Source organism: Plantibacter sp. PA-3-X8 (assembly GCF_003856975.1).
GTDB lineage: Bacteria > Actinomycetota > Actinomycetes > Actinomycetales > Microbacteriaceae > Plantibacter > Plantibacter auratus.
The window spans coordinates 2940743-2998413 of record NZ_CP033107.1 but is presented as its reverse complement, the minus strand read 5'-3'; the positions used below and the strand labels follow the sequence as shown (position 1 = coordinate 2998413).

General features: G+C 69.2%; 49 protein-coding genes and 1 tRNA gene (2 of these 50 running past the window's edge). 9 read left to right on the top strand and 41 right to left on the bottom strand.

The window, feature by feature from the left end; translation table 11 throughout:
• The 6 genes in view from tkt to pgl are tightly spaced (at most 24 nt apart) and all read left to right on the top strand, a layout consistent with a single transcriptional unit that may run on beyond the window.
• Positions 1-582 carry the end of a transketolase gene (gene tkt, locus EAO79_RS14145; RefSeq protein ID WP_064296932.1) on the top strand. It extends 1509 nt beyond the left edge of the window, so 582 of the gene's 2091 nt are visible here — the last part of the coding sequence; the start codon falls outside the window, past its left edge; its stop codon occupies positions 580-582.
• A 24-nt stretch (positions 583-606) separates the two neighbouring features.
• Positions 607-1716 carry a transaldolase gene (gene tal / locus EAO79_RS14140; protein WP_124769365.1) on the top strand — a complete coding sequence of 370 codons (1110 nt, stop codon included), beginning with the start codon at positions 607-609 and terminating at the stop codon, positions 1714-1716.
• A complete protein-coding gene (locus EAO79_RS14135; RefSeq protein ID WP_064296930.1) occupies positions 1713-3326 on the top strand; it encodes a glucose-6-phosphate isomerase in 1614 nt (537 codons plus the stop codon). The genes tal and EAO79_RS14135 overlap by 4 nt, the downstream gene beginning before the upstream one ends.
• A gap of 23 nt (positions 3327-3349) precedes the next feature.
• Positions 3350-4894, top strand: a complete 1545-nt coding sequence (zwf, locus tag EAO79_RS14130; protein WP_064296929.1) for a glucose-6-phosphate dehydrogenase — start codon at positions 3350-3352, stop codon at positions 4892-4894.
• Positions 4891-5853: a glucose-6-phosphate dehydrogenase assembly protein OpcA gene (locus EAO79_RS14125; RefSeq protein ID WP_079705959.1), complete on the top strand. Its 963-nt coding sequence runs from the start codon at positions 4891-4893 to the stop codon at positions 5851-5853. The genes zwf and EAO79_RS14125 overlap by 4 nt, the downstream gene beginning before the upstream one ends.
• Positions 5853-6641: a 6-phosphogluconolactonase gene (pgl, locus tag EAO79_RS14120; protein WP_079705958.1), complete on the top strand. Its 789-nt coding sequence runs from the start codon at positions 5853-5855 to the stop codon at positions 6639-6641. The genes EAO79_RS14125 and pgl overlap by 1 nt, the downstream gene beginning before the upstream one ends.
• A gap of 90 nt (positions 6642-6731) precedes the next feature.
• Here pgl and EAO79_RS14115 read toward each other — a convergent pair whose 3' ends face one another.
• From EAO79_RS14115 to polA, 16 genes are all read right to left on the bottom strand, one after another.
• A complete protein-coding gene (locus tag EAO79_RS14115; protein ID WP_064296926.1) occupies positions 6732-7094 on the bottom strand; it encodes an RNA polymerase-binding protein RbpA in 363 nt (120 codons plus the stop codon).
• A gap of 86 nt (positions 7095-7180) precedes the next feature.
• Complete coding sequence (gene secG / locus EAO79_RS14110) at positions 7181-7429, bottom strand: preprotein translocase subunit SecG (RefSeq protein ID WP_056005661.1); 249 nt, start codon at positions 7427-7429, stop codon at positions 7181-7183.
• Between the two features lie 135 nt (positions 7430-7564).
• Complete coding sequence (gene tpiA / locus EAO79_RS14105) at positions 7565-8368, bottom strand: triose-phosphate isomerase (protein ID WP_124769364.1); 804 nt, start codon at positions 8366-8368, stop codon at positions 7565-7567.
• A complete protein-coding gene (pgk, locus tag EAO79_RS14100) occupies positions 8356-9573 on the bottom strand; it encodes a phosphoglycerate kinase (protein WP_124769363.1) in 1218 nt (405 codons plus the stop codon). Before pgk ends, tpiA begins: the two co-directional genes overlap by 13 nt.
• Before the next feature lie 136 nt (positions 9574-9709).
• Positions 9710-10717 (bottom strand): type I glyceraldehyde-3-phosphate dehydrogenase, encoded by a 1008-nt coding sequence (gene gap, locus EAO79_RS14095; protein WP_064296923.1) that lies wholly within the window; start codon positions 10715-10717, stop codon positions 9710-9712.
• Between the two features lie 124 nt (positions 10718-10841).
• Positions 10842-11468, bottom strand: a complete 627-nt coding sequence (locus EAO79_RS14090) for a superoxide dismutase (protein ID WP_064296922.1) — start codon at positions 11466-11468, stop codon at positions 10842-10844.
• Positions 11469-11623: 155 nt separating this feature from the next.
• On the bottom strand, positions 11624-12601 hold the full coding sequence (whiA, locus tag EAO79_RS14085) for a DNA-binding protein WhiA (protein WP_064296921.1): 978 nt from the start codon (positions 12599-12601) through the stop codon (positions 11624-11626).
• A 124-nt stretch (positions 12602-12725) separates the two neighbouring features.
• Positions 12726-13607 (bottom strand): RNase adapter RapZ, encoded by an 882-nt coding sequence (rapZ, locus tag EAO79_RS14080; protein ID WP_064296920.1) that lies wholly within the window; start codon positions 13605-13607, stop codon positions 12726-12728.
• A gap of 34 nt (positions 13608-13641) precedes the next feature.
• On the bottom strand, positions 13642-15567 hold the full coding sequence (gene uvrC, locus EAO79_RS14075; protein WP_256386801.1) for an excinuclease ABC subunit UvrC: 1926 nt from the start codon (positions 15565-15567) through the stop codon (positions 13642-13644).
• A gap of 1 nt (position 15568) precedes the next feature.
• The gene (gene uvrA / locus EAO79_RS14070; protein ID WP_124769362.1) at positions 15569-18460 is read right to left on the bottom strand and encodes an excinuclease ABC subunit UvrA; all 2892 of its coding nucleotides are present in this window, start codon (positions 18458-18460) and stop codon (positions 15569-15571) included.
• Positions 18461-18539: 79 nt separating this feature from the next.
• Positions 18540-20606 (bottom strand): excinuclease ABC subunit UvrB, encoded by a 2067-nt coding sequence (gene uvrB, locus EAO79_RS14065; protein WP_124769361.1) that lies wholly within the window; start codon positions 20604-20606, stop codon positions 18540-18542.
• Positions 20607-20674: 68 nt separating this feature from the next.
• Positions 20675-21304, bottom strand: coding sequence for a dephospho-CoA kinase (gene coaE, locus EAO79_RS14060; protein WP_124769360.1), 630 nt, complete (start codon positions 21302-21304; stop codon positions 20675-20677).
• A 121-nt stretch (positions 21305-21425) separates the two neighbouring features.
• A complete protein-coding gene (gene rpsA / locus EAO79_RS14055; protein ID WP_056005690.1) occupies positions 21426-22883 on the bottom strand; it encodes a 30S ribosomal protein S1 in 1458 nt (485 codons plus the stop codon).
• A 174-nt stretch (positions 22884-23057) separates the two neighbouring features.
• A complete protein-coding gene (locus EAO79_RS14050) occupies positions 23058-24044 on the bottom strand; it encodes an epimerase (RefSeq protein ID WP_124769359.1) in 987 nt (328 codons plus the stop codon).
• On the bottom strand, positions 24041-25717 hold the full coding sequence (locus EAO79_RS14045; RefSeq protein WP_124769358.1) for a DUF885 domain-containing protein: 1677 nt from the start codon (positions 25715-25717) through the stop codon (positions 24041-24043). Before EAO79_RS14045 ends, EAO79_RS14050 begins: the two co-directional genes overlap by 4 nt.
• Before the next feature lie 54 nt (positions 25718-25771).
• Complete coding sequence (polA, locus tag EAO79_RS14040) at positions 25772-28432, bottom strand: DNA polymerase I (protein ID WP_124769357.1); 2661 nt, start codon at positions 28430-28432, stop codon at positions 25772-25774.
• Between the two features lie 55 nt (positions 28433-28487).
• Here polA and EAO79_RS14035 point away from each other — a divergent pair, with 55 nt between their 5' ends.
• The gene (locus EAO79_RS14035; RefSeq protein WP_124769356.1) at positions 28488-28910 is read left to right on the top strand and encodes a hotdog fold thioesterase; all 423 of its coding nucleotides are present in this window, start codon (positions 28488-28490) and stop codon (positions 28908-28910) included.
• Positions 28911-28984: 74 nt separating this feature from the next.
• Here EAO79_RS14035 and EAO79_RS14030 read toward each other — a convergent pair whose 3' ends face one another.
• Positions 28985-29590, bottom strand: coding sequence for an ANTAR domain-containing response regulator (locus tag EAO79_RS14030; RefSeq protein WP_064296913.1), 606 nt, complete (start codon positions 29588-29590; stop codon positions 28985-28987).
• 54 nt (positions 29591-29644) lie between these two features.
• Here EAO79_RS14030 and EAO79_RS14025 point away from each other — a divergent pair.
• Positions 29645-29725, top strand: a tRNA-Leu gene (locus EAO79_RS14025).
• Positions 29726-30040: 315 nt separating this feature from the next.
• Positions 30041-30313 (top strand): hypothetical protein, encoded by a 273-nt coding sequence (locus EAO79_RS14020; protein ID WP_124769355.1) that lies wholly within the window; start codon positions 30041-30043, stop codon positions 30311-30313.
• Here EAO79_RS14020 and EAO79_RS14015 read toward each other — a convergent pair whose 3' ends face one another.
• From EAO79_RS14015 to carB, 24 genes are all read right to left on the bottom strand, one after another.
• Positions 30314-30976 carry a histidine phosphatase family protein gene (locus EAO79_RS14015; protein ID WP_079705948.1) on the bottom strand — a complete coding sequence of 221 codons (663 nt, stop codon included), beginning with the start codon at positions 30974-30976 and terminating at the stop codon, positions 30314-30316.
• Between the two features lie 60 nt (positions 30977-31036).
• Positions 31037-32377: a CoA transferase gene (locus EAO79_RS14010; RefSeq protein ID WP_124769354.1), complete on the bottom strand. Its 1341-nt coding sequence runs from the start codon at positions 32375-32377 to the stop codon at positions 31037-31039.
• A 114-nt stretch (positions 32378-32491) separates the two neighbouring features.
• Positions 32492-33907 carry a pyruvate kinase gene (pyk, locus tag EAO79_RS14005; RefSeq protein ID WP_079705946.1) on the bottom strand — a complete coding sequence of 472 codons (1416 nt, stop codon included), beginning with the start codon at positions 33905-33907 and terminating at the stop codon, positions 32492-32494.
• A 92-nt stretch (positions 33908-33999) separates the two neighbouring features.
• Positions 34000-35457, bottom strand: a complete 1458-nt coding sequence (locus EAO79_RS14000; RefSeq protein WP_079705945.1) for a glutamate synthase subunit beta — start codon at positions 35455-35457, stop codon at positions 34000-34002.
• Positions 35450-40012: a glutamate synthase large subunit gene (gltB, locus tag EAO79_RS13995; protein ID WP_124769353.1), complete on the bottom strand. Its 4563-nt coding sequence runs from the start codon at positions 40010-40012 to the stop codon at positions 35450-35452. The genes EAO79_RS14000 and gltB overlap by 8 nt, the downstream gene beginning before the upstream one ends.
• Positions 40013-40130: 118 nt before the next feature.
• The gene (gene lgt, locus EAO79_RS13990; RefSeq protein WP_079002517.1) at positions 40131-41144 is read right to left on the bottom strand and encodes a prolipoprotein diacylglyceryl transferase; all 1014 of its coding nucleotides are present in this window, start codon (positions 41142-41144) and stop codon (positions 40131-40133) included.
• A gap of 75 nt (positions 41145-41219) precedes the next feature.
• Complete coding sequence (gene trpA / locus EAO79_RS13985) at positions 41220-42032, bottom strand: tryptophan synthase subunit alpha (protein ID WP_124769352.1); 813 nt, start codon at positions 42030-42032, stop codon at positions 41220-41222.
• A complete protein-coding gene (gene trpB, locus EAO79_RS13980; protein WP_370281926.1) occupies positions 42029-43279 on the bottom strand; it encodes a tryptophan synthase subunit beta in 1251 nt (416 codons plus the stop codon). Before trpB ends, trpA begins: the two co-directional genes overlap by 4 nt.
• Positions 43276-44052 (bottom strand): indole-3-glycerol phosphate synthase TrpC, encoded by a 777-nt coding sequence (gene trpC / locus EAO79_RS13975; protein ID WP_124769351.1) that lies wholly within the window; start codon positions 44050-44052, stop codon positions 43276-43278. Before trpC ends, trpB begins: the two co-directional genes overlap by 4 nt.
• Before the next feature lie 2 nt (positions 44053-44054).
• Positions 44055-44285 carry a DUF6704 family protein gene (locus EAO79_RS13970; RefSeq protein WP_079705940.1) on the bottom strand — a complete coding sequence of 77 codons (231 nt, stop codon included), beginning with the start codon at positions 44283-44285 and terminating at the stop codon, positions 44055-44057.
• Positions 44286-44400: 115 nt separating this feature from the next.
• A complete protein-coding gene (locus EAO79_RS13965) occupies positions 44401-45093 on the bottom strand; it encodes a Trp biosynthesis-associated membrane protein (protein ID WP_085510892.1) in 693 nt (230 codons plus the stop codon).
• 13 nt (positions 45094-45106) lie between these two features.
• A complete protein-coding gene (hisI, locus tag EAO79_RS13960) occupies positions 45107-45496 on the bottom strand; it encodes a phosphoribosyl-AMP cyclohydrolase (protein WP_079705938.1) in 390 nt (129 codons plus the stop codon).
• The gene (gene hisF, locus EAO79_RS13955) at positions 45493-46257 is read right to left on the bottom strand and encodes an imidazole glycerol phosphate synthase subunit HisF (protein WP_124769350.1); all 765 of its coding nucleotides are present in this window, start codon (positions 46255-46257) and stop codon (positions 45493-45495) included. Before hisF ends, hisI begins: the two co-directional genes overlap by 4 nt.
• A 47-nt stretch (positions 46258-46304) precedes the next feature.
• Positions 46305-47144 (bottom strand): ATP phosphoribosyltransferase, encoded by an 840-nt coding sequence (gene hisG / locus EAO79_RS13950; protein ID WP_124769349.1) that lies wholly within the window; start codon positions 47142-47144, stop codon positions 46305-46307.
• A 76-nt stretch (positions 47145-47220) separates the two neighbouring features.
• Positions 47221-47484, bottom strand: coding sequence for a phosphoribosyl-ATP diphosphatase (locus tag EAO79_RS13945; RefSeq protein ID WP_064293847.1), 264 nt, complete (start codon positions 47482-47484; stop codon positions 47221-47223).
• A gap of 65 nt (positions 47485-47549) precedes the next feature.
• Entirely contained in the window at positions 47550-48218 is a 669-nt protein-coding gene (gene rpe / locus EAO79_RS13940; RefSeq protein ID WP_124769348.1) for a ribulose-phosphate 3-epimerase, read from the bottom strand.
• A gap of 10 nt (positions 48219-48228) precedes the next feature.
• Positions 48229-49716, bottom strand: a complete 1488-nt coding sequence (locus tag EAO79_RS13935; protein ID WP_371413646.1) for an RsmB/NOP family class I SAM-dependent RNA methyltransferase — start codon at positions 49714-49716, stop codon at positions 48229-48231.
• On the bottom strand, positions 49713-50642 hold the full coding sequence (gene fmt, locus EAO79_RS13930) for a methionyl-tRNA formyltransferase (protein ID WP_124769347.1): 930 nt from the start codon (positions 50640-50642) through the stop codon (positions 49713-49715). Before fmt ends, EAO79_RS13935 begins: the two co-directional genes overlap by 4 nt.
• Positions 50643-50670: 28 nt before the next feature.
• Positions 50671-52605, bottom strand: a complete 1935-nt coding sequence (locus EAO79_RS13925) for a primosomal protein N' (protein WP_241160890.1) — start codon at positions 52603-52605, stop codon at positions 50671-50673.
• 26 nt (positions 52606-52631) lie between these two features.
• Complete coding sequence (metK, locus tag EAO79_RS13920) at positions 52632-53825, bottom strand: methionine adenosyltransferase (RefSeq protein WP_064293843.1); 1194 nt, start codon at positions 53823-53825, stop codon at positions 52632-52634.
• 202 nt (positions 53826-54027) lie between these two features.
• Positions 54028-54285 carry a DNA-directed RNA polymerase subunit omega gene (gene rpoZ / locus EAO79_RS13915; protein WP_056005756.1) on the bottom strand — a complete coding sequence of 86 codons (258 nt, stop codon included), beginning with the start codon at positions 54283-54285 and terminating at the stop codon, positions 54028-54030.
• A 68-nt stretch (positions 54286-54353) separates the two neighbouring features.
• Positions 54354-55232, bottom strand: a complete 879-nt coding sequence (gene gmk, locus EAO79_RS13910; RefSeq protein ID WP_124769345.1) for a guanylate kinase — start codon at positions 55230-55232, stop codon at positions 54354-54356.
• A gap of 28 nt (positions 55233-55260) precedes the next feature.
• Complete coding sequence (pyrF, locus tag EAO79_RS13905) at positions 55261-56106, bottom strand: orotidine-5'-phosphate decarboxylase (protein WP_193555813.1); 846 nt, start codon at positions 56104-56106, stop codon at positions 55261-55263.
• Positions 56103-57671 carry the 3' portion of a carbamoyl-phosphate synthase large subunit gene (gene carB, locus EAO79_RS13900; protein ID WP_124769344.1) on the bottom strand. Its footprint extends 1722 nt past the window's final position, so 1569 of the gene's 3291 nt are visible here — the last part of the coding sequence; the start codon falls outside the window, past its right edge; the stop codon is at positions 56103-56105. The genes pyrF and carB overlap by 4 nt, the downstream gene beginning before the upstream one ends.

Below are 57671 nucleotides of genomic sequence, written 5' to 3'. Positions count from 1 at the left end.
CTCCGTGCCATCCCGAACCTCGCCGTCGTGCGACCGGGTGACGCGAACGAGGTGGCCTACGCCTGGCTCGAGATCCTCAAGCGTCGCGGCGGCCCGACCGGCATCGCGCTGACCCGTCAGAACATCCCGGTGTTCGAGCGCGGCACGGGCGACGCCACCGGCGAGACCTTCGCTGCAGCGTCGAACGTCGCCAAGGGTGCGTACATCCTCGCCGAGGCGCCCGGCGGCACGCCGGACGTCATCCTCATCGCGACGGGCTCCGAGCTCCAGCTCGCCGTCGAGGCCCGCGAGGTCCTGCGCGGCGAGGGCGTCAACGCCCGCGTCGTCTCGGTGCCCGCACTCGAGTGGTTCGAGGAGCAGTCCGCCGAGTACCGCGAGTCCGTCCTCCCGAAGGCCGTCACCGCACGCGTCTCCGTCGAGGCGGGTCTCGGCCTGACCTGGAAGAGCATCGTCGGCGACGCCGGCCGGACCGTGTCGATCGAGCACTTCGGTGCGTCCGCCGACTACAAGACGCTGTTCCGTGAGTTCGGCATCACCACGGAGGCAGTCGTCTCCGCAGCACACGAGACGCTCGGCAAGTAGCCCGGGCGAAGGAGACAGAAGAACATGACTGAAACCCCAACCGCCCAGCTGTCCGCCGCCGGCGTCAGCATCTGGCTCGACGACCTCTCCCGCGGACGCATCCAGTCCGGTGGGCTGGAGCAGCTCATCGCCGACCGCAACGTCGTCGGTGTCACGACGAACCCGACGATCTTCGCGTCCGCGCTCAGCAACGGCGACGTCTACGCCGAGCAGGTCGCCCAGCTCGCCGCCGACGGCAAGGACGTCACCGAGGCGGTCTTCGAGATCACCACCGACGACGTGGCCGCGGCATCGAAGATCTTCCGTGGGGTCTACGACTCCTCCAACGGGTACGACGGCCGCGTGTCGATCGAGGTCGAGCCGGGCTTCGCGCACGACGCAGCCTCGACGATCGACCAGGCCAAGCAGCTCTGGGCCAAGGTCGACCAGCCCAACGCGATGATCAAGATCCCCGCGACGGTCGAGGGCCTCGAGGCCATCACCGCGGTCATCGGCGCCGGTATCAGCGTCAACGTCACGTTGATCTTCAGCCTCACCCGCTACCGCGAGGTCATCAACGCGTTCCTCACCGGTCTCGAGCAGGCCAAGGCCGCGGGCCACGACCTCTCGACGATCCACTCGGTCGCCTCGTTCTTCGTGTCGCGGGTCGACACCGAGATCGACAAGCGTCTCGACGCGATCGGCAGCCCCGAGGCGACCGCGCTGAAGAGCAAGGCCGGCGTCGCGAACGCCCAGCTCGCCTACCAGGTCTTCGAGCAGGAGTTCGCGAGCGAGCGTGCCACCGCGCTCCTCGAGGCCGGCGCCAACAAGCAGCGTCCGCTCTGGGCCTCGACGGGCGTCAAGTCCGCCGACCTCCCCGACACGCTCTACGTGACCGAGCTCGTCGCCGACGGCGTCGTCAACACCATGCCGGAGAAGACCCTCGAGGCGACCTTCGACCACGGCGTCATCACCGGCGACACCGTCACCGGCTCCTACGCGGCTGCGAACGAGGTCCTCGACGCCATCGCCGCACTCGGCGTGTCCTACGACGAGGTGACGGCGCTGCTCGAGCGTGAGGGCGTCGAGAAGTTCATCGTGTCCTGGGACGAGCTGCTCGAGACCGTGAAGACGGCTCTGGAGGCCTCCAAGTGAGCTTCAAGATCCGCGTGAGCGGCGCGGCGGAAGCCGCTGTCGCATCGGTGGTCCCGACGCTCGTCAGCGACCTCGTCGCGTCGCGCATCACGGACCAGGACCCCACGCTGTGGGGTCCTGCGGCCGAGGCCGAGGCGTCCAAGCGCCTCGGCTGGGTCCAGGCGGTCTCCATCTCCCGCCCGCTGGTCGAGCCGATCCTCGCGCTCCGTGAGCAGTTCAACGACGAGGGCATCGACCACATCGTGCTCGCGGGCATGGGCGGTTCCTCGCTCGCACCCGAGGTCATCACCAACACGTTGGGTGGCAACCTCACCGTCCTCGACTCGACCGCTCCCGGTCAGGTCCTCGCGGCCCTGGCGGACCGCCTCGAGACCTCGGTTCTCGTCGTCTCCTCGAAGTCCGGCTCCACCGTCGAGACCGACAGCCAGCGCCGTGCCTACGAGGCCGCGTTCACTGCTGCGGGGATCGACCCCGCGGGCCGCATCGTGATCGTCACCGACCCGGGCTCCCCGCTCGAGGCGGCGGCGAACGAGGCCGGCTACCGGGTCTTCAACGCCGACCCCAACGTCGGCGGTCGCTACAGCGCGCTCACCGCCTTCGGTCTCGTGCCGTCCGGTCTCGCCGGTGTCGACATCGGCGCATTGCTCGACGAGGCCGACGCGGTGCTCGGCGAACTCGCGATCGACGACGCGTCGAACCCGGGACTCATCCTGGGTGCGGCGATCGGCGGCACCGTTCCGCTGCGCGACAAGGTCGGTCTCATCACCGACGGGACGCACATCGTCGGATTCCCGGACTGGGCCGAACAGCTCATCGCCGAATCGACCGGTAAGTCCGGTCGCGGCCTGCTGCCCGTCGTGCTCAACCCGCTCGCTCCCGAGCTCGAGTCGAAGCCGGCCGACCTCCAGATCGTCCGCATCGTCGACGACGCCCACGAGTTCCACCTGCTGCGCCACGACCGCCACGAGGGCGAGATCCTCGTCAGCGGCAGCCTCGGCGCGATGATGCTGGTGTGGGAGTACGCGACCGTCGTCGCCGGGCGCCTCATCGGCATCGACCCGTTCGACCAGCCGGACGTCGAGTCCGCGAAGGTCGCCACCCGTGGTCTGCTCGACAACCGTCCGGAGCCTGAGGCACCCGCCTTCGTCGCCGACGGTGTCGAGGTCCGCGGCTCGGCCGGTCTGCTCGACGGCGTGACCACCCTGTCCGGCGCCGTCGAGGCACTGCTCGCGCAGCTCCCCTCCGACGGCTACGTCGCGATCCAGGGCTACGTCGACCGCCTTGCCTCCCCGCAGCTCGAGAGCATCCGCGACCTCGTCGCGGCGAAGGCGGCACGACCCACGACCTTCGGGTGGGGCCCGCGCTTCCTGCACTCGACGGGTCAGTACCACAAGGGCGGCCCCGCGAACGGCGTGTTCCTGCAGATCACCGAGACGGCCCCCGTCGACCTCGAGATCCCCGAGCGCCCGTTCACCTTCGGCCAGCTCATCGAGGCCCAGGCTGGCGGCGACGCCCGCGTCCTCGCCGAGCACGGTCGTCCGGTCCTCACGCTGACCCTCACGTCGCCGGACCAGAACATCGTCACCCTCTTCGACGCCGTCAACGACTAGCGCGTCACTGCACAAGGAGCTTCATGTCCCCGGTGGAAATCACCCCGGAGTCCAACCCGCTGCGGGTGGACACCGACCGACGCCTCAATCGGATCGCCGGTCCGAGCGGCCTCATCATCTTCGGCGTGACAGGCGACCTGTCCCGCAAGAAGCTGATGCCGGCCGTGTACGACCTGGCGAACCGGGGCCTCCTGCCCCCTGGCTTCTCACTCGTCGGGTTCGCCCGACGGGACTGGGAGGACCAGGACTTCATGGAGGTCGTCCACGAATCCGTCAAGCAGTACGCCCGGACCGAGTTCCGCGAGGACGTCTGGAACCAGCTCGCCCAGGGCATCCGGTTCGTCCCCGGTGAATTCGGTGACGACGCGGCGTTCGAGAAGCTGAAAGAGACCATCGAGGAACTCGATGCGGATCGCGGGACGATGGGCAACCACGCGTTCTACCTCTCGATCCCACCGAAGGCGTTCCCGCAGGTCACCGAGCAGCTCCGTCGCTCGGGACTCGCGGAACCCGCTGACGGTCAGTGGCGCCGGGTGGTCATCGAGAAGCCGTTCGGCAGCGACCTCAAGACGGCTCGCGAGCTGAACGACATCGTGCAGTCGGTCTTCCCGTCGGACTCGATCTTCCGGATCGACCACTACCTCGGCAAGGAGACCGTCCAGAACATCCTGGCGCTCCGGTTCGCGAACCAGCTGTACGAGCCCATCTGGAACGCCAATTACGTCGACCACGTGCAGATCACCATGGCCGAGGACATCGGCGTCGGCGGTCGCGCCGGGTACTACGACGGCATCGGAGCAGCGCGCGACGTCATCCAGAACCACTTGCTGCAGCTCCTCGCCCTCACGGCGATGGAGGAGCCGATCTCCTTCAACGCCGCAGACCTGCGCGCGGAGAAGGAGAAGGTCCTCGCGGCCGTCCGCCTCCCCGACGACCTCGGGGCCGCGACGGCCCGTGGGCAGTACGCCGGTGGTTGGCAGGGCGGCGAGCACGTGCTGGGCTTCCTCGACGAGGACGGGATGAACCCGGAGTCGACGACCGAGACCTACGCGGCCATGCGGCTCGACATCAACACGCGTCGGTGGGCCGGCGTGCCGTTCTACCTGCGTGCCGGGAAGCGCCTCGGACGCCGCGTCACCGAGATCGCGGTCGTCTTCAAGCGTGCTCCGCAGTACCTGTTCGCGGAGAGCCAGACCTCGGCGCTCGGCCAGAACGCCTTGGTCATCCGGGTCCAGCCCGACGAGGGTGTCACCATCCGCTTCGGTTCGAAGGTCCCGGGTGCCGGCACCCAGGTCCGCGACGTCACGATGGACTTCGGCTACGGCCACGCCTTCACCGAGGCGAGCCCCGAGGCGTACGAACGTCTCATCCTCGACGTCCTGCTGGGCGACCCGCCCCTCTTCCCCCGTCACGAGGAGGTCGAGCTCTCCTGGAAGATCCTCGACCCGATCGAGGAGTACTGGGCCGCTCAGGACACGCCGCTCGAGCAGTACGCTCCCGGCACCTGGGGCCCGTCCTCGGCCGACGACCTCATGAACCGCGACGGACGCACCTGGAGACGACCATGATCGTAGACCTGCCAGACACGACCACGAGCAAGCTCTCGAAGGCGCTCGTGACCATCCGCGAGGACGGCGGCGCCGTCGCCCTGGGGCGCGTGCTCACCCTGGTGATCTCGACGCGGCTCGGAGCCGAGGAGGAGGCCATCGAGGCCGCCAACGAGGCCTCCCGCGAGCACCCCATGCGGGTCATCGTCCTCTCCACGGAGCACGACGACCAGCACTCCTCCATCGGAGACCGGCTCGATGCCCAGATCCGCGTCGGCGGCGACGCCGGAGCGAGCGAGGTGGTCATCCTGCGCGCCTACGGTGCGGTCGCCGAGAACGAAGAGAGCCTCGTGACCGGTCTGCTCCTGCCCGACGCGCCCGTGGTCGCCTGGTGGCCGGGAGAGGCACCGGAACGCGTCTCGACGTCACCGATCGGCCGCATCGCCCAGCGTCGCATCACCGACGCGTCCGCGGCGGCGGACACCCACGCCGCCCTCCGCGGTCGCGCGGCGAACTACGCCCCCGGAGACACGGACTTCGCGTGGACCAGGCTCACGCTCTGGCGTGCACAGCTCGCGGCGGTGCTCGACCAGCCGCCGTACGAGCCCGTCACGGCGATCGAGGTGTCCGGAGCATCGGACTCCCCGTCGACCGAGCTGCTCGCCGCCTGGCTCCAGCTGCAGTTGCAGGTCGACGTGACCCACGAACTCAGCATGGCGCACGGGTCGAGCGGCATCCACGGTGTCCGCCTCACGCGGGCGTCCGGCAACGTCGTCCTCGAGCGACCCGTTCCCGACATCGCGACGCTGATCCAGCCCGGACAGCCGACGCACGACCTCTCGCTCCCCCGTCGCAGTCTGCGCGACTGCCTCGCCGAGGAGCTGCGCACGCTCGACCCGGACGTCCTGTACGGACAGGTCATCACCGTGGGCCTCCCCGGCCTCGGCGAGCCGGTCACGCTCCGCGCTCGGACCAGCTGATGCCGACCGAGCGACGCGTCCTCGTCTACCAGGACCGCGACCAGCTGACGACCTCGGTCGCCAAGCGGTTCCTCTCCCGAACCCGTGAACTGCTCGAGTCGCAGGAGACGGTCCACGTCGTCCTGACCGGCGGTACGGTCGGCACGGGGACGCTCGCCGCCGTGGCCGCGTCGAAGGACCGCGACCGGGTGGACTGGTCCCGGGTGCACCTCTGGTGGGGGGACGAGCGCTGGGTCGCTCGGGACGACGCCGATCGGAACGAATTGCAGGCACGCGAGGCCTTGCTGGAGACCCTGCTGGCGCTTCCGGAGCGTGGCCTCGTCGCCGAACACGTGCACGGATACCCGGCGCCGGAGGACGGCATCGACCTCGACGCCGCTGCGGTGCGCTACGCGGACGAGCTCCGTCGGTTCGCGCGGCCCGGCGAGGACCACCCGCGGTTCGACATCACGTTCCTTGGTGTCGGTCCCGACGGTCACGTCGCATCGCTCTTCCCCGAGCGGGCCGAGGTCTCGGTCACCGACACCTCGGTGGTCCCGGTGCGGAACTCCCCCAAGCCGCCGTCGGAACGACTCAGCCTGACGCGGCCGGCCATCAACTCCTCCGTGCGGGTCTGGCTCGTGCTCGCCGGCACCGACAAGGCGTCGGCACTCGGCCTCGCCCTCGCGGGTGCCAGCTACAACGAGGTCCCCGCCGCCGGGGCCAAGGGACGCAAACGGACGGTGTTCTTCGTCGACCAGGATGCGGCCGCAGAGGTCCCGGATTCACTGATCCTCCCGGAGTACTAGCGGAAGGCCGGTCGGCGAGCCGGTGCCGCTATGCAGAAAGGCCGTTCCCCGAGGGGAACGGCCTTTCCGCGTATGTAGTGCTGTGTCCGGCTACTTCGCTGCCGTACCGCGGCGTGCACGGAGCTGCTGGAGTGCCTCTTCGAGCAGCTGCTCCGCCTCTTCCTCCGTGCGTCGTTCCTTCACGTAGGCGAGGTGGGTCTTGTACGGCTCGAGCTTCGCGACCTCCGGCGGGTTCGCCTTGTCGCGACCGGCCGGCAGACCGGACGTCGGGCAGTCGATCGTCTCCGGGATCTCCTCGTCGGGGACGTTTGCCGCGAAGTGGCGGACCGTCTCGTTGCCGAGGGCGTCCCAGTAGGAGATGGCGATGCGGTCCGCGTGGTAGCCGTGGTCCTGCTCGCCCATGGGACCGGCGCCGACGCGTGATCCCCTGATAGCGCTTCCGCCTGATGCCATGGTGTTTCCTCTTTCTCGTACTGTCGAGAGTGGTTCGGGTGTGGTGCGTCGAGTTGCGTCCCCGGGATCGGGGCTTCGCGGCCGGTCTAGGCGGCGGCGAACTTCGTCAGGAGCCCGATCACGACGATGCAGGCACCCCAGGTCAGGCCGAGGATGACGGTGAAGCGGTTGAGGTTGCGCTCGGCGACCCCTGACGAACCGAGGTTGCTGGAGGAGCCGCCGCCGAACATGTCGGACAGACCGCCGCCGCGGCCCTTGTGCAGCAGGATCAGGAAGGTGAGCAGGAGGCTGGTGATGCCGAGCAGCACCTGCAGGATGACCTGGAGAATCTCCACGTGAGACCTTTCGCATTCGCGTTCAGAGGGGCTGAACCGCCGTCCAGTATACCTCGACGGTTCAGCGGACACGGCTCGGCCCGCGGCTGGTGCCGCGGGCCGAGCCGTGTCGGTGCTGCTGGTGCAGCAGGTCGGTCAGAGCCCGACGTGCTGCGAGAAGCGGGCGATCCCGGCGAACTCCTCGGCGAGCAGGCTCGCGCCACCGACGAGGGCACCGTCGACGTCGGGTTCGCGCATGAAACCGGCGATGTTCGAAGCCTTCACCGAACCGCCGTAGAGGATCCGCGTGCGCTGCGCCGCCTCGTCGCCGAGGACCTCGGCGAGCGTGCTGCGGAGAGCGGCTGCGACCTGCTGCGCCTGGTCGGGCGTCGCCGCCTGACCGGAACCGATGGCCCACACCGGCTCATAGGCCACGACGATGTCCGCGTCTGGTGCGAGTCCGTCGATGGCCGCCTTGAGCTGTGCCACGGGGACGGCCGACGGGCCGTGTTCCTCGAGGTCTTCGGCGGTCTCGCCGATGCAGATGACGGGGACGAGGCCGTGTCGCACGGCTGCGGCCGTCTTCGCCTGGATGACCTCGTCGGTCTCGTTGTGCAGGGTGCGGCGCTCGGAGTGTCCGACGAGCACGTAGCGGCAGTCGAGCTTCGCGAGGAACGCTCCGGAGATCTCACCTGTGTAAGCGCCAGAGTCGTGCTGCGACAGGTCCTGCGCGCCGTAGGCCAGCTTGAGCTTGTCGGCGGCGACGATCGTCTGGACCGAGCGGAGGTCCGTGAACGGTGGGAAGATCGCCACCTCGGCGTCGGCATAGTCGTGCTTGCCGTCCTTGAGCGTCCAATCGAGCTTCTGGACGAGGGCGATCGCCTGGAGGTGGTCCAGGTTGAGCTTCCAGTTGCCGGCGATCAGGGGCACACGCGTGCGCCCGGGGGTTACTGCTGCCATCCGAGGACCTCCAGTCCAGGCAGACGCTTGCCCTCGAGGAACTCGAGGCTGGCGCCGCCACCAGTTGAGATGTGACCGAACTGGTCATCATCGAAGCCGAGCGCACGTACCGCTGCGGCCGAGTCACCGCCACCGACGACGCTCAGGCCGTCCGTGCGGGTGAGTGCTTCAGCGACCGCGCGCGTACCGGCGGCGAAGGGCGCGAGTTCGAACACGCCCATCGGGCCGTTCCAGAACACCGTCTTGGACGCGGCGACGATCTCGGCGAAGGCTGCAGCCGTGTCCGGTCCGATGTCGAGTCCGAGTCCTGAGGCACCGAACGGGGTGTCCTCGATGGCGTCGGCCGGGCGCACGACGTGCTCGGCGTCGGCACCGAACGCCGAGGCGACGACGACGTCGGTCGGCAGGACGATCGTCACGCCGAGCTCGTCGGCCTTCGCGAGGTACCCGCGGACGGTCTCGATCTGGTCCGCTTCGAGCAGGCTCGAGCCGACGGCGTGCCCCTGGGCGGCGAGGAAGGTGAACAGCATGCCACCGCCGATGAGCAGCGAGTCGACGCGCGGCAGCAGATGGCCGATGACGCCCAGCTTGTCGGACACCTTCGAGCCGCCGAGGACGACCGTGTAGGGGCGCTCCGGGGTCTCGGTGAGACGGTCGAGGACCTCGAGCTCGGCGGCGATGAGCAGCCCGGCAGCGCTCGGGAGCAGCTTCGCGAGCTCGTACACGCTCGCCTGCTTCCGGTGGACGACACCGAAGCCGTCGGAGACGACGACGTCGCCGAAGGCGGCGAGCTTGGCGGCGAACGCCTCGCGCTCTCCGGCGTCCTTGCTGGTCTCGGCGGAGTTGAAGCGCAGGTTCTCGAGCAGGACGACGTCGCCGTCGGTCTGTGCTGCGACGGCGTCGGTCGCGGCACTGCCGACGGTGTCGGCGGCGAAGGTCACGGGCTTGCCGAGGAGTTCGGACAGTCGCTGCGCGACGGGCGCAAGGCTGTACTTCGCGTCGGGTGTGCCGTCGGGGCGGCCGAGGTGCGAGACGACGACGACACGCGCACCCTGGTTGATGAGCGCGTTGAGGGTGGGGAGTGCCGCGCGGATGCGGCCGTCGTCGGTGATGACGCCGTCCTTGAGCGGAACGTTGAGGTCGAGGCGGACGACGGCTCGGCGACCGCTGAGGTCGCCCAGCGAGTCGAGGGTGCGGAGGGTCATGAGGAGGGTCTTTCTCTGCGCTGAGCCACGACCACCGACGAAGCCGAACGGGCGCCCCGAAGATGATTCAGGACGCCCGTTCGGACCATGCGGTGTCTGGCTGCTCGGGTGAGGAGTGCGGCAGACAGCCGGTTGGTTAGAGGCGGTCCGCGACGTACTCGGTGAGGTCGACGAGGCGGTTCGAGTAGCCCCACTCGTTGTCGTACCACGAGGCGACCTTGACCTGCGAGCCGATGACCTTGGTGAGGCCGGCGTCGAAGATCGAGGAGTGCGGGTCGGTCACGATGTCGCTCGAGACGATCGGGTCCTCGGTGTACTTCAGGATGCCCTTGAGGGGACCCTCGGCGGCAGCCTTGTACGCGGCGTTGATCTCCTCGACCGTGGCCGGGTTGGTCAGCTCGACCGTGAGGTCGGTGATCGAACCGGTCGGGACCGGGACGCGCAGGGCGTAGCCGTCGAGCTTGCCGACGAGCTCCGGGATGACCAGGCCGAGTGCCTTGGCTGCACCGGTGGAGGTCGGGATGATGTTGACGGCGGCGGCGCGTGCACGACGGAGGTCGCTGTGCGGGCCGTCCTGCAGGTTCTGGTCGGCGGTGTAGGCGTGGACCGTGGTCATGAGGCCACGCTCGATGCCGAAGTTGTCGAGCAGGACCTTGGCGAGCGGCGCGAGGCAGTTCGTCGTGCAGGACGCGTTCGAGATGATGTCGTGCGTCGCTGCGTCGTAGGTACCCTCGTTGACGCCGAGGACGATCGTGGCGACGTCGCTGCCCGTGGCGGGAGCCGAGACGAGGACCTTCTTGGCGCCGGCGGTGATGTGCTTGCGGGCGTCGTCGGACTTCGTGAAGCGACCGGTCGACTCGATGACGATGTCGACGCCGAGCTCGCCCCAGGGGAGGTCGGCGGGGTCGCGCTCCGCGAGCACGATGATGGGCTTGCCGTTGACGATGATCTTGTCGCCGTCGAGCTCGACCGTCGCGTCCAGACGACCCGTGATGGAGTCGTACTTCAGGAGGTGGGCGAGCGCCTTGTTGTCGGTGAGGTCGTTGACAGCGACGATCTCGAGGTCGCTGCCCTTGGCGAGGGCGGCGCGGAAGAAGTTGCGGCCGATGCGGCCGAAGCCGTTGATGCCGATCTTGACGGACACAGATGACTCCTGATACTGAGGCGCCAGACGGCGCGATTGTACGGTCTGCTCGGAGTGAGCGCCCTCCCCGAATGAGGAGGAAGGTGGTCCGTCCCGGCCCGTGGGACCGGGACGGACCGGTCAACTACGACAGTACCAGCAGGCCGTTGGTCTGCTTGCGCGCGACCTCGAAGCGTGCCTGGACGTCGGCCCAGTTGACGATGTTCCAGAACGCCTTGACGTAGTCGGCGCGGACGTTCTTGTAGTCGAGGTAGTAGGCGTGCTCCCAGACGTCGAGCAGCAGCAGCGGGACGGTGCCGGCCGGGAAGTTGCCCTGCTGGTCGAAGAACTGCTGGATGTTGATGCGCTGTCCGAGGGTGTCCCAGGTGAGCGCGGCCCATCCGGAACCCTGCACGCCGAGCGCAGCGGCGGTGAAGTGCGCCTGGAACTTGTCGAAGCTGCCGAAGTACTCGTCGACGGCCGACTCGAGCTCGCCGGTCGGCTTGTCGCCGCCGTCCGGGGAGAGGTTGTTCCACCAGATGGTGTGGTTGACGTGACCGCCGAGGTTGAACGCGAGGTCCTTCTCGAGCTTGTTGACGTTCGTGAAGTCGTTGGCGTCGCGGGCCTCAGCGAGCTTCTCGAGGGCCGTGTTCGCGCCAGCCACGTAGGTGGCGTGGTGCTTGTCGTGGTGGAGCTCGGTGATGGTCGCACTGATGTGCGGCTCGAGCGCACTGTAGTCGTACGGCAATTCGGGCAGTGAGTAAACAGCCATTCTTCGTGATCTCCTCGTGTTGTCCCGTGCGCTGTCTGCACACGGCTCTGAGCGTCATCACCCAGTCTAGTGAGCGGCAACCGTCGGGAGTCGGGGCTTGTTCCCAGCATGACGAACCGCGACGATGGCGGGTCGGCGAGGATTCACGAGCTGTTTCAGTCCTCGTAATCCGCCGGGAGGTTGGCGTCGGTGCCCGGGATGCCGAGATCGCTCGCGTGCTTGTCCGCCATGGCGAGCAGGCGCCGGATGCGGCCGGCGATGGCGTCCTTCGTCATCGGAGGGTCGGCGAAGTGGCCCAGTTCGTCGAGGCTGGCCTCACGGTGGTCGAGGCGCAGGGCACCGGCGTACTGCAGGTGGTCGGGGACCTCGTCGCCCAGGATCTCGAGGGCGCGCTCGACGCGCGCGCAGGCCGCCACGGCCGCCTGGGCGGAGCGGCGCAGGTTGGCGTCGTCGAAGTTGACGAGGCGGTTCGCGGTCGCCCGGACCTCCTTGCGCTGCCGCATCTCCTCCCAGGAGGTGACGGTGCCGGTGGCCCCCATGAGCGACAGCATGCCGCTGATCGCGTCGCCCTCGCGGATGACGACGCGGTGGATGCCGCGGACCTCCCGCGCCTTCGCGGAGACACCGATGCGGCCCGCGGCACCGACGAGCGCCATCGCGGACTCGTTGCCGGGGCACACGACGTCGAGCGACGCCGATCGGCCGGGGTCGGTGAGGGACCCGGTGGCGAGGAACGCCCCCCGCCAGACGGCGGCGAGTTCGTCGCGCGACCCGGTGGTCAGCCGGTTCGGCAGCCCGCGGACCGCACGCCGTCGGGCGTCCAGGAGTCCGGTCTGCCGGGCGAGGGTCTCGCCGCCCTCGATGACGCGCACCACGAACAGGCTCGGTTTGCCCGAGCTGCCGGGGTTCTGCACGAGGATCTCGCTGCGGATCCCGTAGAGCTCGCCGATGTCACGACGCACCCGCTGCGCGAGGGTCGGACTGTCGAGTTCGGCTTCGATCGCCACGCGCCCGGAGATCGTGTGGAGTCCGCCGGAGAAGCGGAGCAGGGACGCGAGTTCGGCCGCTCGGACCGAGTTGCGGGTCTCGCGGACGAGCGCCAGTTCGTTCTTGACGTCGGCGGTGAGGGCCACGGTGGTTCCTATCTGTCGTGATCGCGCCGTCGGAGTGCGGCGTCGATCCTGCATGTTCGCGATCCGGAGGCGTGGTGCCTCGGACCGTTCGGGCTCCGCCGCGGCTGCGTCGGGCCCGTGGGCGTCATTCGCGCCCGAGGTCTCGGTGCCGGACGTGCACGGCGACGCCGGACTGGTTCCGCAGCCGGTCGGCGAGTTCGAGGGCGACCGCGACCGAGCGGTGCTTGCCCCCCGTGCAGCCGACGGCGATGGTGACGTGACGCTTGTTCTCGCGCTGGTACCCGGCGAGGACGGGTTCGAGGGCGTGGGCGTAGCTCTCGAGGAACTCGGCGGCTCCGGTCTGCGAGAGCACGTACTCACTGACCTCGGGGTCCTGACCGCTCAGCGCACGCAGCTCCGGAACCCAGAACGGGTTCGGGAGGAACCGCATGTCGGCGACGAGGTCCGCATCAGGCGGCAGGCCGTACTTGAACCCGAAGCTCAGCACGGTGACCTGGACACCCGGTGTCTCCGCGCCGGCGAAGAGCTCACGGGTGGTCGTGGCGAGCTGGTGGATGTTGAGGTCGCTCGTGTCGATGATGACGTCGCTCGACTCACGGATCTCGCTCAGTCGGTGACGCTCCGCCACGATGCCGTCGAGGATCGTGCCTTCGCCCTGCAGCGGGTGCGGCCTGCGGACGGCTTCGAACCGGCGGACTAGCGCCGCGTCGGTCGCCTCCAGGAAGATCATGCGGAGGTGCGTCCCGCCCCGGAGCGCCGGCACGATCTCCTGCAGCTCGCTGAAGAAGTCGCGGCCGCGGACGTCGACCACCGCGGCGATCCGCGGCAGACGTGATCCGGCGCGCTCGGCGAGGTCGACGAGGGGACGGAGCATCTGCGGGGGCAGGTTGTCGACGACGTACCAGCCGAGATCCTCGAGCGCGTTCGCGACGGTGGAGCGTCCGGCGCCGGACATCCCCGTGACGATGAGGACTTCCTGCTGGTGCTGCGGCTGGCCCGGGGTCATCGACACGCTTTCCTCGAAGGTCTGAAGTCCCAGCCTACCCATTCCGCGAGGCCTGCGAGGGCTGTGCGGAGCCGGAGGTCAACGCCTCGTGCACCGTGGCCGCCAGTTTGTCGCCGATGCCCTTGACCTCGGTGATCTCGGCCGGCGTCGCGGTCTTCAGGCGGGCGACGGATCCGAAGTGCTTGAGCAGCTCACGGACCTTCGCCGGACCGAGCCCCGGGATCTCGCCGAGGACGGTCGAGATGTCGCGCTTCCGCTTCTGTCGCTGGAAACTGATGGCGAACCGGTGCGCCTCATCGCGGACCCGCTGGAGGAGGAACAGGGCTTCGCTCCCCCGCGGCAGGATCACCGGATACGGGTCGTCGGGCAACCAGATCTCCTCCAGTCGCTTCGCCAGTCCGCACAGGGTGATCCCGGTCAGGCCGGACTCCCCCAGCGCACGTGCGGCGGCGGCGACCTGTGGTTGCCCGCCGTCGACGATGAGGAGCTGCGGCGGGTAGGTGAACTTCCGGCGCTTGCGCTCCCCCGTGGTCTCGTCGACCGTCTCGACGGGCTCGGACGACGTCAGGTGCGCGAGTCGCCGGGAGACGACCTGGTAGATCGAGTCGGTGTCGTCGGTGGACTCGGCGACGCCGAAGCGGCGGTACTCGTCCTTGCGGGACAGCCCGTCCTCGAAGACCACCATCGACGCCACGATGTTGGTACCGCTCAGGTGCGAGACGTCGAAGCACTCGATCCGGAGCGGCGCCTCGGGCATCCCGAGCGCGTCGCGGATGTCCTCGAGCGCCTGTGTCCGGGCGACGAAGTCGGAGCTGCGTCGGGTCTTGTAGAGCATGAGTGCCTGCTTGGCGTTGACGACCGCGGTCTCCATGAGCGTCGCCTTCTCGCCGCGCTGGGCGACGCGGAGGGCGACCTTCGAGCCGCGGCGTTCGGCCAGCCAGTCCTCGAGGCTCTCGGCGTCGTCCGGCAGTTCCGGGACGAGCACCTCTCGCGGGACCTCGGTCCCGTTCGCGGCGGCGTACACCCGTTGGACGACGCTGTCGACGAGCTCGGCGGTGGACATGTCGAGCTCCTTGTCGACGGTCCACGACCGCACACCGCGGATGCGGCCGCCACGGACGATGAACTGCTGCACCGACGCGGCGAGCTCGTCGTGGTCGATGCCGAACAGGTCGGCGTCCACGGCGTCGCGCAGGACGACCGCGCTCTTCGCGAGCACCTGGTCGAGTGCCTGGAGCTGATCCCGGTAGACGGCCGCGGACTCGTAGTCCTGGCGGGCCGCTGCGGCCTTCATGTCGGCGGTGATGCGCGTCGTGAACCGGCGGTCGTTGCCGACCATGAACGAGACGAAGTCGTCGACGATCGCGCGATGCTCCTCGATGGTGACCTTGCCGGAGCACGGGCCGCCGCACCGCCCGATCTGCCCGGGGAAACAGGGCTTCCCCGAGGCCATGGCGCGCTTGTACGCCGAATCGGAGCAGGTGCGGATCGGGAAGACCTTGATCATGAGGTCGACCGTGTCGTGGACGGCCCAGATCTTCGGGTACGGACCGAAGTACTTGGCCCCCGGGATCCGGGTGTTCCGGGTGACCATGACGCGCGGCGCCTCGTCACCGAGGGTGACCGCGAGGTACGGGTACGACTTGTCGTCGCGGAACTTGACGTTGAACGGCGGGTCGTACTCCTTGATCCACGTGTACTCGAGCTGCAGCGCCTCGACGTCGCTGCCGACCGTCGTCCAGGTGACCCCGGTCGCGGTCGTCACCATGCGGCGCGTGCGCTCGTGGAGGGTGTGCAGGGGCGCGAAGTAGTTGCTGAGCCTCGCCCGGAGGTTCATCGCCTTGCCGACGTAGAGCACCCGGCCCGAGTCGTCGCTGAAGCGGTACACGCCGGGCATGGTGGGGATCTCCCCCGCCTTCGGCCGGTACGCCAGACCACTTCCGCCGCGGACGGCCGCCACGTCAGCCCGCCTTGCGGCTGCCGCCGGCCTCTGCCTCGAACAGTTCGTTCAGGAAGAAGCCCGTGTGGCTGCCGGGGACCGTCGCGAGGTGCTCCGGTGTCCCGGTGGCGAGGACCGTCCCACCACCGGCTCCACCCTCGGGGCCCATGTCGATGAGCCAGTCTGCGGACTTGATGACGTCGAGGTTGTGCTCGATCACGATGACCGTGTTGCCCTTGTCGACGAGCCCGCCGAGGACGAGCAGCAGTTTCCGGACGTCTTCGAAGTGCAGACCCGTGGTCGGCTCGTCGAGGACGTAGACACTGCGTCCGTTGCTCCGCCGCTGCAGCTCCGTCGCGAGCTTCACGCGCTGGGCCTCGCCACCGGACAGCGTCGTGGCGCTCTGGCCGAGACGGACGTAGCCCAGGCCGACCTCGACGAGCGTCTTCAGGAACCGGTGGATCGAGGAGATCGGCTCGAAGAAGTCGGCAGCCTCGGCGATCGGCATGTCGAGGACCTCGGCGATGTTCTTGCCCTTGTAGTGGATGGTCAGGGTGTCGCGGTTGTACCGCGCTCCCCCGCACACCTCGCAGGCAACGTAGACGTCGGGCAGGAAGTTCATCTCGATCTTGATCGTGCCGTCGCCCGAGCAGGCCTCACAGCGGCCGCCCTTGACGTTGAAGCTGAACCTGCCGGCGAGGTAGCCGCGGACCTTGGCCTCCTGCGTCTCCGCGAAGAGGTTGCGGATCTTGTCGAAGACGCCCGTGTACGTGGCGGGGTTCGAGCGCGGGGTGCGGCCGATGGGCGCCTGGTCGACGTGGACGACCTTGTCGAGGTGCTCCAGACCCGTGACCCTGGTGTGCTTGCCGGGCAGCTTGCGCGCGCCGTTCAGCTTGTTCGCCAGGACCCGGTACAGGACGTCGTTGACGAGCGAGGACTTCCCGGAGCCGCTCACGCCGGTGACGGCGGTGAGGACCCCGAGCGGGAAGTCCGCGCTGACTTTCTTCAGGTTGTTGGCCTGCGCTCCGATCACCTGGATCTGACGCTTCGTGTCGATCGGACGACGCTTCGCCGGGATCTCGATGGCCTTGCGGCCGGAGAGGTAGTCACCGGTGAGGGACTCGGTGTTGGCCTCGAGCGCCTCGTACGACCCGGAGTGCACGACACGGCCGCCGTTGACGCCCGCGCCGGGACCGATGTCGACGATCCAGTCGGCGGTGCGGATGGTGTCCTCGTCGTGTTCGACGACGATCAGCGTGTTGCCGAGGTCGCGCAGGGCCACGAGGGTCTCGATGAGACGGCGGTTGTCGCGCTGGTGCAGGCCGATGCTCGGTTCGTCGAGGACGTAGAGCACGCCGGTGAGTCCCGAGCCGATCTGCGTCGCGAGGCGGATGCGCTGCGCCTCTCCGCCCGAGAGGGAGCCGGCGGTCCGGGCCAGGTCGAGGTAGTTGAGTCCGACCTGGATCAGGAAGTCGAGTCGGACCTTGATCTCGCGCAACACCTGCGCGGCGATGTGGGCCTCGCGGTCGCTCAGCTCGAGGCGGTCCATGAACGCGCGGGCGTCGGAGAGGCTCAGTTCGGCGACCTCGGCGATGTTGTGCTCGTGGATCAGGACGGAGAGGACCTCGGGCTTGAGGCGACGACCGCCGCAGACCTGGCACGGGACTTCGCGCAGGTACTCGGACCAGCGCACGCGCTGGCTGTCGGTGTCGGCCTGGAGGTACTGACGCTCGATGTACGGGATGACGCCCTCGAAGCCCGAGGAGTAGCTCATCTCGCGGCCGAAGCGGTTCTTCCACTTGACCTTGACCTTGAAGTTGTCGCCGCGGAGCACCGCCTCCTGGACCGACGCCGGCAGGTCGCGCCAGGGGGTGTCGAGCGAGAAGTCGAGGTCGCGGGCCAGCCCGCCGAGCAGCTTCTCGTAGTACTGGTAGAGCCCCTTGCCCTGGGTGGTCCACGGGACGATGACGCCCTCGTTGATGCTGAGCTCCTCGTCGCCGAGGAGCAGCTCCGCGTCGACCGACATGCGCGTGCCGAGGCCCGAGCACTCCGGGCAGGCGCCGAACGGGGCGTTGAACGAGAACGTCCGCGGCTCGATCTCCGTCAGCTGCAACGGGTGGTTGTTCGGACAGGAGAGCTTCTCGGAGAAGGTGCGCCAGGCGTCGTCGCCCTCCTCGTCGACGAAGTTGATCGTCACGAGGCCGTCGGTGAGCTGCAGTGCCGTCTCGAGGGAGTCGGTCAGGCGACCGAGGATCTCGGGCCCGGCGACGAGGCGGTCGACGACGACCGCGATGTCGTGCTTGACCTGCTTCTTGAGGGTCGGCGGTTCCGCGAGCTGGATCGCCTCGCCGTCGACGATGGCGCGCGCGAAGCCCTTGGCCGAGAGCTCCTTGAAGAGGTCGACGAACTCGCCCTTCTTCTGGCTCACGACGGGGGCGACGATCTGGTAGCGGCGTCGCTCCTCGAGCTCCATCAGCTGGTCGGCGATCTGCTGCACCGTCTGACGCTGGATGACCTCGCCGCAGACCGGGCAGTGCGGGACGCCGATGCGCGCCCAGAGCAACCGCATGTAGTCGTAGACCTCGGTGATCGTCCCGACGGTCGACCGGGGGTTGCGGTTCGTGGACTTCTGGTCGATCGAGACCGCGGGGCTCAGGCCCTCGATGAAGTCGACGTCCGGGCGGTCCACCTGACCGAGGAACTGGCGGGCGTACGCCGAGAGCGACTCGACGTAGCGTCGCTGGCCCTCGGCGAAGATCGTGTCGAAGGCGAGTGAGGACTTCCCCGAGCCCGAGAGACCAGTGAAGACGACGAGCGAGTCGCGAGGGATCTCGAGGTCGACGTTCTGAAGATTGTGGACGCGGGCACCGCGGACGCTGAGCGTGGAGTGGTGATCTACCTTGGCAATTGACACCCTTCGAGTCTACGCAGCACCACCGACACCGGACTCCCGAGCGGTGTCTGTGGTACTGCGCTCTCAGCGAAGCGGCGGACTAGATGTGCCCGGCCTTGGCCATTTGTCGAAGTTCCTGCTTGAGTTCGGAGACCTCGTCGCGGAGACGGCCGGCGAGTTCGAACTTGAGCTCCGCCGCGGCGGCCAGCATCTGCGCGTTGAGGTCCGCGATGATCGACTCGAGGTCGTTCGCGCCCTCGGCGGCGATGCCCTCCCGCCGCAGGTTCGGCGTCGGGCTCTTCTTCTTGCCGTTGTCGCGTCCGGCGAGCAGTGCCGCGGTGTCCGCGCCTTCCCGGGCGAGCGCCTCGGTGATGTCTGCGATCCGCTTGCGCAGCGGCTGCGGATCGATCCCGCGCTCCTCGTTGTAGGCGACCTGCTTCTCGCGGCGACGGTCCGTCTCCTCGATCGCGCGCTTCATCGAGTCGGTCAGGACGTCGGCGTACATGTGGACCTCGCCGGACACGTTGCGGGCGGCGCGACCGATCGTCTGGATGAGCGACGTGGACGAGCGCAGGAAGCCCTCCTTGTCGGCGTCGAGGATCGCGACGAGCGAGACCTCCGGGAGGTCGAGGCCCTCTCGCAGCAGGTTGATGCCGATGAGGACGTCGTAGACGCCCTGCCGGAGTTCGCTCAACAGCTCGACCCGCCGCAGGGTGTCGACGTCGGAGTGCAGGTAGCGGACGCGCACGCCGGCCTCGGTCAGGAAGTCGGTGAGCTCCTCCGCCATCTTCTTGGTGAGGGTGGTGACGAGGACGCGTTCGTCGCGCTCGGCGCGGACCCGGATCTCCTCGAGGAGGTCGTCGATCTGGCCGTTGGAGGGCTTCACGATGATCGCCGGGTCGACGAGGCCGGTCGGGCGGATGATCTGCTCGACGATGCCGTCCGCGATGCCCATCTCGTACTTGCCCGGCGTCGCCGAGAGGTACACCGTCTGGCCGACGCGGTTCTTGAACTCGTCCCACCGGAGCGGGCGGTTGTCCATCGCACTCGGGAGTCGGAACCCGTGCTCGACGAGGGTGCGCTTGCGGGAGGCGTCGCCCTCGAACATCGCGCCGATCTGCGGGACGGTGACATGCGACTCGTCGATGACGGTGAGGAAGTCGTCGGGGAAGTAGTCGAGGAGGCAGTTCGGTGCCTCGCCGGCCGAGCGGCCGTCGATGTGGCGCGAGTAGTTCTCGATGCCGGAGCAGAAGCCGATCTGCTGCATCATCTCGAGGTCGAAGGTGGTGCGCATGCGGAGCCGCTGGGCCTCGAGGAGCTTGCCCTCGCGTTCGAGCGACTGGAGCCGCTCCGCCAGCTCCTCCTGGATGGTGCCGATGGCGCGCTGGATCGTCTGCGGGCTGGCGGCGTAGTGGGAGGCCGGGAACACCGACACCGCGTCGAGCTTCTTCACGACGTCGCCGGTGAGCGGGTGCAGGGCGTAGAGGGCCTCGATCTCGTCGCCGAAGAACTCGATGCGGATCGCGAGCTCCTCGTAGACCGGGATGATCTCGATGGTGTCGCCGCGCACACGGAAGTTGCCGCGCGAGAAGTCGACGTCGTTGCGGTTGTACTGCATACCGACGAACTTGCGGATGAGTCGGTCGCGCCCGATGCTCTGCCCGACCTGCAGCGCCGCCATCGCCTCCAGGTACTCCTCCGCCGCACCGAGGCCGTAGATGCACGACACGGTCGACACGACGATGACGTCGCGACGGCTCAGCAGCGAGTTGGTGGTCGAGTGCCGCAGCCGCTCGACCTCGGCGTTGATCGACGAGTCCTTCTCGATGAAGGTGTCGGTCTGTGGGACGTAGGCCTCGGGCTGGTAGTAGTCGTAGTAGGAGACGAAGTACTCGACCGCGTTGTTCGGCATGAGCTCGCGGAACTCGTTCGCCAGCTGGGCCGCGAGCGTCTTGTTGTGCGCGAGGACGAGCGTCGGGCGCTGGACGGCTTCGATGAGCCAGGCGGTCGTCGCGGACTTGCCGGTACCTGTGGCGCCCAACAGGACGACGTCGGTCTCGCCGGCGTTGATGCGCCCGGACAGCTGCTCGATGGCGGCGGGCTGATCGCCGCTCGGCTCGTACTCGCTGATCACCTCGAAGGGGCGGACGGCGCGTGTTGGTTCCATGCTCCGAGTCTACGGAGGGCCACCGACACCACTGCCCCGCTTCGCCCACAGCGGAGCGCGCGAAGCGCTCAGACGCCGTCCTGACGGTCGGGCGCCCGTACAGCGGCCGCGGCGGCGCGGTGCCAGACCGCGTCGACCTGGCTGAGGGTGTGCTCGAGCGAGCCGGCGGTGTCGATCACCACGTCGGCGACGGCGGCGCGCTGCTCCTCGGTCGCCTGGGCCGCGATCCGTCGTTCCGCCTCGCCCCGGTCGAGCCCGCGGAGGTCGACGAGCCGACGGGCGCGCTCCCCCTCCGGAGCTGCGGCGACGACCACGAGGTCGAACTCGTCGGCGCGGCCGGTCTCGACGAGCAGCGGGACGTCGTAGACGACGACGGCGCCGGGGTCGCTCGAGGCTTCGGCGATCCGGGCCTGTGAACACCGCTTGACCTCCGGGTGCACGATGGCGTTGAGGTCGGCCCGCGCCTGGTCGTCGGCGAAGACGATGGAGCCGAGCGCAGCTCGGTCGAGTGCTCCGTCGGGCCCGATCACGTCGGCGCCGAAGCGCTCCGCGATGGCGGCCAGTCCCGGGGTCCCCGGCTCGACGGCCTCTCGTGAGAGGACGTCCGCGTCGATGACGACGGCGCCGTGTTCAGCGAGCCGGGCAGCGATGGTCGATTTGCCGGAGGCGATCCCGCCGGTGAGGCCGATGAGGTACATGTCAGCCAGCGTACCCGCGGAGCGTGCAGCGCCTTCGACGAGCGCCCCTCGCACAACGCAGCAGGGGGCCGCCCGAAGGCGACCCCCTGCTGGACACCGACGCTGGTCGGCGCTGGTGGGACTAGTTGCTCGAGAGCTTCTCGCGGAGGGCCGCGAGGGACTCGTCGTCAGCGAGCGTGCCGCCGCCGGCGGAGTCGCTCGAGAACGAGGAGCCGGCCGACGAGGACGCGGTCGACGAGGAAGCCTGGTTGGCCTCTTCGACGGCTGCGGCAGCGACCTGCTTCTTGTGCGCTTCCCAACGAGCCTGGGCGGCAGCGTAGTCCTGCTCCCACTTCTCGCGCTCGGCGTCGAAGCCTTCCTTCCACTCCTGCGTCTCGGCGTCGAAGCCCTCGGGGTACTTGTAGTTCCCGAGCTCGTCGTACTCCGTGAGCATGCCGTAGAGGGCCGGGTCGAACTCGGTGCCCTCGGGGTCGACACCCTCGTTGGCCTGCTTGAGGCTCAGCGAGATGCGGCGACGCTCGAGGTCGATGTCGATGACCTTGACGAAGACCTCTTCGCCGACCGAAACGACCTGCTCGGCGAGCTCGACGTGCTTGCCGGAGAGCTCCGAGATGTGCACGAGTCCCTCGATGCCGTCTGCGACGCGGACGAACGCACCGAACGGGACGAGCTTGGTGACCTTACCCGGTGCAACCTGGCCGATGGCGTGGGTGCGGGCGAAGACCTGCCACGGGTCCTCCTGGGTCGCCTTGAGCGACAGCGAGACGCGCTCGCGGTCCAGGTCGACCTCGAGGATCTCGACGGTGACTTCCTGACCGACCTCGACGACCTCGCTGGCGTGCTCGATGTGCTTCCAGCTGAGCTCGGAGACGTGGACGAGACCGTCGACGCCGCCGAGGTCGACGAACGCGCCGAAGTTGACGATCGAGGAGACGACGCCCTTGCGGACCTGTCCCTTCTGGAGGTTGTTGAGGAAGGTGGTGCGGCTCTCGGACTGCGTCTGCTCGAGGAGCGCACGGCGCGACAGGACCACGTTGTTGCGGTTCTTGTCGAGCTCGAGGATCTTCGCCTCGATCTCCTGGCCGAGGTACGGCGTGAGGTCGCGGACGCGGCGCAGCTCGATGAGCGAGGCCGGGAGGAAGCCACGGAGGCCGATGTCGACGATGAGGCCGCCCTTGACGACCTCGATGACCGAACCGGTGACGACGCCGTCGGATTCCTTGATCTTCTCCACGTCGCCCCAAGCACGCTCGTACTGTGCGCGCTTCTTCGACAGGATCAGACGGCCTTCCTTGTCCTCCTTCTGGAGAACGAGAGCCTCGATCGTGTCGCCGACGTTGACGACCTCGGAGGGGTCGACGTCGTGCTTGATGGAGAGTTCACGCGAGGGGATGACACCCTCGGTCTTGTAGCCGACGTCGAGGAGGACCTCGTCGCGGTCGATCTTCACGACGGTGCCCTCGATGAGGTCGCCGTCGTTGAAGAACTTCAGAGTCTTTTCGACCGCTGCGAGGAAGTCCTCAGCAGATCCGATGTCGTTGATTGCGACCTGCTTGGGGGCGGTCGTTGCGCTTGTCATGTAGTAATTGCTCCAGGTGGACAATGATTCAGGCCAGCCTCGCGCACGGCTCCGGATCCGTGGATGACCACGGACGTTGATCGAAGCGATGCTGTTGTGTGAACCGATCCGGGGATCGGTGTCGCTCTGCGAGACGGGCAGGCGGATAGGACGTCACAATTGTGACAGTCCAGTCTAGCGATTTTCCGGGTGCGCCGGCAAGCCGCGGTCGGAGAGGATGTCCCGCAGTGCTGGATCGAGCGTCGGGTGCTCGAACCGGTAGCCCGCCCGCAGCAACCGCTCCGGCATCGCCCAGCGACTCTTCAGGACCAGTTCGCTCTCGGTCCGCAGGATGGACATCCCGATCTCCAGCAACCAGCGGGGCGCGGGGAGGCCGACCGGCATCCCGAGCGCGTACCGCAGGGTCCGCATGAATCCGCGGTTGTCGGTGGGGTTCGGGGACGTCACGTTGACGACCCCGTCGAGTTCGGGACGGCCACGGAGGAACCGGACGATGCCGACGACGTCGTCAAGATGGATCCAGCTGAACCGCTGCCGTCCGCCCGGCGTCCCGAACCGGTGATCCGTGCCGGCGGCACGACGCGATCGGGAACTGGGCCAGTGACCGTCCCGTTGGGGTCCGCCGAGGCCGAGGCGCGCCAACCAACGGAGCGGGGTGAGCGCTCCGCCGTCGCCCAGGACGATCGCGATGCGGAGGGCGACCCGTCGTGTCCCGGGCAGCTCGTCCGCGAAGAACACCTGCTCCCAGGCGGTCGCGACGTCGACGGAGAACCCGGAACCGATCTCGCCGTCGTCCTCCGTCATCGGGCGGTCGTCGGCATGGCGGTAGATCGTGGCGGTCGACGAGTTGATCCACAGCGGCGGAGGCGAGGCGGCTGCACGCACCGCCCGCGCCAGCTCCGTCGTCGTGTCCACGCGGGACCGGAGGATCTCGGCGCGGTTCGACGGGGTGTAGCGACAGTTCACACTCTTCCCGGCGAGGTTGACCAGGAGGTCGGCACCGTCGACCAGCCGGGCGATGCCCGTGTGGTCACCCCACCGCGCGTCGGCGGCACCGCGCCCGATGACGGAGACGGTGGCGCCGTCGGCCCGGAACGACTCGACCAGACGACGCCCGATGAACCCGGACGCGCCGGCGACGACGATCCGTTCGGTCGTCATCCGAGCATCGCCGACCGCAGCGTGTCGAGCCCGACGCCACCGAGGTCCAGTGCCCGACGGTGGAAGTCCTTGATGTCGAAGGCGTCCCCGGCGCGGCGGGCCGCGTCGTCGCGGAGCTGTTCCCAGATGCGCTGGCCGATCTTGTACGACGGCGCCTGGCCGGGCCAACCGAGGTACCGGTTGACCTCGAACCGGACGAACTCCGGCGACATGTTGACGTTGCGACCCATGAAGTCGAAGGCGTACTCGGCGGTCCAGGTCCCGCTGCCGTCCGGGAGCGGCTTGCCGAGGTGCACGCCGATGTCGAGGACGACGCGGGCAGCGCGCATCCGCTGACCGTCGAGCATGCCCAGGCGGTCCGCCGGGTCGTCGAGGTATCCGAGCTGTTCCATCAGGCGCTCGGCGTAGAGCGCCCAGCCCTCGGCGTGGCCGGAGGTGCCGGCGAGCTGTCGACGCCAGAGGTTGAGCGTCTTCCGGTTGACGACGGCCTGCCCGATCTGCAGGTGATGTCCTGGCACACCCTCGTGGTAGACGGTCGTGAGCTCGCGCCACGTGTCGAACTCGGTGACGCCGGCGGGGACGGACCACCACATGCGGCCAGGGCGAGAGAAGTCGTCCGTCGGGCCGGTGTAGTAGATCCCACCCTCCTGCGTCGGCGCGATCATGCACTCGAGCGCGCGGATCTCCTGCGGGATGTCGAAGTGCGTCCGCCCCAGCTCCTCGACCGCACGGTCACTCGTCTCCTGCATCCACCGCTGGAGCGCGTCGGTGCCGTGCAGCTTGCGCGCCGGATCCTGTTCGAGGAAGGCGACCGCCTCCTCGACGGACGCGCCGGGGAGGATCTCGTTCGCGATCGCCTCCTGCTCCGACACCATGCGCGCCAGTTCCTCGATGCCCCACTCGTAGCTCTCGTCGAGGTCGACCGTCGCGCCGAGGAAACGGCGGGACTGCAGCGCGTAGAGCTCGCGGCCGATGGCGTCCTCCTGGGTTGCAGCAGGCAGCAGTTCGTGCGCGAGGAAGTCCGCCAGACGGTTGTAGGCGACGGCTGCGGCACCGGCACCCGTCGAGAGTTCGCCGGCGAGGGACGCCGGGAGCTGGCCGTCCGCCGGTCCGGCGTTGGCGGCGAAGCCGATGAAGAACCCGTCGCCGGCGCCGGTGCGGAGGACCTGCTCGTACACCTCGGCCACCTGACGGCGTGCCGGGGTGATCCCCCGGGCGATGCCCGCGCGCAGGGTCTCGATGTACCCGTCGACCGCGTCCGGCAACGCGCCGAGGCGGGTCCGGATGGTGCTCCAGTCCTCGACCGTGGCCGTCGGCATCAGGTCGAAGACGTCGCGCAGCTCCTGCGACGGCGACGCGATCACGTTGAGGTCGCGGTACTGGAGACCGGCCTCCGACGAGGCGAGGTCGAGCTCCAGCTCCGCCGAGAGGTCGGTCTGGGTGACGCGGTCGACGGCGTCGACCGGTGCGGCGGACCGCAGCTCGCGAAGCGTGCGCGACGCGGCTTCGATGTACGCCTCGTGCCCGGCCGGCGAGTAATCGCCGTACCGTCCGCCGATGTCCGTGCGGCCGATGTAGGTACCGACCTCCGGCTTCAGCTGGACGAGGGTCTCCACCCAGCTCTCGGCGATGACGTCGATCGGTGTGCTCTGACGAGGTTCTTCGTGGGACATGACGTCGAGCCTAGTCCGCACCCGTCCGGCGCCGGGTGCGGACCTGCGGGGCGCTCAGTGGGCTGCGGCGTCCCAATCGTGCCCGCGGCCGATCTGGACCTCCAGCGGCACCGACAGCTCGGCGGCACCCGCCATCTGTGCTCGGACGATGCGCTCCAGGGCGTCCCACTCCCCTTCTGCGACCTCGAAGATCAGTTCGTCGTGCACCTGCAGCATCATCTGCGAGCTGAGGGATTCGGAGCGCAGCTCGGACTCGATGCCGATCATGGCGCGCTTCATGATGTCGGCGGCCGAACCCTGGATCGGGGCGTTCAGCGCCTGACGTTCGGCGTTCTCCCTGACCAGTCGGTTGGGGCTCGAGAGCTCGGGGAAGAGCCTCCGACGACCGAAGATCGTCTCGGTGTAGCCGTCGAGCTTCGCCTGCTCGACGACGTTGCGCAGGTAGTCGCGGACCGCACCGAAGCGCTCGAAGTAGTCGACCATGAGCTGCTTCGCCTCAGCGCTCGAGATCCGCAGCTGCTTCGAGAGCCCGAACGCGCTCAGACCGTAGGCGAGTCCGTACGACATCGCCTTCACCTTGTTGCGCATCGCGGGCGTGACGTCCTCGGCGGCGACGCCGAAGATGCGCGCGCCGACGAAGCGGTGGAGGTCCTCGCCGGATTTGAACGCCTCGATGAGGCCGGCGTCGCCGGAGAGGTGCGCCATGATCCGCATCTCGATCTGCGAGTAGTCGGCGGTCAGCAGGGTCTCGTACCCGGAGCCGGCTTGGAAGGCGGCACGGATGCGGCGTCCCTCCTCGGTGCGCACGGGGATGTTCTGCAGGTTCGGGTCGGTCGAGGAGATCCGACCGGTGCTGGTCCCGATCTGCACGTACGTCGTGTGGATGCGGCCGTCGGGCGTGATCGCCTTGTCGAGCGTCTCCACGATCTGGCGGAGCTTCGTCGCATCGCGGTGTTCGAGGAGAAGCCCGAGGAACGGATGCGGGCTCTTCTCCTGGAGATCGGCCAGGGCGCCGGCGTCCGTCGAGAAGCCCGTCTTGTTGGCGCGTGTCTTCGGCATGGCGAGCTGGTCGAAGAGGACCTCCTGCAGCTGCTTCGGTGATCCGAGGTTGACCTCGCGGCCGATCTCCTCATACGCGTTGCTCGCGAGCTCCGCGGCCCGGTTGCCGAGCTGCTCGGACAGGCCGCTCAGGATATCGTGGTCGACCGTCACGCCGGTCAGCTCCATGTGGGCCAGCACCTGGAGGACCGGCAGCTCCATGTCGAGCAGGACGCCGAGTGACCCGGCGTCGAGCGCCGTGCGGGTCGCCTCGGCGACGCGGAGGGCGTACCAGGCGGTGCCGCCGGCACCCACGGGGTCGGTCTCGGGGACGAGCTGGTTCGGGTCGGCGACCGGCATCGTCTCGTCGAGATAGCGCGTGATGAGGTCGGCGATCGTCTTGTCGCCGCCGCTCGGACGCAGGAGCCAACCGGCGACCGCGGTGTCGTAGCCGAGACCGCCGACCGTCAGGCCGGCGCGCGTGACCGCCTGGAGCTGCGGCTTGGCGTCGTGCATGATCTTCGGGGCGTCGCTCGCCAACCACGCCTCGAGCGGCGCGTAGTCGGCCTCACCGGGACGCCAGGCGAGCGAGACGATCTCCGTGGGCGTCGCGAGGCCGGCTGCGACCGGCAGGCCTCCGTCGAGGTCGAGGTGGAGACCGATCCCGGCGGGATGTGCGGCGACGGCACGGGTGATCCACGCCTCGAGCTCTTCGTCGAGCAGCTCCTTCTGCGGTGGCATGACCATGCCGCCCGCCTGCGGCGCGGACACATCCGTGTTGGCCTCGAGTCCGTCGAGTTTGAGGACCCGATCGAGCAGCGTGCGGAACTCGAGCCGCCCGAAGACGGCCGCCACCGCGTCCGCGTCGATCGGTCGGCGTTCGAGGTCCTTCGGTCCGACAGGCAGTTCGACGTCGGTGAGGAGCCGGTTGAGGCGGCGGTTGCGGACCGCGTTCTCCTTGTGCTCGCGGAGGCTCTCCCCCACCTTGCCGGCGATCTCGTCGGCGCGCTCGAGGATCTGCTCGAGGGAGCCGAACTGGTTGAGCCACTTCACGGCGGTCTTCTCGCCGACCTTCGGGATGCCCGGGAGGTTGTCGCTCGTCTCGCCGACGAGCGCCGCGATCTCCGGGTACTGCTCCGGCCGGATGCCGTAGCGCTCGAAGACTTTGGCTCCGTCGTACCGGGTGAGCGCGGAGACGCCCTGGCTCGACGGGTACAGCAGGGTGACGTCGTCGGTGACGAGCTGGATGGTGTCGCGGTCGCCGGAGACGACGAGCACGCGGAAGCCCTCCTCCGCGCCCTGCTTGGCGAGGGTGGCGAGGATGTCGTCGGCCTCGTAGTCCTCTTTGCTGATCGTCGTGATGTTCATCGCCTTGAGCGCCTCTTCGAGCAGCGGCACCTGTCCCTTGAACTCCGCCGGGGTCTCACCCCGCGTGCCCTTGTACTCGGGGTACTCGCGGGTGCGGAAGGAACGGCGCGAGATGTCGAACGCCACGGCGATGTGACTCGGGTTCTCGTTCTTGAGCAGGCTGATCAGCATGGAGATGAAGCCGTGGATGGCGTTCGTGTGCTGACCGTCGCGGGTTTGGAAGCTGTCGACCGGCAGGGCGTAGAACGCCCGGAATGCGAGCGAGTGGCCGTCGACGACGAGGAGGGTAGGCTTTTCTGATTCCGACACGCGCCCAGCCTACAAGCCGGTGCCGACACGGCTCAGGCCCGATCCGAAGGTGGACATGACGAACGAGACCGACGACGCACTCGAGTTCCTGCGGACGAGGGGCAGCGGCGCACTCGCCGCCAAGATGGGCATCGAGTTCACCGAGTTCACGGTGCAGCGATCCGTCGCCACCATGCCCGTCGAGGGCAACACCCAACCCGCGATGCTGCTGCACGGTGGGGCGTACGTCGTGCTCGGCGAGTCCCTCGGCTCCATGGCCGCCAACCTCTTCGCGGGCCCGGGCAAACTCGCGGTCGGCATCGACATCAACGCGACGCACACCAGGTCCGCCACCGAGGGCCTCGTGACAGGTGTCTGCACCCCGATCCACCTCGGTCGCTCGCTCACCGTGCACGAGATCGCCGTCACCGACGAGCAGGGACGACGATGCTCCACGATCCGCATCACGAACCTCATCAAGGACGCACCGACCGGCTGACGAGCCCGGCACCGGACACAGCAGAGCGGCCCGCCCCCGAGGGGACGGGCCGCTCTTGCGACGAGGGAGGAGCGCTACTTCTTGGCGCTGAGCTGCTCGATGATGGCCTGCGCGACATCGTGCATGGTGAGGCGGCGGTCCATGGAGGCCTTCTGGATCCAGCGGAACGCCTCGGGCTCGGTGAGGCCCATCTTCTCGTTGAGGAGGCCCTTCGCCCGGTCGACGAGCTTGCGGGTCTCGAAGCGCTCGACCATGTCGGCGACCTCGGCCTCGAGGGTGATGATCTGCTGGTAGCGCGAGAGGGCGATCTCGATCGCGGGAAGGAGGTCGTTCGGCGTGAACGGCTTCACGACGTAGGCGAGGGCACCTGCCTCACTCGCCCGCTCGACGAGCTCCTTCTGGCTGAAGGCCGTGAGGAGGACCACCGGGGCGATGTGCGCCTTACCGATGCGCTCGGCCGCGGAGATGCCGTCGAGCTGAGGCATCTTGACGTCCATGATCACGAGATCCGGACGGAGTTCCGTCGCGAGGGCGACAGCGGTCTCGCCGTCGCCGGCCTCGCCGACGACCTCGAAACCGTTGTCGCGGAGGATCTCGACGATGTCGAGGCGGATGAGGGATTCGTCCTCAGCGACGACGACGCGCCGTGGGGCTGCGGGAGGGGTCTCTTGCTCGGTCACCCTCAAATCCTACGGTACTCTGATGCAGGTTGCTGTTCGCCGTGCGGCGGACGCGCCGGTGTGGCGGAATGGCAGACGCGGAGCACTCAAAATGCTTTGTCGAAAGACGTGTGGGTTCGAGTCCCACCACCGGTACCGCGAACGAGTGGGAAAGCCCTCCGGGCGCACTCAACATGCTTTGTCGAAAGACGTGTGGGTTCGAGTCCCACCACCGGTACCGCGAACGAGTGGGAAAGCCCTCCGGGCGCACTCAACATGCTTTGTCGAAAGACGTGTGGGTTCGAGTCCCACCACCGGTACCGCGAACGAGTGGAATCCCAGTTGGGTGCACTCAACATGCTCTGCCGACACAGCTTGCGCAAGCCCCTGCGGGAGGTGTCGGCGACGCCGTAGCGTACCGTCGAGAGCACGGCGTACCTCACGTCGTCCGACACGATGGGACCCGACACCATGACCGCAGAGCACACCGACCCGCGCCAGGACGTCCACGACGCCAGCACCGACGACCGGCTCCAGGGCATCCTCGTGCAGGTCGCAGCCGACCGGTCCCTCACTCCCGACCTCGACGTCCGGGCAGCGCTGGCGGACCGTCTCAGTGACCAGGGCATCGACGTCGACGCCGCCGAGCTCGACCGTCTCGTCGGCTCACTCCCGGGTCAGCCCGGCGAAGAGCCCGGACCGTTCCTCACGGACGGCGCGACCTCGGCCGACGACGCGAACTGATCAGAAGCCGCGCTCGACGGCGGCGGCCGGACCGTCGGCCTCCGTCGTCAGCTCCGGTCCGCCGACGGCGTCGCCCGTCCACGTGTCGACCCGCCAACCGGTGGTCGTGTCCCCGTCGACGATGATGACGCCCGTGTTCGTGATGGGGTGCGTGCCGATGAAGTGTCCGTCGACGTTCGCCCCGCGCAGCCCGAGCCAGGACCGGAGCATCGCTCCGTGGCTCACGACCACCACGCTCTCCAGTCCGGAACCCTCGAGCTCCTCGATCACGGCGTCGAAGCGCGCGAACACCTCGTGGCCGTTCTCGCCGCCCGGCATCCGGGTGTCGAGGTCTCCCATCGCCCACGCCACGATGGTGTCGATGTAGACCTGGACGGCCTCGGGCGACCCGAGCATCTCGTTGTCGCCGGCGCTGATCTCCCGGAGTCCGTCACGGACGATCACGGGAAGCCCGCTGACTTCGGCGACAGGTGCGGCGGTCTGCTGCGCCCGCACCGCGGTGGAGGCGTAGACCGCGTCGATCCGCTCCCCCACGAGCGCTTTGGGGAGGGCGGCCGCCTGCGTCTCGCCGAGGTCGGTGAGGACGGCGCCGGGGATCGCGGTGTCGAGCAGGCCGGCGACGTTGGACGAGGTCTGACCGTGTCTGATGAGGATGAGGCGCATACCTCCAGGGTAGGCGAGCGACCGGACGGCGGTCATCTCCCGGTGCGGAGTGTGCCGGGATCAGCTGCGCGGGGTCCACTGCGGTTCGGCGCTCCCCAGGACCGCCGCCGGGGACGCATGGTCGTCGAAGGCGCTGAGCCCGGGGCGGGCCGTCGTCACCGCACCGTGGGTCACCAGGCACCGCGCTCCCGGGAGGTCCGACGGCGGGCGTTCCTCGGATCGTGGCAGTCGCTGGAGCGCCGCACCGACGCGGGCGAGCGACACCGACGACCGGCCGGCATCACCGCCGCCGACGACCGCCGCCACGTCGTCGACGATGGCCGCCGCCAGCAGGTATCCCGCGCTGTGGTCGAGCGCCTGAGCAGGCAGGGCACCCGGGGCGCCGTCCTTCCCTTCGACCAGCGCGATGCCCGTGGCGGCCTGGACCAGGCTGTCGAAACCGCGTCGATCACCCCAGGGCCCCGTCGTACCCCAGGCGTCGACGGAGCCGGTGACCAGACCGTCGCGACCTCGCAGACCGAGGCGCTCAAGGGCGTGTGGTCGGTACCCCGTCACCAGGATGTCGGCCTCGTCGCTCAGCGTCTGCAGTGTCGCGAGGCCGCGCGGTGTCGACGCGTCGAGCGCCGCTGTCCGCTTCCCCTGGCCGCTGTCGGTGTGCTGCCACGGGATCTCGGGGACCTGCGGTGGATCCACGCGCAGGACGTCCGCGCCGAGGAGCGCGAGGGTCCTCGTGGACACCGGACCGGCGATCACCCGCGTCAGGTCGAGGACGCGGAGGCCGCGCAAGGGTTGCCGCCTCGTCGGCCGCACCCACGAGGCGATCCTCGAGCCGGTGGAGCCACCGTGGCGCCTGACGAGCGGTCCGTCACCGACCGAGGCCTGCGGTGTGGACGACCATTCGGCAGCGCTCCGGACGGCGACGAGCAGTGCGCCGACCCCGGCGGCCTCCGATTCCAGGTCGAGAGCCGAGCGGGAGGCGATCGCCGAGGCGAGCTCTGCGCGGGTGGCATCGTCGCCGATCCCGAGCATGGCGCTCAGGCGGCGACGATGGTGGGGGTAGTTCGCGTGCGTGCGCACCCAGCCGTCGGCCGCGGCGAAGAAGCCGGACAGTGGCGCGAACGCGTCCACGGCTGCTCCGTCGATCCGCAACAGGCGGTCGCTCTGGTAGGCCGCGGCGATCCGCTCGAGGTCGAGAGCCGTGTGCATCGGCTCGTATCCGAGGGCGATGCGGAGTCGGTCGGCGGCATCCTCCACGGCGCCGACGGCGGCCGCGGCGAGCTCCAGGACGGCGAATCGGGAGGCCAGGAGTCCCGCCGCACCGGTCGCCTCACGGTCGATTCCTCCCGGGTCCAGGCCCACGGCGATGCGGAGGGTGTCGTCGACGAGGACGGAACGGTTCATGGGCATCAGGCTAGACCCACGGCCTCCGGAATCGCGGTGCCACCGCACACCCGGCGGACGACGAAGGCCGTGGTCCCCGTACGGGAGGACCACGGCCTTCGCTGCTGTCGACGACTAGAGGACGTCGCCCACCTTGTGGACGCGGATGTCGTTCGTCGTCCCGGGGATGCCGGGAGGGGAACCGGAGATGATGATGACCGGCTCACCGACGGCGGCCTTGCCCGTGGCGACGAGGACCTCGTCCACCTGGGCGACCATCTGGTCGGTGTGCGTGACGCGCTCGACGACGAAGGACTCGACGCCCCAGTTCAGCGCCATCCGACGACGGATGGCCGGGTCGGGCGTGAACGCCAGGATCGGGATCCGGTTGCGGAGACGGGCCATGCGGCGGACCGACTCGCCCGACTCCGTGAAGACGCAGAGGAACTTCGCCTCGACGAAGTCCGCCACCTCGACGGCCGCCAACGTGATCGCTCCGGCCTGGGTGCGCGGCTTCGTGCCGAGCGGCGGAACGCGGTCGAGACCGTGGATCTCGGTCGACTCGACGATCCTGGCCATGGTCTGGACCGTGATCACCGGGTAGGCGCCGACACTCGTCTCGCCACTGAGCATGACCGCGTCAGCACCGTCGAGCACCGCGTTCGCGACGTCGGAGGTCTCCGCGCGGGTCGGGATGGGGCTGGAGATCATCGACTCGAGCATCTGCGTCGCGACGATGACCGGCTTCGCCATACGACGGGCGAGCTCCACCGCGCGCTTCTGCACGATCGGGACGGCCTCGAGCGGGAGCTCGACACCGAGGTCGCCACGGGCGACCATGATCGCGTCGAACGCCTCGACGATGCTCTCGAGGTTCTCGACGGCCTGCGGCTTCTCGATCTTGGCGATCACGGGGACCTTGCGGCCCTCCTCCGCCATGATCTCGTGGACGCGGTCGATGTCGGCCGCGTCGCGCACGAAGGACAGGGCGATGAGGTCGGCGCCGAGACGCAGTCCCCATCGGAGGTCCGCTTCGTCCTTCTCGCTGAGCGCGGGGACGTTGACGGCGACACCGGGAAGGTTGATGCCCTTGTTGTTCGACACGGGGCCGGCGACGATGACGCGAGTGGTCACGACGGTGTCGTCCGCTTCAACGACCTCGACCTTGACCTTGCCGTCGTCGATCAGGAGGAAGTCGCCCGGCTTGACGTCCTGGGGCAGGCCCTTGAACGTCGTCGAGGAGATCTCCTTGGTACCGAGGATGTCCTCGATGGTGATCTTGAAGATGTCGCCGACGGCGAGGTCGTACGGGCCGCCCTCGAACTTGCCGAGGCGGATCTTCGGGCCCTGCAGGTCGACCAGGACGGCGACGGCACGGCCGGAGTCCTCGGTGGCCTTGCGCACGTTGGCGTAGATGGCCTCGTGCACGTCGTAGCTGCCGTGGCTCAGGTTCATCCGGGTGACATCGACCCCCGCATCGATGATGGCCCGGATGTTCTCATAGCTGGAGACTGCAGGCCCCAGCGTTGCGACGATCTTGGCTCGTCTCATGTGTGTGTGTTCTCCATGGTTTCTGCGCACGAGGCGCTTCGGTACTCACTGCTCGGCATGATGCGTCCGACGCTTGTCGTCCGCCTGAAAGCCTAGAGGGAGATGGGCTGATCCGTGGGACGGACCGGGAAGGGAAGCTGGGTCTCACCCTCGAGGTACTGGTCGACGGCCGACGCCGCAGCGCGGCCCTCGGCGATCGCCCAGACGATGAGGGACTGGCCACGACCGGCGTCACCCGCGACGAACACGCCGGGCTGGTTGGTCTGGTAGTCGTGCTCCCGTGCCACGTTGCCGCGCCCGGTGAAGGGGAGCTTGAACTGCGACTCGAGGGTCTCGCCCTCCGGGCCCGTGAACCCGAGTGCGAGCAGGACGAGGTCGGCGGGGATCTCCCGCTCGGTGCCGCTCTTCGGCACGCGACGGCCGTCGACGAACTCCGTCTCGGCGACGCGGATCGCCCGCACCTCGCCGGCCTCGTTGGCGAGGAACTCGACGGTCGACACCAGGTACTCGCGGTTGCCGCCCTCTTCGTGCGCACTCGCGACCTCGAAGAGCGTCGGCATCATCGGCCACGGCTGGTGCTCGGGCCGCTCCCCCGCCGGCTGCGTGCCGATGGCGAGGTTCGTGACGGAGGCGGCACCCTGACGGTGCGCCGTGCCGATGCAGTCGGCACCGGTGTCGCCGCCGCCGAGGACCACCACGTGCTTGTCCTCCGCCGTGATCTGGTCGGAGACCGTGTCTCCGGCGCCGACGCGGTTCGCCTGCACGAGGTACTCCATCGCGAAGTGGACCCCGGAGAAGTCACGACCGGGGATCGGGAGGTCGCGCGGCACCATGGCACCGGTGGCGATGACGACGGCGTCGTAGCGGGCGCGGAGCTCGTCCCAGCTGATGTCGACCCCGATGTTCACGCCGGCGCGGAACCGGGTGCCCTCGTCCTGCATCTGCTTCAGCCGGATGTCGAGGTGCTTCTTCTCCATCTTGAAGTCGGGGATGCCGTAGCGCAGCAGACCGCCGATGCGGTCGTCGCGCTCGTAGACCGCGACCGTGTGGCCGGCACGCGTCAGCTGCTGGGCTGCGGCGAGGCCGGCCGGCCCGGAGCCGACGACGGCGACCGTCTTGCCGGTCAGCCGCTCCGGCGGGTGGGACTCGACCCACCCGTTGGCGAACGCCTGATCGATGATCGAGACCTCGACCTGCTTGATGGTCACGGCGGGCTGGTTGATGCCCAGCACGCACGAACTCTCGCACGGCGCCGGGCAGAGACGACCCGTGAACTCCGGGAAGTTGTTCGTGGCGTGCAAGCGCTCGATGGCCGAGCGGCCCTCGCCTCGCCACATCAGGTCGTTCCACTCCGGGATGAGGTTGCCCAGCGGGCAGCCCTGGTGGCAGAACGGGATGCCGCAGTCCATGCAGCGACCAGCCTGCTTGCGGACGGTCGCGGGGTCGCTCTGCTCGTAGACCTCTTTCCAGTCCATGATGCGGACCGGCACGGGCCGGCGCTTCGGGAGCTCGCGCTCCGGTACCTTCAGGAATCCCTTGGGATCAGCCACCGGTCACCTCCAGGATTCGGTTCCATACGATGTCGCCGTCGGGGTCGAGCCCCTCGTCGAGTGCGGTCTGTCGGGTCGCCAGGACTGCCGCGTAGTCACGCGGGAGGACCTTGACGAACCGGGCGAGTGAGTCTTCGATGTCGGCGAGCAGCCGGCCGGCCAGCGGAGAACCGGTCTCCACGACGTGCCGTTCGAGGAGGTCGCGGACGATCTCGGCGTCGGCACTGTCGAGTTCGGACAGGGTGAGCTCCCCCGAGGCGAGGGAGTCGCGGTTGACCTGGTCGCGTTCGAGGTCGAACACGTAGGCCGTGCCGCCGGACATGCCCGCGCCGAGGTTCCGGCCGGTCTGACCCAGGATGACGGCGAGACCACCCGTCATGTACTCGAGCGCGTGGTCACCGACGCCTTCGACGACCGCCGTGGCGCCGGAGTTGCGCACCAGGAACCGCTCGCCGACGATCCCGCTCAGGAACATGGTGCCCTGGGTCGCGCCGTACCCGATGACGTTGCCGGCGATGACGTTCTCCTCGGGCGCGAAGGCTGCGCGCTCGGATGGCCGGACGACGATCTGCCCACCGGACAGGCCCTTGCCGACGTAGTCGTTCGAGTCGCCGATGAGCCGCAGGGCGATGCCGCCGGGGAGGAACGCACCGAAGGACTGCCCGGCCGAGCCGCGCAGGGTGATGTCGATACTCCCTGCCGGGAGCCCGTTCTCGCCGTGCCGCCGGGTGACCTCGTGGCCGAGCATGGTGCCGACCGCCCGCTCCGTGTTGCGGATAGGCAGGTCGACCGAGAAGTGGCCGCCGTGTTCGAGCACGTCAGAGGCGGCCGTGATGAGCTGCTGGTCGAAGTGCTTCTCGAGCTCGTGCTCCTGCGGCCGGCGGTTGATCCGCGGCTCGTCGTCGGCGAAGACAGGACCCACGAGGACCGGGGCGAGGTCGAGCCCGGACGCCTTCCAGTGATCGATCGCTCGGTCGGCGTCGATCAGTTCGTTGTGGCCGATCGCCTCCTCGAGCGTCCGGAACCCGAGCTCGGCAAGGTACTCGCGCACCTCCTGGGCGATGAACTCGAAGAAGTTCACGACGAACTCCGGCTTGCCGGTGAACCGCTCGCGCAGCACCGGGTTCTGCGTCGCGACGCCGACCGGGCAGGTGTCGAGGTGGCACACGCGCATCATGACGCACCCGGAGACGACGAGCGGTGCCGTCGCGAAGCCGAACTCCTCCGCGCCGAGCAGTGCGCCGATGACGACGTCGCGTCCGGTCTTCATCTGACCGTCGACCTGCACGACGACGCGGTCGCGCATGTTGTTGAGCATGAGCGTCTGCTGCGTCTCAGCGAGACCCAGCTCCCACGGCGTCCCGGCGTGCTTCAGGGAGTTCAACGGGCTCGCGCCGGTTCCGCCGTCGTGACCCGAGACCAGGATCACGTCCGAGAGCGCCTTCGCGACGCCCGCGGCCACCGCACCGATGCCGGACTGGCTCACCAGCTTGGTGTGGATCCGGGCCTTCGGGTTCGCACGCTTCAGGTCGAAGATGAGCTGCTTGAGGTCTTCGATGGAGTAGATGTCGTGGTGCGGCGGCGGCGAGATGAGGCCGACGCCCGCCGTGGCGTGCCGCGTCCGTGCCACCCACGGGTACACCTTCGTCGGCGGCAACTGCCCGCCCTCGCCGGGCTTCGCACCCTGGGCGAGCTTGATCTGGATGTCGTCGGCGTGCGTCAGGTACATGCTCGTCACGCCGAACCGGCCGGAGGCGACCTGCTTGATCGCACTGCGGCGCGTCGGGTCGAGGAGCCGGTCGACGTCCTCGCCGCCCTCACCCGTGTTCGACTTGGCACCGATGCTGTTCATCGCGATCGCCAGCGTCTCGTGCGCCTCGCGCGAGATGGAACCGTAGCTCATCGCCCCGGTCGAGAACCGCTTCACGATCGACGCGACCGACTCGACCTCGTCGAGCGGGACGGGCGGGCGGGCACCGGCGCGGAGCGTGAACATCCCGCGGAGCGTCATGAGCTGCGCCGCCTGGGAGTCGACCATGTGGGTGTACTCGCGGAAGATGTCGTACCGGCGCGTCTTGGTCGCGTGCTGCAGCTTGAAGACCGTCTCCGGGTTGAAGAGGTGCGGCGAACCGTCGCGACGCCACTGGTACTCCCCGCCCGACTGCAGGCGCTCGTGGGCCGTCGATGCGGCGTCCTCGGGGTAGGCGTACCGGTGACGCTTCGCGTTCTCCTCGGCGATCACCTCGATGCCGACACCGCCGAGCTTCGTCTCCGTACCGGTGAAGTAGCTGTCGACGAGCTGCTGGCTCAGGCCGACGGCCTCGAAGGCCTGTGCTCCGGCGTAGGAGGACACCGTGGAGATGCCCATCTTCGACATGATCTTGAGCACGCCCTTGCCGAGCGCCTTGATGACGTTCTTGACGGCCTGCTCGCGGGTGACGCCCTGGATGAGGCCGCTGCGGACGAGGTCCTCGCAGCTCTCCATGGCCAGGTACGGGTTGATCGCGGAGGCGCCGTAGCCGATGAGCAGCGCGACGTGGTGGACCTCGCGCACGTCGCCGGCCTCGACGACGAGCCCGACCTTCATCCGGTTCTCGGCGCGGATGAGGTGGTGGTGCACGGCGGCGAGCGAGAGCAGCGACGGGATCGGCGCGAGGTCGGAGTTCGAGTCACGGTCGCTCAGGACGATGAACTCCGAGCCGGCGAGGATCGCCTGGTCGACCTCGTCGCACATCTCGCGCAGGCGCGTCTCGAGTCCGGCCGAGCCGTCCTCGACGCGGTACAGCGCCTTGACGGTCGTCGTCAGCGGGCTCGCCGGGTTCGGGTCGATGTGCTGGATCTTGGCGAGCTCGTCGTTGTCGATGACCGGGAAGTCGAGGACGACCTGCTTGGCGTGCTCGGGGCCCCACGAGAGGAGGTTGCGCTCCGGGCCGAGCCCAAGCTTCAGCGAGGTGACGACCTCCTCGCGGATCGAGTCGAGCGGCGGGTTGGTGACCTGGGCGAACTGCTGCACGAAGTAGTCGAACAGGAGCCGAGGGCGGTCGGAGAGCACCGCGATCGGGGTGTCCGACCCCATCGCGCCGAGCGGCTCCGCACCGTTCTGGCCCATGGGCTGCAGGAGGATGCGCACCTCCTCCTCGGTGTACCCGAAGGTCCGCTGACGGCGGGTGACGGATGCCGGCGTGTGCACGATGTGCTCGCGCTCCGGCAGGTCGCTCAGGTTGATGCGTCCGGCGTCGAGCCAGTCGCCCCAGGGCGCCGAAGCCGAGAGCTCGTCCTTGATCTCGTCGTCCTCGATGATCCGCCCGGCCTCGGTGTCGACGAGGAACATCTTTCCGGGGCGCAGGCGGCCCTTGCGCTTGACCCGGCTCGGGTCGACGTCGAGGACGCCGATCTCGCTACCCAGGACGACGAGACCGTCGGTCGTCTCCAGCCAGCGACCGGGACGCAGGCCGTTCCGGTCCAGGGTCGCGCCGACGAGTGAGCCGTCCGTGAAGGTGAGGGCGGCCGGACCGTCCCATGGCTCCATCTGCATGGAGTTGAACTCGTAGAAGTCGCGTCGCTCCTGCGACAGCCCGGTCTGCTTTTCCCAGGCCTCGGGCACCATCATCATCATGGCGTGCGGGAGGGACCGTCCGGTCAGCGTCAGCAGCTCCAGGACCTCGTCGAACGAGGCGGAGTCACTCGCTCCGGGCGTGATGATGGGGAGCAGCGGGCGGATGTCGCCGATGAGCTCGGACTCGAGCTGCGACTGCCGCGCGCGCATCCAGTTGCGGTTGCCCTCGACGGTGTTGATCTCGCCGTTGTGTGCCATCATGCGCAGCGGCTGGGCGAGCGGCCAGGACGGGAACGTGTTGGTGGAGTACCGCGAGTGGACGATGGCGAGCTTGGTCGCGAACCGCTCGTCGGACAGGTCGGGGTAGAACGGTTCGAGCTGGAGTGTCGTGACCATGCCCTTGTAGACGAGCGTGCGGCTCGACAGGGAGATGAAGTACGCCCCGAGCTCGCGCTCCGCCCGCTTCCGGAGCCGGAAGGCGAGTCGGTCGAGGGCGATCCCGGTCGGCGTCGAGGAGCTGGACCCGGTGACGAACAGTTGCTCGAACGCCGGCATGGCCGCACGGGCGAGCTTCCCCAGCTCGTCGGGGTCGACCGGCACCTCGCGCCAGCCGAGGACGGTGAGTTCCTCCTCCGCGGCGATCGCGGCGATGCGCGTCTGGAGCTGTGCGCGCTCGGAGGCGTCGGTGGGCAGGAAGGCGATGCCCACGGCGTACGCACCGAGCGGCGGCAGGTCGAATCCGGCGACGCCGCGCAGGAAGGCGTCGGGCATCTGGGTGAGGATGCCCGCGCCGTCGCCGGTCCCGGCGTCGGAACCGATCGCGCCGCGGTGCTCCAGGTTGCGGAGCGAACCGAGCGCCGCGTCGATGATGCTGTGCGAGGCCTCGCCCGTCAGGGTCGCGACCATCGCCAGGCCACAGGCGTCCTTCTCGTTCGCCGGGTCGTACATGCCCTGCTTGGGCGGAACCGAGCTGAACGAAGCGTACGGTGCATGCGCCATGGAATTACCGTCCTCACGAAAGGGGATCAGAAGGGGGACGTCGCTGGCCCTGGGACGAAACGGGTGATGGATCCCCTGCTGAGCCGGGATCCACCGGGCCGACGAGGGTGCGTTCAGCCTAGGAGCGAGAGCCGGTCTTGCTTGTGGCGACCGTGGCTTCGGACGACGGAGTGGATGACGCAGTGCGGTCTGATCCGTCGGCATCGTCGTCGGCGGAGGCACTGCGCAGCCCCAGGTTCTCCGCGTCGGTGTCGTAGTAGTCTACCGCAGCCTTCGGATCGGCCCAGGAACGGCCGGGGACGTACGGCGACGGCTCGGCACCCGTGTGGCGACGCGACTGGATGACGATGATCGCGAGTCCGACGACGATCGCGAGGATCGCGGCCCAGACGTTGGCTCGGATGCCGAAGAGGTACTCGCTCGGGTCGATCCGGATGGTCTCCCAGACCGTGCGACCGGCGCCGTACCAGATGAGGTAGACACCGAACAGGCGGCCCCACTGCGGGTTGAAGCGGTGTCCGATCCAGAGGATGACGGCCACCCCCAGCAGGTTCCAGATGATCTCGTACAGGAACGTGGGGTGGAACAGCGTGCCGGCGGGCAGACCGATCGGGAACGCGGGGTTGCTGGCCTCGATCTCGAGGCCCCAGGGCAGGTCCGTGGGGAGCCCGTAGAGCTCGTGGTTGAAGTAATTGCCGAGGCGACCGAACGCCTGGGCGAGCAGCAGGCCGGGCGCGAGGGCGTCGGCGAAGGTCCAGAACCGGATCCCGGTCATGCGGCAGCCGATGTAGGCGCCGACCGCTCCACCGATGAGCGAACCGAAGATCGCGATGCCGCCCTCCCAGATGTAGAGCGTCCGCAGGAGGTCGGCACCCGGGTAGAAGTAGTCGCCGGGGTGGGTCAGGACGTGGAAGATCCGCGCACCGATGATCCCCAAGGGGATGGCCCACAGGATGATGTCGAGCACGATGCCCGGCTCGGCACCGCGCTTCGTCAGCCGGCGGGAGGTGAGGATGGTGGCGGCGATGATCCCGGCGATGATGCAGAGCGCGTACATGTGCACCGTGAACGGGCCCACGCTGAAGGTCGCGATGTCCGGGTTCGGGCTCGGGATGCTGAGGGGTGCAATCACTGCAGTGGTCGCCTTTCGTTACGAACTCTGATCGAGTGTACGGCTTTCAGCATCGCGGACGTGGTGAGGATACCCTCAGCGGGCGGTGCCGGCCGCGAGTGAACGGGCGACCTCGGTGATCGCCGGGACGCCGCCGTCGGCGAGAGCCTTGACGAACACAGAGCCGACGATGGCTCCGTCGGCGTACTCGAGGACCGAGCGGACCTGCTCCGCGGTCGAGATGCCGATGCCGACGCACGCGTGCTGTGCCCCCGCCGTGCGGAGACGACCGACGAGGGTCTTCGCGGCCGCGTCGAGGTCCTGCCGGGCACCGGTGATGCCCATCGTGGAGACGGTGTACACGAAGCCGCGGGACCGTTCGGTCACGAGCGACAGGCGGTCGTCGCTCGAGGTCGGTGCTGCCAGGAAGACCCGGTCGAGGCCGTGTCGTTCACTGGCGTCCAGCCAGTCCGCCGCGGCGTCGGGGGTGATGTCGGGGGTGATGAGCCCGGCTCCGCCGGCCGCGGCGAGGTCGGAGGCGAACCGCTCCACGCCGTACTGCAGCACCGGGTTCCAGTACGTCATGACGAGGACCGGGACGTCCACGGCGGCGCGGATGGCGCTGATCGCCGTGAAGACGTCGCGCAACCGGAACCCCTCCGCGAGGGCGGTCATGGTCGCGGCCTGGATGACCGCTCCGTCCATGACGGGGTCGGAGTAGGGCACGCCGAGCTCGAGGACGTCGACGCCGTTCTGCGCGAGCGCGATGGCGGCGTCGATACTCGTCTGGAGGTCGGGGAATCCGACGGGGAGGTACCCGATGAGGGCGCCGCGGCGGTCCACGGAGGCGGCGTCGATCGCCGATGCGACCGGTGAGACCGTCGTGTGGTCGGTGGCCGGGGCGGTCATGCGTTCCGCCCGGCTTCGTCGAGGAGCCCGAAGTAGGTGGCAGCCGTCTCGACGTCCTTGTCTCCGCGCCCGGAGAGGTTGATCAGGATGGTCGCCTCGGGGCCCAGCTCCTTGCCGAGGACGATGGCCCCGGCCAGTGCGTGGGCGGACTCGATCGCGGGGATGATCCCCTCGGTGCGGCTCAGGAGTCGGAAGGCCTCCATCGCCTCGGCGTCCGTCGCGGGGACGTACGTCGCCCGGCCGGTGTCGGCGAGCCAGGCGTGCTCCGGTCCGACGCCCGGGTAGTCGAGGCCTGCGGAGATGGAATGGGACTCGACGGTCTGGCCGTCGTCGTCCTGGAGGACGAAGGTGCGGGCACCGTGCAGGACACCCGGACGACCGCGGCCGATGGACGCGGCGTGCCGTGGGGTGTCGACGCCGTCGCCGGCAGCCTCGACTCCGTAGAGCGCGACGTCCGCGTCGTCGAGGAAGGCGTGGAAGATGCCGATGGCGTTGGAGCCGCCACCGACGCAGGCGACGACCGCGTCGGGAAGTGAACCGTTCAGCTCGAGGAGCTGTGCGCGGGCCTCTTCTCCGATGATCTTCTGGAAGTCGCGGACCATGACCGGGAACGGGTGTGGGCCCGCCGCGGTGCCGAAGATGTAGTTCGTGGTCTCGACCGACGCGACCCAGTCGCGGTACGCCTCGTTGATGGCGTCCTTGAGAGTCCGCGAGCCCGTCGTCACGGGGATGACGGTCGCGCCGAGCAGTCGCATGCGGGCGACGTTGAGCGCCTGACGCTCGGTGTCGACCTCGCCCATGTAGATCGTGCAGTCGAGGCCGAAGAGTGCGGCCGCGGTGGCCGTGGCCACACCGTGCTGACCGGCCCCCGTCTCGGCGATGACGCGGGTCTTGCCGATGCGCTTCGTGAGGAGCGCCTGGCCCAGGACGTTGTTGATCTTGTGCGAGCCGGTGTGGTTGAGGTCCTCGCGCTTGAGGAAGATGCGTGCACCACCCGCCGATGCGGCGAAGCGTGGCACCTCGGTGATGATCGACGGGCGGCCGGCGTAGTCGCGGAGCAGCGTCGTCAGCTCGGCCTGGAAGCTCTCGTCGGCCTTGGCGGCCTCGTAGGCCGTCGCGAGTTCGTCGACCGCGGCGATGAGCGCCTCCGGCATGTAGCGTCCGCCGAAGTCGCCGAAGAACGGACCGGCTTCGTCTCGGAGGTGCGTCGGTTCCGCGTGGGCGGGGGTGGCTGGTGACATGGTCATGCGGTGGCTCCCAGGAACTGTTCGAGGGTGGCGACGGGGTCGCCGGTGACGAGCGCCTCGCCGACCAGGACGACGTCGGCGCCGTCACGTCGGTAGGCGGCGACGTCGGCGGCGCGGAGCACAGCTGACTCGGCCACCTTGACGGCGTCGGCGGGGAAACGGTCGGTCAACGATCCGAAGAGGTGTGGGTCGAGTTCGAAGGTGCTGAGGTTCCGCGCGTTGACGCCGATGAGCCGGGCACCGATGTCGCTCGCTCTGGCCAGCTCCTCGGCGGAGTGGGTCTCCACCAGCGGGGTCATGCCGAGCTGCAGGACGAGTTCGTGCAGCGACGACAGCGTGGCCTGGTCGAGTCCGGCGACGATCAGGAGGACCAGGTCGGCGCCGGATGCCCGGGCTTCGAACACCTGGTACGGCAGGGAGACGAAGTCCTTGCGTAGGACCGGGATGCGGATCGCGGCCCGGACGGCCTCGAGGTCTTGCAGCGAACCACCGAACTTGCGACCCTCGGTCAGCACGCTGACCGCGCTGGCACCACCCTGCTCGTAGAGCGAGGCGAGGAGCGCAGGGTCGGGGATGTCGGCCAACGCGCCGCGGGACGGACTGGACCGCTTGACCTCGGCGATGATCTTGACCTGGTCGGCCGGGGCGAGCGCAGCAAGGGCGTCGATGGCCGGAGGGGCCTCGACAGCAGCGGCTTCGACGACTGCAGCCGGACGGCCCGCGAGGCGCCCGAGAGCGTCCTCCTTCGCGCCGGCCATGAGGTCGGCGAGCATGTTCAGTGCTCTTTCGCCACGGTCTTGGACCCGCCGACGCCGTATCCCGCCTTGGCGAGGACACCGCCCGTGATCCACCCGAGGAGGAGGACGCCGGCGGAGGCCCAGACGAGGACGGGCATGTCGAGCCAGAAGAAGACCGTACCGGCGGCGAACGCGACCAACATGATGATCACGGCCGTCCAGGCGGCGGGCGAGTGTCCGTGGCCGGGGTCCGAGGGGTCGGTGCTCATGGTTCTCCTTCTGTGCGAGTGCGGGTTCCAGTGTACCGGCAAGCGGTGCGCGGTTCCGTGCGTGGGCCACGAGTTCCCAGGTGGCCCGGGGTGCCGTCGTGGTTCGGCGGAGCGGTCAGCGCGTCGGGTCGTCGCCGCGGCTGAGGTCGTCCCAGGCGCCCACCGGGTCGGCGCTCGGGGCCGTCTCGACCTGCGTGAACCGGACCGCCTGGTACTTCTTCGACGGACCGGGCCACCGGCGGTGGGTGAGCACGGTCGCGAGCCCGGCGAGTCCGAGCACGACGCCGAGCACCAGGGTGATCGCCGGCCAGGCGGTGAGCGTGGTCGCCGCGACGAGGTCGATGGTCGACTGGCTTCCGGCGACGCCCGTGGCCTCGGTCACGGCCGCCGCGCCCGCGGTCGCCGGCGAGGCGAGCACCGCGATCGACGAGATCATGACGCAGGCGCCGATCACGGCCTCCAGCAGGCCGAGGATGATGCGGAACACCGGCCCGGCGATGGCCAGCGCCGCGACGAGGGCGAGACCGGCGAGCGCGAGTGCGGACAGGGCGGGAGCGGCGACGGAGCCGACGACGTCGAGCGCGCCGGAGTGCGGGCCGACGCCCACGAGGCTGATCGAGAGCCAGGTCTGGGTCCACGCTGCGAGGATGAGCGCGTCGGCGAGGACGGCGGTGACGAGGAGCAGGGTCTTCAGGCGGCGCTGACGACTGCGGAGAGCCCTGGACTCGAGCTCGTCAGCCTCGGACGGTTCGTCGGGCCTCGGCGGCTCCACCGGCCCGGACTGGGGTGCTGCGGTGCTCTCGGTCATGCTCCAACTCGATTCATGGTGTCGGCGATGGCGCTGCGACGACGTCGAGGCTCCGGCCGTCGAAACAGCTGCGCGTACCCGTGTGGCAGGCGGCGCCGTGCTGATCGACCTCCACCAACAGGGTATCCCCGTCGCAGTCGTAGGCGAGCGCCCGGACGAACTGCACGTGGCCGGAGGTGTCGCCCTTGCGCCAGTACTCCTGTCGTGACCGGGACCAGTAGGTGACCCGACCCTCGGTCATCGTCCGGCGGACGGCCTCGGCGTCCATCCACCCGAGCATGAGCACCTCGCGGGAGTCCCACTGCTGCACGATCGCGGGGAGCAGGCCCTGCGCGTCGAAGGTGAGCTGGCCGATCGCGGTCTCCGGGTCGGCGCCCACCGGGATGGTGATGTCCGCGCTCATGCCCGCACCGTCCAACCGGCGTCGGCGAGTTCCTGTTTGACCTGGCCGATCGTCAACTCGCCGTTGTGGAAGACGCTCGCGGCGAGGACGGCGTCGGCACCCGCGGCGATCGCGGGTGGGAAGTCGGCGAGGCGGCCTGCTCCCCCGGACGCGATGACCGGAACCCGGCTGATCTCGCGCATGGCGCTGATGAGCTCGGTGTCGAACCCGGCCTTGGTGCCGTCGGCGTCGATCGAGTTCACCAACAGCTCGCCCGCACCGCGTTCGATCGCCTCGGTCGCCCAGGCGAGCGCGTCGAGTTCGGTCTCACGTCGGCCGCCGTGTGTCGTGACGATCCATCCGGATGCGCTGCCGGCGTGTCGCTTCACGTCCAGGGAGAGGACGAGGACCTGAGCGCCGAAGCGGTCGGCGATCTCCCCCAGCAACTCCGGTCGGCCGATCGCGGCGCTGTTCACGCCGACCTTGTCCGCCCCGCTGGCCAGCAGCCGGGAGACGTCCTGGGTCGAGCGGACCCCGCCGCCGACCGTGAGCGGGATGAAGACCTGCTCGGCGGTCCGGCTGACGAGGTCGTAGGTGGTGTCGCGTTCGGCGACGGTGGCCGTGACGTCGAGGAAGGTCAGTTCGTCCGCGCCCTGCTCGGCGTAGCGCTTCGCGAGTTCGACGGGGTCGCCGGCGTCGCGGAGGTCGAGGAAGTTGACGCCCTTCACGACGCGCCCGTCGGCGACGTCGAGACAGGGGATGACTCGGGTGGCGAGTGACACGGAGGCCTCCGCAGAGCGACTGGGACGGGTGGTGAGGGACGGGCGATTCAGAGTCGGGCGGCGTGGATGGCCGTGACGAGGATGGCGCGTGCGCCGAGCTCGTAGAGGCGGTCCATGACGTCGTTCGCGTCGCCGCGAGGGATCATGACCCGGACCGCCACCCACTCGGGGTCGCGGAGCGGCGAGATCGTCGGCGACTCGATGCCACCGGCGACGGCGGTCGCCTGCTCGAGCAGCCGGACCGGGAGGTCGTAGTCGACGAGCACGTACTGCCGCGCGACGAGGACGCCCTGCAGTCGGCGGATGAGCGTCGCGGTGGTGGGCTTCGTCTCCGGCGACGCGATGAGCACGGCGGTGGAGTCGAGGATCACCGGGCCGAAGATGCCCAGTCCGGCCTTCCGGAGGGTCGTGCCGGTGGACACGACATCGGCCACCGCGTCCGCGACCCCGAGCTGGACCGCCGACTCGACCGCACCGTCGAGGTGGACGAGCGTCGCATCCACACCGGCGTCGCGGAGGAAGTTGCCGACGAGGCCGGGGTAGCTGGTGGCGACCGTCTTCCCCGCGAGATCGGAGAGCTCGGAGAACTCGTCGGCCGGACCGGCGAAGCGGAACGTCGACCCGCCGAAGCCCAGCTCGGCGAGTTCAGTCGCGGCGGAGTGCGAGTCCAGGAGCAGATCGCGCCCCGTGATGCCGATGTCCAGGGCGCCGGAACCGACGTAGGTCGCGATGTCGCGCGGACGGAGGTAGAAGAACTCGACGTCGTTCCGTGCGTCGACGACGTGGAGCTCCTTGGTGTCGCGACGGGTCGTGTAGCCGGCCTCCTGCAGCATCTCGACGGCGGTCTCGGACAGCGAGCCCTTGTTGGGCACGGCGACTCTCAGCATGGGGTGGCTTTCGTGTTGTGCGATGGTGTCTCGACAGGGTGATCAGGAGGCGCGGCGGATGCGCCGCGACGTGCTCCTACAGATGTCGGTAGACGTCGGCGGGGGTGAGCCCCTTCGCCACCATCATCACCTGCACGTGGTAGAGCAGCTGGGAGATCTCCTCGGCCGTCTCGGTGTCGCTCTGGTACTCGGCCGCCATCCAGACCTCGGCGGCCTCCTCGACGATCTTCTTCCCGATGCCGTGCACACCCGTGTCCAGTTCGCGGACGGTGCCGGAACCCTCCGGCCGGGTCTCGGCCTTCAGGCGCAGCTCGTCGAACAGCTCGTCGAAGGTTTTCACGTGCTCCAGGGTACCGGTTCCGGGCGGCGGCGCGCACCGCAGACGCGCTGGACCGGCCCGCTGCGTCAGTGGGTGTGCGTCGACGCCTCGGCGGCGGCCCGGAGCAGCGCGATGTTCGAGGCCGGATCGGAACCGCTGTAGACGGCCGACCCCGCGACGAAGGTGTCGGCACCGGCGGCGGCCGCGATCCCGATCGTGTCCGCGGAGATCCCGCCGTCGACCTGGAGCCAGACGTCGAGACCGGTGCGTGCGACCTCGGCTGACAGCGCCTGCAGCTTCGGCATGGTCTCCGGCATGAACGACTGTCCGCCGAACCCCGGTTCGACCGTCATGACGAGCACTTGGTCGAACTCCGGCAGGAGTTCCAGGTACGGCTCGATGGGTGTGCCGGGCTTCACCGCGATCCCGGCACGCGCCCCGATGGAACGCAGGCGTCTGGCGAGGGCGACGGGGTCGCCGGTGGCCTCGGCGTGGAACGTCACCGAGAACGCCCCGAGCTCGGCGTAGCCGGGAGCCCATCGATCGACGTTCGAGATCATGAGGTGGACGTCGAGCGGGACCGGAGACACGTCCTGGATGCGACCGACCATCTGCGGACCGAAGGTGAGGTTCGGGACGAAATGGTTGTCCATGACGTCGACGTGGACGAGGTCGGCGCTCGCGATCCGCTCCAGGTCGGCCTGGAGGTTCACGAAATCGGCGGACAGGATGCTCGGGTTGATGCGCGCGGACATGTGCTCGAGCCTATCGATCGACAGCGGGTCCGGCCGACTCCGCGGGTTTGCGGAGCAGCGCGATGTACATGGCGTCGGTGCCCTGGCGGTGCGGCCAGAGCTGGACCGCGCCACCGGGCGCCGCGGCGTCGAGCGGTTCGGTCGTGACCTGGTCGAGCACCGCGGAGGTGTCGAGTCGCTCCATCCCGGGGTGGGCTCGCAGCGCGCTCTCCACGATCAGTGCCGTCTCGCCGACGTGCGGCGAACAGGTCACGTACGCCACGATCCCGCCGGGAGCGAGCGCGGTGATGGCGGCGTCGAGCAGTGAGCCCTGCAGTCGGGTGAGTTCGGAGACGTCCTTCGGGGTCTTCCGCCACCGCGCCTCCGGTCGTCGTCGCAGCGCGCCGAGCCCGGTGCACGGGGCGTCGAGGAGGATTCGGTCGTAGGTCGCAGGATGCTCCGCAGCGAGCTTCGTGCCGTCGGCGGTCGAGACCGACACCTCGAGCGGGACACCCGCGAGGGCGCGTTCCACGAGACGGGCCCTCGCAGGGACCAGTTCGTTCGCATCGAGGCGTGCCTCCCCGGCGAGAGCCTCGGCGGCCAGGAGTGCCGCCTTGCCACCCGGGCCCGCGCACAGGTCGAGCCATCGCTCGCCGGGCCGCACCGGTACTGCCCGCGTCAGCGCGGGCGCGGCGAGCTGCGAGCCCTCGTCCTGGACGCGGAGGCGGCCGCCGCCGGTCCCGACGAGCTGGACCGGGTCGCCGCCGGGGTTGCGGAAGCCGTATGGGGAGAAGCGGTTCGGCTCGGCGTCCTCAGGCCGGTCGGCGAGCCCCGGGAGCGCGATGAGGTTCACCTGCGGGGCGAGGTTGTCCGCGGCCAGCGCCTCCTCGAGTTCGTCGCCGCGGTCCTGCAGGTCGAGCGCCTGCCTGATGGCCCGAACGACCCACGACGGGTGGGCGGTGCTCACCGCCAGGCGATCGGTGTCGTTCGTGACCTCACCCAGCAGGATCCGCTCCCACTCGGCGGGTTCGGTCCGCGAGATGGTGCGGAGGACACCGTTGGTGAAGCCGGCCGCCGACCGCGAACCGGCGGACCGGGCGAGTTCGACGGACTCGTTCACAGCGGCGTGGCCTGCGACGCGCATGGAGAGCAGCTGATGGGCACCGAGCCGCAGGACGTCGAGGATCGCGTCGTCGATCTCGGTCACGGGACGCTTCGCCGCGTGCGCGATGACGCGGTCGTAGTACCCGCGTCGGCGAAGGGTGCCGTACGTCAGCTCGGTCGCGAGGCCGGCGTCCGCCGGACTCAACTTCGCCTCGGCCAGCCGGTGCGGCAGGAGGAGGTTCGCGTAGGCGTCCGAGGTGCTGACGGCGTGGATGACGTCGAAGGCCACTCGGCGTGCCGGCTGCACGGTCGCCGAGTCACGCGGACGCGTGGGACGCTGGCGTCCGCGTCGGGGTTCCTCGTTGCGGGGCCGTCGGTCGCGGCGTCGCTGGCCCTCGGGCTGCTGGCCGCTCACGCGGTGACCAGCCGATCGGTTCCAGCGGATGCGCCGCGCCACCAGTCGGCGGCGGGCATCGCCGTGCGCCCGGCCGGCTGCACCTGCAGCAGTTGCAACGGTGTGTCCGCCGTGCCGACCAGGACGAGGCCGTCGACGGACGCGATCGTCCCGGGCGCTGGTGGGTCCGTCGGCATGGTCGTCGCGGGGACGGCGCGGTGCACCTTCAGCCGTGACTCGTCGAGGAGGGTGAACGCGCCCGGTTCGGGGGTCACCCCGCGGATCTGCGACCACACGTCGGCGACGGGGCGGTCCCAGACGATCCGACCGTCCTGGCCGTCGAGCTTCGGCGCGAGCGACACCTCGCCCTGCTGCGGGGCCGCGACCGCGGTGCCGGCGGCGATGGCGGCGACGACCTCCGCGGTGAGCGGTGCGCCGAGCTCGGCGAGGCGGTCGAGGAGCTCCCCCGAGGTCTCGCCCTCGCCGATCGGCGTCTCCACCGTCGCGAAGACGTCTCCGGCGTCGAGAGCCGGCACGAGCTGGAAGACCGATGCACCGGTGACTGCGTCTCCGGCCATCACGGACCGCTGGACGGGAGCCGCGCCGCGCCAGGCCGGCAGCAATGAGAAGTGCAGATTGATCCAACCGTGTGCCGGCGCGGACAGGAGGGGTTCGCGGACGAGTCCGCCGTACGCGACGATCACGCCGAGTTCCGCACGGAGCGCGACGATCCGCGCGGTCGCGTCGTCGTCGAGACGTGCAGCGCGGATGACCGGGAGCCCGAGCCGTTCGGCGGCCGCTGCCACCGGCGACGGGGTCAGGACCCGCTTGCGGCCGAGCGGGGCGTCGGGTCGAGTCACGACGGCCGCGATCTCGTGCCCGGCCGAGACGAGGGCGTCGAGCGTCGGGACGGCGACGGCGGGGGTGCCGGCGAAGACCAGCCTCATGCGGTTCGGACTTCGTGGACGGGGTGGATCATGACAGCATCTCCGGATCGTCGAATCGTACTCTGAGTGTAGGCGGGGCTTTCGGCGCCCGCCTGCCGGGGGTCGGCCGTCGACGCTTCGCCGCCTGCGCGACGACGGTCGCCCGCAACTGCTCGGCGACCGCCCTGGCGTGGCCGTAGTCGACCCGCAGGATCGCGACGCTGTCCCCCGCTTCGTCGACGGTCGGGCCGAGCACGCGGCTCCGGTACTCGGCGGGCAGTGCGGCGAGAGCGGCGTCGACGGCGTCGCGGGTGCCGGTGAGGGTCGCGCTCCGGACCGCGGGAGGGAACCCGAGCTCTCTGCGCTCGGCGAGTTCCTCACTCGCGAACCGCGGTTGCTGCCAGAGAGCGAAGGCGTTCGCCACGGGGGCCTCGACGCCGATCAGGAGCACCGGCGCGCGTGGAGCGGCCAGAGCTGCGGCGTTCGACCACCACCGCAGGCAGTCCTCGGCGACGCGGAGCGACTCCCGCGCCAGCATGCGGTCGGCGTCGACCAGGAGGACGGCGGCATAGCCGCCCGCGGCGACGGGCTCCGCGCCTCGGGTCGCGATCACCAGCGCCGGCTCCGGGCCGACCTCGAACTTGGGGGCGTCTCCGTCCGACACCACGACCCGGTACCGGGGGAACGCCCGGCCCAGTTCCTCGGCGGTCCGGCCGGTGCCGGCGGCCGTGACGCGGAACGCGGTGTCGTGACAGGTCTCGCACGACCACCCAGCCGCGAGGTGACCGCACCACCGGCAGGAGGGCTGCGAACGGGCTGTGGCGAGTTGGAGTGGACCGTGGCACACCGAGCAGTGGGCCCTCGTCCCGCACCGTCGACAGGCGAGGTGCGGCGCGTACCCCGGCCGCGCGACCTGGACCAGCACGGGCCCGTGATGCAATGCCTCGTCGACCGCGCGCCACGCGCTCGACGGGATCCTCGCCTGGCTCGTCATGGCGTCGTCGCCGCTGGCCCGGGACACGACGACTCTCGGTCGTATCGGCGGGGTCGGTGCGACCTCGTGCAGCCAGCCGAGTTCGACGAGTCGCTGCGTCTCGGTACTGCGCGAGTGCGCGGCGAAGACGAGGGCGGATCCGCTCATCTCCTGCCGGGTCAACGCGACGTCGCGGGCGTGCACATAGGGGGCGAGCTGCTCCTGATGGAGGGGGTCGCCGTCGTCCCAGAGGGCGATGAGTCCGAGGTCGTGCGCCGGTGCATAGACGGCCGACCGGTTGCCGACGACGATCCGCGGCACCGGATGCAGTCCGTCCAGGTAGGAGCGGTAGCGAGCAGCGGGGGTCTGCTTGGCGTCGGCCCTCGCGACCGCGGCACCGACACCGAGGTCGTCGAACGCCGCAAGGAGGTGTTCGACGTCCCGGTAGTCGGGGACGCACAGGATCGCGCTTCTGCCCTCGGCCAGCTGGTTCACGGCGAGAGCCGCCAGCGTGAAGGACCAGTCCGGGAGCCAGACGCCCGCGCTCGTCGCGGTCAGGGTGGGGATCGCGCTGATCGCGTACCGCTCCCCCGGCGCGAGGCGGTCGAGGGTGCCGGAGGCGAACCCCGGGACGGTGCGCCGCTCGACCGACGGAGGCTCCGGCGGGGTCGCGGCGGTCCAGGTCTTCTCCACCCGGACCTGTCGCGGCGGAATGGCGAGACGCAGGACGTCCATCGCGCTCCCGGCGCTGCGATCCGCGATACGGCGTGCGAGCGTCCACAGGGTCGGGGTCAGGACCGGTACCGACGACACGACCGAGCTCAGCGGGCTGAGCGCCCCGCCGAACTCGCTCGAGTCGGCGAGGTCGACGATCAACCCGTTCGCAGACCGTCCGGCCGAGCGCAACGGCACCGAGACGCGCGCGCCGAGCACGGCGTCATCGGCCAGGTCGTCGGGAATGGCGTAGTCGAACAGGTGGTCGAGCTGTGGCAACGGGGAGTCGAGTACCACCCTGGCGACCCTCGCGCCGACCACGGCTACAGCCCGGCTGCTGACCGCAACGCCTCCACCCGGTCGAGACGCTCCCACGTGAAGTCGGGGAGCTCGCGGCCGAAGTGCCCGTACGCCGCCGTGGCGGCGTAGATGGGGCGGATGAGGTCGAGGTCGGCGATGATCGCGGCTGGACGGAGGTCGAAGACGTCGCGGATCGCGCGCGTGATGTCCGCCTCCGGCACATGGGCCGTCCCGAAGGTCTCGACGTAGAGTCCGACCGGCGCGGCCTTGCCGATGGCGTAGGCGACCTGCACCTCGAGACGTTCGGCGAATCCGGCGGCGACCGCGTTCTTCGCCACCCAGCGCATGGCGTATGCGGCCGAGCGGTCCACCTTCGACGGGTCCTTCCCGCTGAAGGCCCCACCGCCGTGTCGAGCCGCTCCGCCGTAGGTGTCGATGATGATCTTGCGTCCGGTGAGCCCCGCGTCGCCCATCGGGCCACCGACGACGAAGATACCGGTCGGGTTGATCAGGTGCGTCACGTTCGAGCTGTCGAGTTCGACCGTCGCGAGGACCGGTTCGATGACGTGACGCTGGACGTCGCGACGCAGCTGCTCCGTGGAGACACCCGGATTGTGTTGCGTGGAGACCACGACCGTCTCCACGGTCTTCGGGAGGAAGCCGTCGTACCCGATGGTGACCTGGGTCTTGCCGTCCGGGCGCAGGTAGTCGAGCTGGCCGGACTTGCGGACCTCGGCGAGTCGCTCCGCGAGACGGTGTGCGATCCAGCTGGGCAGCGGCATGTACTGCGGCGTCTCGGTGGTCGCGAACCCGAACATGATGCCCTGGTCGCCCGCGCCCTGGAGGTCGTAGGCGTCGACACTGGACTGCTCGCGGGACTCGAAGGCATGGTCGACTCCGGCGGCGATGTCGGCGGACTGCGAGCCGATCGAGACGCTCACGCCGCAGGAGTCGCCGTCGAATCCGATGTCGGACGAGGTGTAGCCGATGGACCGGATGCGCTCGCGGACGATCGTCGGGATGTCGACGTAGCCGCTCGTGGAGACCTCACCGGCGACATGGACGAGCCCGGTGGTGACGAGCGTCTCGACGGCGACTCGACTGCGCGGATCCACCTCGAGGAGTGCGTCGAGGATGCTGTCCGAGATCTGGTCGCAGATCTTGTCGGGATGTCCCTCGGTCACGGATTCGGAGGTGAACAGGCGCAGCTCGGTCATGCGGTCTCCCGTCGGAAGTGGTGGTGCGATGGTGGAGGGATCGGCCGTCGCGGTGTTCCGGGGCCGGACCGTTCATCACTCTAGTCGAGGCCTCGGACACGTCGTCCGTCCATGACGCAAGGCGTCGCGGTGGTGGGAACGGGCCCGACACGACGAATCCGCCGGTCGTCTGGCGCCCGGCGGATTCGTCGTGGTGAAGCGGTTATTCGGCGATCGGCTTGATCTGGAGCTTGTCCTCGTTGATCTCGTGCATCGCGATCGAGAGCGGCTTGTCCTCGACGGACGAGTCGACCAGCGGCCCGACGTTGTCGAACAGGCTGCCCTCGTGGAGGTCGGCGTAGTAGTCGTTGATCTGGCGCGCGCGCTTGGACGCGAAGATCACGAGTGCGTACTTGGACTCGACCTTGGTGAGCAGGGAGTCGATGGGCGGATCGATGATGCCCTTGAGCTTGTCAGCCATGCAGGTTCACACTCCTCGTGTGGTTGTGTTCGGGGAAGATCGGATCGATGCGGGGTGCGCGTCGGACGTCAATCCCCGTGAATCTTCATCAAGTCTACGACCTCTTGGGCCGCGCGGGCCACGTCGTCGTTGACGACACGGTGGTCGAACTCGTCCGCGGCGGCCAGTTCGACCTTCGCGGTGCGCAGTCGGCGCTCCCGTTCCTCCTCGTCCTCGGTGCCTCGTCCGACCAGTCGACGGACCAGTTCGTCCCAGCTCGGGGGCAGCAGGAACACCAGGGTCGCCTCCGGCATCGCCTCCCGGACCTGCCGGGCACCCTGGATGTCGATCTCGAGCAACGCGCTGTCGCCGGCCGCGAGCGCACGCTCGATCGGCTCGCGTGGCGTGCCGTAGCGGTACGCGTTGTGGACCGTGGCGTGCTCGAGCAGGCGGTCGCCCTCGATGAGGCCGTCGAATTCGTCGTCGGTCACGAAGTAGTAGTTCACCTCGTGCTGTTCCCCCGGTCGGGGCTTGCGCGTCGTGGCCGAGACGGAGAGGTGCACCTCCGGGTAGTGGTCGCGGATGTACGCGGCCACCGTCCCCTTGCCGACGGCCGTCGGGCCGGCGAGCACGACGAGTCGGCTGCGCGCGTTCCCCGGGTAGCGCTCGGCGATGAAGGCGCGGAGGCGATCCCGCTGCAACCGCCCGAGACCGCCGAGGCGCTTCACCGAGGAGATGCCGAGCGATTCGAGGATGCGCCCGAGCTTGGTGACGCCGACACTCGGGATGCTGAGGAGGTACTCGGTGATGCGGATGCCGCCCTCGATACCGTCCGGATCGGCGGTCGCGGCGTCGAGTACCTCCAAGGGGGTGCGGGCACCGGAGGCGATGGACGCCTTGACGGTCGCACGCGCGCGGCGTTTGCGAACGGCCTCACGTGAGGCGGCGGCCCGGTCGACCTCCGGCATGTTCCTACTGGGCTGGTCCTGCTCCTGGTCAACCACGGGCGCTCCTCACGGCTGCGACGGAACGTTCGACGGCGTCCGCGATCCCCGAGGGTCCAGCCGCGAGGAGGCTCCGGGACTCGGAGACGATGACGCCCGGCGCGAGGTCGCCGTAGATGGATCCGAGGTCGGCGACCGAGGCCCCCTGGTGGCCGAACCCGGGTGCCAGGATCGGGAGCGTGGTCGTCGGCGGTACCTCCGTCAGGCCGAACTCCTCGAGACGGAGCGTGGCTCCGATGACCGCACCGATCGAACCGGTAGCCCCGGGGTGGTGCCGTGCGTTCCAGTGGTCGATCTCCTCGAGCATCGACGCCGCGACGGTGAGGCCGGCCCTGTCCTCGGCGAGCTGGACGTCGCGACCCTCCGGGTTCGAGGTCGCCGTCAGCACGAACACGCCCTTGCCGTGCTGCTCGGCGAGCTCGAGTACCGGCTGCAGTGAGCCGAAGCCGAGATAGGGGTTCACGGTGAGGGCGTCGACCTCCAGCGGTGAACCGGGGGTCAGCCACGCTTCGGCATAGCCCTCCATGCTCGTCCCGATCTCACCGCGCTTGGCGTCGCCGATCACGAGGAGCCCGGCGTCGCGTGCCGCGGCGAGGACCCCTTCGAGGGCGATGTACCCGGCCGACCCGAACCGTTCGAAGAACGCCACCTGCGGCTTGACGATCCCGGCGCGACCGGCTGCGGCCTCGACGACGGCGAGGCCGAAGGCCCCCGCGCCGGCGGCGGTGTCGGGCAGCCCCCACGCCTCGAGCAGGAAGCGGTGCGGATCGATGCCGACGCAGAGTCGGCCCGACCGGATGAAGACCTCGTCCAGTCGGGTTCCGAAGGAAGCCGTCACGAGCGCGCAGCCCGATCGAGTGCGTACTCCTGGAGCGAGCGGACCTCGAAGCCCCCGCCGAGTGCCTCGAAGGAGCCGACCGCTGCGGTGAGCTGCGCGATCGTCGTGAAGAGCGGCTTGTCGGCCGCGACGGCGGCCGCGCGGATCTCGTAGCCGTCCGCGCGAGCCGACCGGCCACTCGGGGTGTTGATGACCATGTCGACCTCGTCGCGGTTGATCAGGTCGACGATCGAGTCGTCCTCGCCCGCGGCCGTGGTCTCGCTGTACTTGCGCACCGTCCGGGCACTGATGCCGTTCCGGTTCAGCACCTCGGCCGTGCCGTCGGTCGCGAGGATGTCGAACCCGAGCTGCTGGAGGCGCAGCACCGGCAGGATGATCGAGCGCTTGTCGCGGTCGGAGACCGAGACGAACACCGTTCCGCTCGACGGCAGGCCGCCGTAGGCCGCCTCCTGGCTCTTCGCGAACGCGCGCGGGAAGTCCTTGTCGATGCCCATCACCTCGCCGGTGGAGCGCATCTCCGGGCCGAGCACGCTGTCGACGATCTGGCCGTCCTTCGTGCGGAAGCGCTTGAAGGGCAGCACGGCCTCCTTGACCGACACCGGGGAGTCGATCGGGACCCGGGATCCGTCGACCGGGGGCAGGAGCCCGGAGTCCTTGAGCTCGGCGACCGTCGCGCCGGTCATGATGAGTGATGCGGCCTTCGCCAGCGGGATGCCGAGCGCCTTCGACACGAACGGCACCGTGCGGGACGCACGCGGGTTCGCCTCGATGACGTAGAGGATGCCGGCGCCGATCGCGAACTGGACGTTCAGCAGACCGCGCACGCCGATCCCCTGGGCGATCGCGAGCGTCGCGTTCCGCACGCGGTCGATCTCGGCACGACCGAGCGAGACGGGCGGCAGGGTGCAGCTCGAGTCGCCCGAGTGGATCCCGGCCTCCTCGATGTGCTCCATGACGCCACCGATGTAGAGCTCCTCGCCGTCGAACAGGGCGTCGACGTCGATCTCGATCGCGTCGTCGAGGAAGTGGTCGACGAGCAGCGGCTGGGCCGGGCCCACGATGCCCTGGTCCTCGATGCGCACGAAGTAGTCCGTGAGCGAGGCGCTGTCGTAGATGATCTCCATGCCGCGTCCGCCGAGCACGAAGCTCGGGCGGACGAGGACCGGGTAGCCGATCTCCTCGGCGACGCGCAGCGCACCCTCGATCTCCACCGCGGTGCCGTTCTTCGGTGCGACGAGGCCGGCGGCGTCCAGGATCTCCTGGAACTGGCCGCGCTCCTCGGCGAGGTCGATGGCGGTCGGCGTGGTGCCGAGGATCGGGACGCCGGCGGCCTCGAGCCCCTTCGCGAGCCCGAGCGCCGTCTGGCCGCCGAGCTGGACGACGACACCGACGAGTTCGCCCGACTCGCTCTCGGCGTGGATGACCTCGAGGACGTCCTCGAGCGTGAGCGGCTCGAAGTAGAGTCGGTCGCTCGTGTCGTAGTCCGTCGAGACGGTCTCCGGGTTGCAGTTGATCATGATGGTCTCGAAGCCGGCGGCCTGCAAGGCGAAGGACGCGTGCACGCA

Bases quoted from the DNA above. Each gene is read 5' to 3' on its own strand.
- tal (WP_124769365.1), top strand. From the start codon at position 607: ATGACTGAAACCCCAACCGCCCAGCTGTCCGCCGCCGGCGTCAGCATC.
- zwf (WP_064296929.1), top strand. From the start codon at position 3,350: ATGTCCCCGGTGGAAATCACCCCGGAGTCCAACCCGCTGCGGGTGGAC.
- EAO79_RS14125 (WP_079705959.1), top strand. From the start codon at position 4,891: ATGATCGTAGACCTGCCAGACACGACCACGAGCAAGCTCTCGAAGGCG.
- pgl (WP_079705958.1), top strand. From the start codon at position 5,853: ATGCCGACCGAGCGACGCGTCCTCGTCTACCAGGACCGCGACCAGCTG.
- EAO79_RS14115 (WP_064296926.1), bottom strand. From the start codon at position 7,094: ATGGCATCAGGCGGAAGCGCTATCAGGGGATCACGCGTCGGCGCCGGT.
- tpiA (WP_124769364.1), bottom strand. From the start codon at position 8,368: ATGGCAGCAGTAACCCCCGGGCGCACGCGTGTGCCCCTGATCGCCGGC.
- pgk (WP_124769363.1), bottom strand. From the start codon at position 9,573: ATGACCCTCCGCACCCTCGACTCGCTGGGCGACCTCAGCGGTCGCCGA.
- EAO79_RS14090 (WP_064296922.1), bottom strand. From the start codon at position 11,468: ATGGCTGTTTACTCACTGCCCGAATTGCCGTACGACTACAGTGCGCTC.
- rapZ (WP_064296920.1), bottom strand. From the start codon at position 13,607: ATGACCCCGGGCCAGCCGCAGCACCAGCAGGAAGTCCTCATCGTCACG.
- uvrB (WP_124769361.1), bottom strand. From the start codon at position 20,606: ATGGAACCAACACGCGCCGTCCGCCCCTTCGAGGTGATCAGCGAGTAC.
- coaE (WP_124769360.1), bottom strand. From the start codon at position 21,304: ATGTACCTCATCGGCCTCACCGGCGGGATCGCCTCCGGCAAATCGACC.
- rpsA (WP_056005690.1), bottom strand. From the start codon at position 22,883: ATGACAAGCGCAACGACCGCCCCCAAGCAGGTCGCAATCAACGACATC.
- EAO79_RS14050 (WP_124769359.1), bottom strand. From the start codon at position 24,044: ATGACGACCGAACGGATCGTCGTCGCCGGCGCGTCCGGGTTCATCGGG.
- EAO79_RS14045 (WP_124769358.1), bottom strand. From the start codon at position 25,717: ATGTCCCACGAAGAACCTCGTCAGAGCACACCGATCGACGTCATCGCC.
- EAO79_RS14035 (WP_124769356.1), top strand. From the start codon at position 28,488: ATGACGAACGAGACCGACGACGCACTCGAGTTCCTGCGGACGAGGGGC.
- EAO79_RS14020 (WP_124769355.1), top strand. From the start codon at position 30,041: ATGACCGCAGAGCACACCGACCCGCGCCAGGACGTCCACGACGCCAGC.
- EAO79_RS14015 (WP_079705948.1), bottom strand. From the start codon at position 30,976: ATGCGCCTCATCCTCATCAGACACGGTCAGACCTCGTCCAACGTCGCC.
- EAO79_RS14010 (WP_124769354.1), bottom strand. From the start codon at position 32,377: ATGAACCGTTCCGTCCTCGTCGACGACACCCTCCGCATCGCCGTGGGC.
- pyk (WP_079705946.1), bottom strand. From the start codon at position 33,907: ATGAGACGAGCCAAGATCGTCGCAACGCTGGGGCCTGCAGTCTCCAGC.
- gltB (WP_124769353.1), bottom strand. From the start codon at position 40,012: ATGGCGCATGCACCGTACGCTTCGTTCAGCTCGGTTCCGCCCAAGCAG.
- trpA (WP_124769352.1), bottom strand. From the start codon at position 42,032: ATGACCGCCCCGGCCACCGACCACACGACGGTCTCACCGGTCGCATCG.
- trpB (WP_370281926.1), bottom strand. From the start codon at position 43,279: ATGACCATGTCACCAGCCACCCCCGCCCACGCGGAACCGACGCACCTC.
- trpC (WP_124769351.1), bottom strand. From the start codon at position 44,052: ATGCTCGCCGACCTCATGGCCGGCGCGAAGGAGGACGCTCTCGGGCGC.
- EAO79_RS13970 (WP_079705940.1), bottom strand. From the start codon at position 44,285: ATGAGCACCGACCCCTCGGACCCCGGCCACGGACACTCGCCCGCCGCC.
- EAO79_RS13965 (WP_085510892.1), bottom strand. From the start codon at position 45,093: ATGACCGAGAGCACCGCAGCACCCCAGTCCGGGCCGGTGGAGCCGCCG.
- hisI (WP_079705938.1), bottom strand. From the start codon at position 45,496: ATGAGCGCGGACATCACCATCCCGGTGGGCGCCGACCCGGAGACCGCG.
- hisG (WP_124769349.1), bottom strand. From the start codon at position 47,144: ATGCTGAGAGTCGCCGTGCCCAACAAGGGCTCGCTGTCCGAGACCGCC.
- rpe (WP_124769348.1), bottom strand. From the start codon at position 48,218: ATGTCCGCGCGCATCAACCCGAGCATCCTGTCCGCCGATTTCGTGAAC.
- fmt (WP_124769347.1), bottom strand. From the start codon at position 50,642: ATGAGGCTGGTCTTCGCCGGCACCCCCGCCGTCGCCGTCCCGACGCTC.
- metK (WP_064293843.1), bottom strand. From the start codon at position 53,825: ATGACCGAGCTGCGCCTGTTCACCTCCGAATCCGTGACCGAGGGACAT.
- rpoZ (WP_056005756.1), bottom strand. From the start codon at position 54,285: ATGGCTGACAAGCTCAAGGGCATCATCGATCCGCCCATCGACTCCCTG.
- gmk (WP_124769345.1), bottom strand. From the start codon at position 55,232: ATGCCGGAGGTCGACCGGGCCGCCGCCTCACGTGAGGCCGTTCGCAAA.